Annotated in this window: 46 protein-coding genes, 1 other RNA gene and 2 pseudogenes; 20 read left to right on the top strand and 29 right to left on the bottom strand. The window is 55.6% G+C overall.

Annotated elements, in window-relative coordinates; translation table 11 throughout:
* Positions 1 to 489: 489 nt before the first annotated feature.
* The 5 genes from cobA to GUY40_RS18355 form a co-directional block, all read right to left on the bottom strand.
* The gene (cobA, locus tag GUY40_RS18375; RefSeq protein WP_166570324.1) at positions 490 to 1233 is read right to left on the bottom strand and encodes a uroporphyrinogen-III C-methyltransferase; all 744 of its coding nucleotides are present in this window, start codon (positions 1231 to 1233) and stop codon (positions 490 to 492) included.
* A gap of 30 nt (positions 1234 to 1263) precedes the next feature.
* Positions 1264 to 2934: a bifunctional protein-serine/threonine kinase/phosphatase gene (locus tag GUY40_RS18370; RefSeq protein WP_166570323.1), complete on the bottom strand. Its 1671-nt coding sequence runs from the start codon at positions 2932 to 2934 to the stop codon at positions 1264 to 1266.
* A gap of 11 nt (positions 2935 to 2945) precedes the next feature.
* A complete protein-coding gene (locus tag GUY40_RS18365) occupies positions 2946 to 4163 on the bottom strand; it encodes a NarK/NasA family nitrate transporter (protein ID WP_166570322.1) in 1218 nt (405 codons plus the stop codon).
* 182 nt (positions 4164 to 4345) lie between these two features.
* On the bottom strand, positions 4346 to 4921 hold the full coding sequence (locus tag GUY40_RS18360) for an ANTAR domain-containing response regulator (RefSeq protein WP_166570321.1): 576 nt from the start codon (positions 4919 to 4921) through the stop codon (positions 4346 to 4348).
* Between the two features lie 15 nt (positions 4922 to 4936).
* Positions 4937 to 6145: a CmpA/NrtA family ABC transporter substrate-binding protein gene (locus GUY40_RS18355; RefSeq protein ID WP_166570320.1), complete on the bottom strand. Its 1209-nt coding sequence runs from the start codon at positions 6143 to 6145 to the stop codon at positions 4937 to 4939.
* Between the two features lie 217 nt (positions 6146 to 6362).
* Between GUY40_RS18355 and GUY40_RS18350 the strand changes: the two genes are divergently transcribed.
* On the top strand, positions 6363 to 7385 hold the full coding sequence (locus GUY40_RS18350; RefSeq protein WP_166570319.1) for a quinone-dependent dihydroorotate dehydrogenase: 1023 nt from the start codon (positions 6363 to 6365) through the stop codon (positions 7383 to 7385).
* Between the two features lie 110 nt (positions 7386 to 7495).
* Here the strand turns inward: GUY40_RS18350 and rmf are convergent, their stop codons facing one another.
* Positions 7496 to 7711 carry a ribosome modulation factor gene (rmf, locus tag GUY40_RS18345; RefSeq protein ID WP_008368461.1) on the bottom strand — a complete coding sequence of 72 codons (216 nt, stop codon included), beginning with the start codon at positions 7709 to 7711 and terminating at the stop codon, positions 7496 to 7498.
* Positions 7712 to 8252: 541 nt separating this feature from the next.
* On the opposite strand from rmf, the gene rlmKL reads away from it, so the two are divergent.
* Complete coding sequence (gene rlmKL / locus GUY40_RS18340; protein ID WP_166570318.1) at positions 8253 to 10460, top strand: bifunctional 23S rRNA (guanine(2069)-N(7))-methyltransferase RlmK/23S rRNA (guanine(2445)-N(2))-methyltransferase RlmL; 2208 nt, start codon at positions 8253 to 8255, stop codon at positions 10458 to 10460.
* 141 nt (positions 10461 to 10601) lie between these two features.
* Positions 10602 to 12998 (top strand): GGDEF domain-containing protein, encoded by a 2397-nt coding sequence (locus GUY40_RS18335; RefSeq protein WP_166570317.1) that lies wholly within the window; start codon positions 10602 to 10604, stop codon positions 12996 to 12998.
* A 40-nt stretch (positions 12999 to 13038) separates the two neighbouring features.
* Here GUY40_RS18335 and dacB read toward each other — a convergent pair whose 3' ends face one another.
* Complete coding sequence (dacB, locus tag GUY40_RS18330) at positions 13039 to 14499, bottom strand: D-alanyl-D-alanine carboxypeptidase/D-alanyl-D-alanine-endopeptidase (RefSeq protein WP_166570316.1); 1461 nt, start codon at positions 14497 to 14499, stop codon at positions 13039 to 13041.
* Positions 14500 to 14722: 223 nt separating this feature from the next.
* On the opposite strand from dacB, the gene GUY40_RS18325 reads away from it, so the two are divergent.
* Entirely contained in the window at positions 14723 to 15067 is a 345-nt protein-coding gene (locus tag GUY40_RS18325) for a YggL family protein (protein ID WP_166570315.1), read from the top strand.
* A gap of 103 nt (positions 15068 to 15170) precedes the next feature.
* Here GUY40_RS18325 and GUY40_RS18320 read toward each other — a convergent pair whose 3' ends face one another.
* Positions 15171 to 17150, bottom strand: coding sequence for an ATP-binding protein (locus GUY40_RS18320; RefSeq protein ID WP_306092849.1), 1980 nt, complete (start codon positions 17148 to 17150; stop codon positions 15171 to 15173).
* 330 nt (positions 17151 to 17480) lie between these two features.
* Here GUY40_RS18320 and GUY40_RS18315 point away from each other — a divergent pair, with 330 nt between their 5' ends.
* The 3 genes from GUY40_RS18315 (at position 17481) to GUY40_RS18305 (ending at position 19088) form a co-directional block, all read left to right on the top strand.
* Positions 17481 to 17933 (top strand): hypothetical protein, encoded by a 453-nt coding sequence (locus tag GUY40_RS18315; RefSeq protein WP_166570314.1) that lies wholly within the window; start codon positions 17481 to 17483, stop codon positions 17931 to 17933.
* Between the two features lie 347 nt (positions 17934 to 18280).
* Entirely contained in the window at positions 18281 to 18655 is a 375-nt protein-coding gene (locus GUY40_RS18310) for a hypothetical protein (RefSeq protein WP_166570313.1), read from the top strand.
* Between the two features lie 31 nt (positions 18656 to 18686).
* On the top strand, positions 18687 to 19088 hold the full coding sequence (locus GUY40_RS18305; RefSeq protein WP_166570312.1) for a hypothetical protein: 402 nt from the start codon (positions 18687 to 18689) through the stop codon (positions 19086 to 19088).
* 226 nt (positions 19089 to 19314) lie between these two features.
* On the opposite strand, the gene GUY40_RS18300 is transcribed toward GUY40_RS18305, so the two are convergent.
* Together GUY40_RS18300 and GUY40_RS18295 are read right to left on the bottom strand one after the other, a co-directional pair.
* Positions 19315 to 19695, bottom strand: a complete 381-nt coding sequence (locus GUY40_RS18300) for a hypothetical protein (protein WP_166570311.1) — start codon at positions 19693 to 19695, stop codon at positions 19315 to 19317.
* A 925-nt stretch (positions 19696 to 20620) separates the two neighbouring features.
* Entirely contained in the window at positions 20621 to 21535 is a 915-nt protein-coding gene (locus GUY40_RS18295; RefSeq protein ID WP_166570310.1) for a replication initiation protein, read from the bottom strand.
* A 318-nt stretch (positions 21536 to 21853) separates the two neighbouring features.
* On the opposite strand from GUY40_RS18295, the gene GUY40_RS18290 reads away from it, so the two are divergent.
* The gene (locus tag GUY40_RS18290; RefSeq protein WP_166570309.1) at positions 21854 to 22699 is read left to right on the top strand and encodes a hypothetical protein; all 846 of its coding nucleotides are present in this window, start codon (positions 21854 to 21856) and stop codon (positions 22697 to 22699) included.
* A 114-nt stretch (positions 22700 to 22813) separates the two neighbouring features.
* On the opposite strand, the gene GUY40_RS18285 is transcribed toward GUY40_RS18290, so the two are convergent.
* The 4 genes and pseudogenes from GUY40_RS18285 to GUY40_RS18270 all read right to left on the bottom strand — a co-directional run.
* Positions 22814 to 24652, bottom strand: a complete 1839-nt coding sequence (locus GUY40_RS18285; protein ID WP_166570308.1) for a hypothetical protein — start codon at positions 24650 to 24652, stop codon at positions 22814 to 22816.
* Between the two features lie 488 nt (positions 24653 to 25140).
* A complete protein-coding gene (locus tag GUY40_RS18280) occupies positions 25141 to 26814 on the bottom strand; it encodes a recombinase family protein (protein WP_166570307.1) in 1674 nt (557 codons plus the stop codon).
* Between the two features lie 44 nt (positions 26815 to 26858).
* Positions 26859 to 28412: pseudogene (locus tag GUY40_RS18275) on the bottom strand (transporter substrate-binding domain-containing protein); the annotation flags it as partial.
* An 8-nt stretch (positions 28413 to 28420) separates the two neighbouring features.
* A pseudogene (locus GUY40_RS18270) lies at positions 28421 to 28510 on the bottom strand (DNA-binding response regulator); the annotation flags it as partial.
* 44 nt (positions 28511 to 28554) lie between these two features.
* Between GUY40_RS18270 and GUY40_RS18265 the strand changes: the two are divergent.
* Positions 28555 to 30129: a recombinase family protein gene (locus tag GUY40_RS18265; protein ID WP_166570306.1), complete on the top strand. Its 1575-nt coding sequence runs from the start codon at positions 28555 to 28557 to the stop codon at positions 30127 to 30129.
* Between the two features lie 110 nt (positions 30130 to 30239).
* On the opposite strand, the gene GUY40_RS18260 is transcribed toward GUY40_RS18265, so the two are convergent.
* The 3 genes from GUY40_RS18260 to GUY40_RS18250 form a co-directional block, all read right to left on the bottom strand.
* Entirely contained in the window at positions 30240 to 30578 is a 339-nt protein-coding gene (locus GUY40_RS18260) for a hypothetical protein (protein ID WP_166570305.1), read from the bottom strand.
* Positions 30579 to 30743: 165 nt separating this feature from the next.
* Positions 30744 to 31172, bottom strand: coding sequence for a hypothetical protein (locus GUY40_RS18255; protein WP_166570304.1), 429 nt, complete (start codon positions 31170 to 31172; stop codon positions 30744 to 30746).
* A gap of 290 nt (positions 31173 to 31462) precedes the next feature.
* Entirely contained in the window at positions 31463 to 32158 is a 696-nt protein-coding gene (locus GUY40_RS18250; protein ID WP_166570303.1) for a recombinase family protein, read from the bottom strand.
* A gap of 209 nt (positions 32159 to 32367) precedes the next feature.
* Here GUY40_RS18250 and GUY40_RS18245 point away from each other — a divergent pair, with 209 nt between their 5' ends.
* Positions 32368 to 32568 carry a hypothetical protein gene (locus tag GUY40_RS18245; RefSeq protein WP_166570302.1) on the top strand — a complete coding sequence of 67 codons (201 nt, stop codon included), beginning with the start codon at positions 32368 to 32370 and terminating at the stop codon, positions 32566 to 32568.
* Between the two features lie 148 nt (positions 32569 to 32716).
* Here GUY40_RS18245 and GUY40_RS18240 read toward each other — a convergent pair whose 3' ends face one another.
* The 5 genes from GUY40_RS18240 to GUY40_RS18220 form a co-directional block, all read right to left on the bottom strand.
* Positions 32717 to 32926, bottom strand: a complete 210-nt coding sequence (locus tag GUY40_RS18240) for a hypothetical protein (RefSeq protein ID WP_166570301.1) — start codon at positions 32924 to 32926, stop codon at positions 32717 to 32719.
* 676 nt (positions 32927 to 33602) lie between these two features.
* Positions 33603 to 34850 carry a hypothetical protein gene (locus GUY40_RS18235; protein WP_166570300.1) on the bottom strand — a complete coding sequence of 416 codons (1248 nt, stop codon included), beginning with the start codon at positions 34848 to 34850 and terminating at the stop codon, positions 33603 to 33605.
* Between the two features lie 631 nt (positions 34851 to 35481).
* Positions 35482 to 36513, bottom strand: a complete 1032-nt coding sequence (locus GUY40_RS18230) for an IS110 family transposase (protein WP_166570299.1) — start codon at positions 36511 to 36513, stop codon at positions 35482 to 35484.
* Positions 36514 to 37192: 679 nt separating this feature from the next.
* Positions 37193 to 37486, bottom strand: coding sequence for a hypothetical protein (locus GUY40_RS18225; RefSeq protein ID WP_166570298.1), 294 nt, complete (start codon positions 37484 to 37486; stop codon positions 37193 to 37195).
* Between the two features lie 127 nt (positions 37487 to 37613).
* A complete protein-coding gene (locus tag GUY40_RS18220) occupies positions 37614 to 37901 on the bottom strand; it encodes a hypothetical protein (protein WP_166570297.1) in 288 nt (95 codons plus the stop codon).
* Positions 37902 to 38130: 229 nt separating this feature from the next.
* On the opposite strand from GUY40_RS18220, the gene GUY40_RS18215 reads away from it, so the two are divergent.
* Entirely contained in the window at positions 38131 to 38607 is a 477-nt protein-coding gene (locus GUY40_RS18215) for a hypothetical protein (protein ID WP_166570296.1), read from the top strand.
* Between the two features lie 54 nt (positions 38608 to 38661).
* Here the strand turns inward: GUY40_RS18215 and GUY40_RS18210 are convergent, their stop codons facing one another.
* Both GUY40_RS18210 and GUY40_RS18205 read right to left on the bottom strand, forming a co-directional pair.
* A complete protein-coding gene (locus GUY40_RS18210) occupies positions 38662 to 39600 on the bottom strand; it encodes an FRG domain-containing protein (protein WP_166570295.1) in 939 nt (312 codons plus the stop codon).
* 108 nt (positions 39601 to 39708) lie between these two features.
* Positions 39709 to 40293 carry a hypothetical protein gene (locus GUY40_RS18205; RefSeq protein WP_166570294.1) on the bottom strand — a complete coding sequence of 195 codons (585 nt, stop codon included), beginning with the start codon at positions 40291 to 40293 and terminating at the stop codon, positions 39709 to 39711.
* A 1061-nt stretch (positions 40294 to 41354) separates the two neighbouring features.
* Here GUY40_RS18205 and GUY40_RS18200 point away from each other — a divergent pair.
* Positions 41355 to 41576 (top strand): hypothetical protein, encoded by a 222-nt coding sequence (locus GUY40_RS18200; RefSeq protein ID WP_166570293.1) that lies wholly within the window; start codon positions 41355 to 41357, stop codon positions 41574 to 41576.
* Positions 41577 to 41622: 46 nt separating this feature from the next.
* On the opposite strand, the gene GUY40_RS18195 is transcribed toward GUY40_RS18200, so the two are convergent.
* From GUY40_RS18195 to GUY40_RS18175, 5 genes are all read right to left on the bottom strand, one after another.
* Positions 41623 to 42261 carry a response regulator transcription factor gene (locus tag GUY40_RS18195; protein ID WP_166570337.1) on the bottom strand — a complete coding sequence of 213 codons (639 nt, stop codon included), beginning with the start codon at positions 42259 to 42261 and terminating at the stop codon, positions 41623 to 41625.
* A gap of 281 nt (positions 42262 to 42542) precedes the next feature.
* Positions 42543 to 43874, bottom strand: a complete 1332-nt coding sequence (locus tag GUY40_RS18190) for a deoxyguanosinetriphosphate triphosphohydrolase (RefSeq protein WP_166570292.1) — start codon at positions 43872 to 43874, stop codon at positions 42543 to 42545.
* 328 nt (positions 43875 to 44202) lie between these two features.
* On the bottom strand, positions 44203 to 44550 hold the full coding sequence (locus GUY40_RS18185) for a hypothetical protein (protein WP_166570291.1): 348 nt from the start codon (positions 44548 to 44550) through the stop codon (positions 44203 to 44205).
* Complete coding sequence (locus GUY40_RS18180) at positions 44547 to 44933, bottom strand: phage holin family protein (protein ID WP_166570290.1); 387 nt, start codon at positions 44931 to 44933, stop codon at positions 44547 to 44549. The genes GUY40_RS18185 and GUY40_RS18180 overlap by 4 nt, the downstream gene beginning before the upstream one ends.
* A gap of 1 nt (position 44934) precedes the next feature.
* Positions 44935 to 45249: a YqjD family protein gene (locus tag GUY40_RS18175; protein ID WP_166570289.1), complete on the bottom strand. Its 315-nt coding sequence runs from the start codon at positions 45247 to 45249 to the stop codon at positions 44935 to 44937.
* 348 nt (positions 45250 to 45597) lie between these two features.
* Between GUY40_RS18175 and GUY40_RS18170 the strand changes: the two genes are divergently transcribed.
* The 8 genes from GUY40_RS18170 to recR all read left to right on the top strand — a co-directional run bounded on the left by GUY40_RS18170 (position 45598) and on the right by recR (position 57413).
* Positions 45598 to 46806, top strand: a complete 1209-nt coding sequence (locus GUY40_RS18170) for an ammonium transporter (RefSeq protein WP_218585460.1) — start codon at positions 45598 to 45600, stop codon at positions 46804 to 46806.
* Positions 46807 to 46869: 63 nt separating this feature from the next.
* Positions 46870 to 48030: a putative zinc-binding metallopeptidase gene (locus GUY40_RS18165; RefSeq protein WP_166570287.1), complete on the top strand. Its 1161-nt coding sequence runs from the start codon at positions 46870 to 46872 to the stop codon at positions 48028 to 48030.
* Positions 48031 to 48086: 56 nt separating this feature from the next.
* Entirely contained in the window at positions 48087 to 52697 is a 4611-nt protein-coding gene (locus GUY40_RS18160; protein WP_166570286.1) for an NEL-type E3 ubiquitin ligase domain-containing protein, read from the top strand.
* Positions 52698 to 52811: 114 nt separating this feature from the next.
* Positions 52812 to 52908, top strand: an RNA gene (gene ffs / locus GUY40_RS18155) — signal recognition particle sRNA small type.
* A 217-nt stretch (positions 52909 to 53125) separates the two neighbouring features.
* Positions 53126 to 55165, top strand: a complete 2040-nt coding sequence (gene dnaX, locus GUY40_RS18150; protein WP_166570285.1) for a DNA polymerase III subunit gamma/tau — start codon at positions 53126 to 53128, stop codon at positions 55163 to 55165.
* 70 nt (positions 55166 to 55235) lie between these two features.
* A complete protein-coding gene (locus GUY40_RS18145; RefSeq protein WP_010226011.1) occupies positions 55236 to 55562 on the top strand; it encodes a YbaB/EbfC family nucleoid-associated protein in 327 nt (108 codons plus the stop codon).
* 140 nt (positions 55563 to 55702) lie between these two features.
* Complete coding sequence (locus tag GUY40_RS18140) at positions 55703 to 56731, top strand: NADP-dependent oxidoreductase (protein WP_166570284.1); 1029 nt, start codon at positions 55703 to 55705, stop codon at positions 56729 to 56731.
* 76 nt (positions 56732 to 56807) lie between these two features.
* Positions 56808 to 57413, top strand: a complete 606-nt coding sequence (recR, locus tag GUY40_RS18135) for a recombination mediator RecR (protein ID WP_166570283.1) — start codon at positions 56808 to 56810, stop codon at positions 57411 to 57413.
* The last annotated feature ends 118 nt before the right edge of the window (positions 57414 to 57531 follow it).

Genomic DNA, 57531 nt, shown 5'->3' with positions numbered 1-57531 from the left:
CCCCAATCTCACAGGCCATGGCACGTTGCAACGAATGTGGGAGCGGATTTATCCGCGAAGCGCCGCGCGGGCGGCGCTCGATTTCGGCAGCGCCGGAAAACCCAAGACAAGCACTTGGAAGCCTCGATACGGTCCTCAGGCAACCCTCTTCATTCTGATGGGGGAGGCTAGGGGGGCTGTCAGCAGATCGCATGAGCCGTGTGAGGTGCCTGCCTTGGTTTTTCCATTGTTCTTGAGATCGCGCGCCGCCCGCGCGGCGCTTCGCGGATAAATCCGCTCCCACATTTGTTGCAACGTGCCATGGTCTGTGAAATTGGAGTTGCCAGCCTTGTTTGTTCGGCTTTAGATCTGTGTGGTTTCGGTGCGGTTATCCCGCAATTGCGGGGGGATTCTATCTTCGCAGGCATTCCCCAGTGGGAGCAGAGCTTGCTAGCAATGAGGCCAGCACAAGCAACAAAATCTCCCGTGCGAAGTGCCTTTTCTCCCGGCTCAGCCGACCATCATCTCCCGGACAATCGCCTGCTGCGCCTGCGCCGCAACCTCGCCAATCACCAGAATCGCCGGGCTTTGCAGTTCGAACGCGGCTGCGTCGGCGCACATGGCACCCAGCTCGCTGCGGCATTCGCGCTGCTGAGGCAGCGAGGCGTTCTCGATCATCGCCACGGGCATGCCGGCTTTCATGCCGCCAGCCAACAGGTTCTGCTGAATCTCCCCAAGCTTGGCCACGCCCATGTAGATCACCAGCGTAGTGCCGCTCTGGGCCAGCGCTTGCCAGTTCAGGCTGCTGTCATCCTGAGTGTGAGCGGTGACCAGCGTGACACCACGGCTGACGCCGCGCAGCGTCAGCGGGATATTGCATTGAGTCGCGCCAGCCAATCCTGCGGTGATGCCGTTGACCAATTCCACTTCTACGCCCCGTTCTTGCAACCACTGGGCTTCTTCGCCGCCACGACCAAAGATGCACGGGTCACCACCCTTGAGGCGCACCACGCACTTGCCCTGGCGTGCATAGCGCAGCATCAGCCGATGAATGAAAGCCTGAGGCGTCGAGCGGCAGCCACCTCGCTTGCCGACGGGAATGATCCGCGCCTGCGGGCAATGTTCAAGCACTGCCGGGTTCACCAGATCGTCGATCAATACCACCTGGGCCTGATGCAATGCCCGCACAGCCTTGAGTGTCAGCAATTCAGGATCACCAGGGCCTGCACCTACCAACCAGACTTTAGCGCTCATGTGTTTTTCCTCTGCACAGGGGTGGCGGTGTCATGCCTTGAGCAACGACACCAGCAATACCAGGTTGATCAATAACGACAGCAGCGCCAGCGTGCGCCAGACCTTCAGCGGTTCGCGCTCAAGCAAGGGCCGAGGGCGCAGGGCAGGGGGCTGTCGTTCGGCTTGTTCGAGCAGCAGCAGCCATTGCTCGGCTGTCTCGAAGCGTTGTTCCGGGTTGGCCTCGACGGCGCGGGCCAGATTGGCGTCGAGCCAGTCCGGCACATCGGGACGAAAGCGGCTGGCGCTCGCCGGGGCGTTGAAGCGAGGGCGCTGGAAGGCCTCGATCTCGCCATAGGGATAGTGGCCGGTGAGCAGATAGAACAGCGTCACGCCGGCGGCATACAGGTCCTGCCGAGGGCTTGGCGGCGCGCCGTCGAAGGCTTCCGGTGCGATGTAGCTGGGGGTGCCGGTGAGGTCGAACGCGTCGGTCTGCGACAAGCCCGGGCAGTACGCCAGGCCGAAGTCGAGCAACCGCAGTTCGCCGTCGCTGCCCAGGTGCAGGTTCTCCGGCTTGATGTCGCGGTGCAGGATATTGCGCCGATGCAGCATGCCCACTGCCCGCAGCAGGCGTTGCGCGACGGATTGCCATTGGGCCAGCGGGAGCGGGCCGCTTTGCGCGATAACGTCAGCCAGGGTTTGGCCGGGGTACTCACGCATCAGGTAATACAAATGCTGGCGTTGCGTGGCCGAATGCACTTCCGGGAAGTGGCGGCCTGCCACGCGACGCAAAAACCATTCTTCCAGCAACAGGCTTTGCTGGGCGGCAGGATCGTCCTGGCGGTTGCCCGGTAACGTCTTCAGAAGCCAGGGCTGTTGTTGGGCGTCCAGCACTCGGTAGAGCAACGATTGCCGACTCTGCCCCAGCAAGCCCTGGACCTGAAGTCCGTCGAGCTGCTGGCCGGGTTTGAGTGGGCCTGGCAGTGGCCATTGCGCCAGCTGTGCCAAGGTGTCGCCCAAGGTCGTAGGGCCAAGCTGATCGACTTGTACGAGCACGGCGCTGGCATTGTCCTGGCTGCCGGCCAGGTGGGCGCTGTGCACCAAGGTGCGCACGGCGTGGTCGAGGTCGCGGTGTTCGCGCAGCACGCGAGCGATTTCGTTGTCGCTGAGGACTGCCCAGACACCGTCGCTGAGAATCAGAAAACGCTCGTCCTGGCGCAGGTCGCCTTCCAGGTAATCGACCACCAGGTGTTGGTCCAGGCCCAGCGCGCGCTTGAGCACGTGCTGCATGCCCGGTTGCTCCCAGACATGGTCGTCGCTGACCCGCTGCAAGCGATCGTCATGCCAGCGGTAGACGCGGCAATCGCCCACGTGGGCCATGGTGAAGCGCTGGCCGCGAAGGACCAGCGCGCTCAATGTGGTGAGCAGCGGTTGACCGCCGCCATTCGCTTGCAGCCAGCGGTTTTGCGCCAGCAGCAGGCAGTCCAGCGCCTGGGCAATGGCCCAGGTTTCCGGGGTGGCGTAGTAGTCCAGCGCCAGTGCCTGCAAGCTGGCGCGGGCTGCCAGGCCGCCGTCGGCGCACTGACTGACGCCGTCGGCCAGCGCAAACAGGTAGCCCTTGCTGGCGGCCAGCGCCGGGGCTGGCGTCACCAGGCGCACGGCGTCCTGGTTTTCGCTGCGTGGCCCGGTGGCGCTGGCGTGGGCAAAGCTCAGTTGCAGGCTCATGGGGTGGGGTCTCAGACGCGCGCGGCAGTGACGGCCGCCGCGCCCCAGGTGGTGCGCCAGCGTTGCTTGACGCCGTGCAGGCCGAACCAGGCCAGCACACCGAGGCTGGCGAACAGCCACAGTGCCAGCTGGTAGCTGCCGGTGTATTGCTTGATGGTGCCCAGGCCTGCGGCGAGCAGGAAACCACCGATGCCGCCGGCCATGCCGATCAGTCCGGTCATGACGCCGATCTCCTGACGGAAGCGTTGTGGCACCAGTTGGAACACCGCACCATTGCCTGCACCGAGACCGAGCATTGCGGCGACGAACAACGCCAGCGCGGCCAGCGAACTCGGCAGGTTGAAGCCGACGGCAGCAATGCAGATGGCGGCTACGGTGTACATCGCCAGCAGCGTGCGAATACCACCGAAGCGGTCGGCCAGTGCACCACCCAATGGGCGCATCAGGCTGCCACCGAACACGCAGGCCGCGGTGTAGTAGCCGGCGGTGACCGGGCTCAGGCCATATTGGTCGTTGAAGTAGCCAGGCAGGGCGCTGGCCAGGCCGATAAAGCCGCCGAAGGTCACGCTGTAGAAGAACATGAACCACCAGCTGTCACGATCGCCCAAGGCCTTGAAGTAGTCGGCCATGGATTTTGCTTTCGGCCGTTGCGGCGCATTGCGAGCGATCAGGGCGAACACTGCCAGGGTGATGATCAGCGGGATCACGGCGAAGCCGAACACGTTGCTCCAGCCGAAACTTGCGGCCAGTACCGGCGCGAGCAGCGCGGCAAACACGGTTCCGGAGTTGCCGGCACCGGCGATGCCCATGGCCTTGCCTTGATGCTGCGGGGGGTACCACTGCGAAGCCAGCGGCAGCGAGACCGCAAACGAGGCGCCGGCCACACCCAGGAATACGCCTAGCAGCAATGCGTGTTCATAGCTGTGGATGCCGATTTTCCAGGCGCCGAACAGGGCGCAGATGACCACGACCTGGCCGATCAGGCCGGCGGTTTTTGGCGACAGCCGATCCGCCAGCATACCCATGAAAAAGCGCAGGATCGCGCCCGCCAGAATCGGTGTCGCTACCATCATGCCGCGCTGTTGGGTGGTCAGCTGCAGGTCGGCAGCGATCTGGACCGCCAGTGGCCCCAGCAGATACCAGACCATGAAACTCAGGTCGAAATACAGAAAGGCGGCGAACAGGGTAGGGACGTGACCGGATTTCCAGAAGCTCGTATTCGTATTCATTGAACACCTCGACTGCGATGAGTCTCGACGGAAGTCTTTCGGGGCTGAAAAAAAGACGTCGCCTCCCGACCGGCAACTGCCAGTGGGGGTGCGACGTCTTTGTCGGGGGTTCAGGCAACCGCCGTTGGCTACCTGCAGGAATTACTTGTCAGAGAACTAGCAAGAGCCGGGCCAGAATGCATTCAGCCCAACAACTCGCTCATGGCGATGATTTGCTCGGCAACCTGAATCAGCTTTTGCTGCTTGCTCATGGCCTGGCGGCGCATCAGGGTGTAGGCCTGTTCTTCGTTGCAATCCTTCATCTTCATCAGCAGGCCCTTGGCCAGCTCGATGCGTTTGCGCTCGGCCAGTTGCTGGTCGCGGGCGTGCAGCTGGGCGCGCAAGGCCTGATCGCTCTCGAAACGGGCCATGGCCACGGCCAGGATCGGTTGCAGGCGCTGGGCGTGAATGCCTTCGACGATATAGGCGCTGACGCCGGACTTGATGGCCTGGCGCATGACGCCGGGGTCGTGCTCGTCGGTAAACATGACGATCGGTCGAGGCAAATCGCGGGTCACCAGCACCACTTGTTCCATCACATCGCGGCCGGGTGACTCGGTATCGATCAAAATCACGTCCGGGCGCACCGTTTCGACGCGCGCGGGCAGATCGATAGCGGCACCGGATTCATCGATCACCTCGAACCCCGCTTCAACCAGCGCGCTCTTCAGGCGGCCGACTTTTTTCTCAGTGTCATCGATCAGCAGGATACGCAGCATAGTGGCGGGCTCCTGTCAGCGTTGCGCATGCAGTGGTTCGGAGTGCAGCGCATGCAGTTTGAAGCTGCGTGCGTAGCCCGCCGGGTCTGAGCCGTCCCAGACCTTGCCGTCGATCAGCCGGCTGCTGCGCATCGGCTGCTCGGCGCAGGCAATTCCCAGCGCCCGGGCAGCCTCGCTGTACAACGACCATTGTTGCACTTGCCGGGCAACGCTGAGGTAGTCCGGGTCGTCGCGCAGCAGGCCCCAGCGACGGAACTGAGTCATGAACCACATGCCGTCGCACAGGTAAGGCTGGTTGACCGTACCCTTATTATGGAAGCGCAAGCCGTGCGCGTCTTGCCAGCGGTGGTCCAGGCCATCGTCATATTCGCCCAGCAGGCGCGGCTCAATGTCTGAAATGCTGGTGTCCAGGTAATCATGCCCGCTGAGCAGTTGCGCGGTGCCGCGCAGGTTTTCCGGGCTTTGCTCGATAAACCGACTGGCCTCCAGAATCGCCATCACCAGGGCGCGTGCGGCGTTAGGGTGCTGGTCGACAAAGGCCTGGGTGCAGCCAAGGACTTTTTCCGGGTGGTCCGGCCAGATCGACTGGCTGGTTGCCAGGGTAAAGCCCAGGCCTTGCCTGACCGCGCTGGCGGCCCAGGGCTCGCCGACGCAAAAGCCATCGATGCGTCCAGCCTGCAGGTGCGCGACCATCTGTGCGGGCGGCACGACCACGCTGTCGACATCATAGAGCGGGTGGATGCCTTGGCTGGCCAGCCAATAGTTCAGCCACATGGCGTGGGTGCCAGTGGGAAAAGTCTGGGCAAAGGTGAGTTTTGTCTTGCTTTGGTGCACGTGCCGGCCCAGTGCTTCAGGATCGACCACGCCCAGGCGCTGCAGGGCTGGCGACAGATTGATGCTCTGGGCGTTCTGGTTCAGGCCCATCAGCACCGCCATGTCATTGGCCGGCGTACCGCCGATGCCCAGGTGTACGGCGTAGATCATCCCGTACAGGCTGTGGGCCGCGTCGAGTTCGCCACTGACCAGTTTATCGCGCAGGGTCGCCCAGGAATTCTGGCGCTTGAGGTTCAGGGTGAGCCCATAGGGCTGGGCAAAGCCCTGGGTAGCGGCAACCACGACCGAGGCGCAATCGCTCAGGGCCATGAAGCCGATATTCAGGCTGCGCTTTTCCGGCGCGTCACTGCCATTGACCCAGGCCAGTGGATTCACGGGGATTTCATTCATCAGAGCACGACTACCCATCAAAAAGCGCCGACCGGGCGCGCGTTCTTGCGGCTCGGTGGCGTCGGTGTCCTGGACCTGTCCCGGCGTTGGAACAGGGGAGATGAGGCATGCAAAGCAAGGCATATGCCAGCTGATGGTGTGACGGGGCTGGGCGTAGGGTCGCCGCCCCGGCTATAATCGCCGCCCTTACCCGTCCCCCGTCGAGCTACCGTCGCCCATGTATAACCTGGCCCGCCAGCTGTTGTTCAAACTCTCCCCGGAAACCTCCCACGACCTGTCGCTGGATTTGATTGGCGCCGGTGGCCGTTTGGGTATCAATGGCCTGCTGACCAAGGCACCGGCGCGTCTGCCGGTCACTGTCATGGGCCTGGAATTCCCTAACCCGGTCGGCCTGGCGGCCGGCCTGGACAAGAACGGCGCGGCCATCGACGGCTTTGCGCAACTGGGCTTCGGATTCGTCGAGATCGGCACTGTGACGCCGCGTCCGCAACCGGGCAACCCCAAGCCACGGATTTTTCGCCTGCCCGAGGCGGATGCGATCATCAACCGCATGGGCTTCAATAACCTGGGCGTGGACAATCTGCTGTCGCGGGTTCAGGCGGCCAAGTACCGCGGCGTATTGGGGATCAATATCGGCAAGAACTTCGACACCCCGGTCGAGCGCGCCGTCGATGATTATCTGATCTGCCTGGACAAGGTCTACGGCCACGCCAGCTACATCACTGTCAACGTCAGCTCGCCCAACACCCCGGGCTTGCGCAGCCTGCAGTTCGGCGAGTCGCTCAAGCAGCTGCTGGCGGCACTGGCCGAGCGCCGCGAAGTGCTGGCTGCCCAGCATGGCAAGCGCGTGCCGGTCGCAATCAAGATTGCCCCGGACATGAGCGACGAAGAAACCGTACTGGTCGCCGCTGCCTTGCTGGAGTCGGGAATGGACGCAGTGATCGCCACCAACACCACCCTGAGCCGCGAAGGCGTCGAGGGCCTGGAGCACGGTGACGAGGCGGGTGGCTTGTCGGGCGCGCCGGTGCGCGAGAAGAGCACGCACATCGTCAAGGTGCTGTCGGGCGAACTGGCCGGCAAGATGCCGATCATCGCGGCCGGTGGCATCACCGAAGGGCGCCACGCGGCGGAAAAGATTCAGGCCGGAGCCAGTCTGGTGCAGATCTACTCGGGCTTTATCTACAAGGGGCCGGCGCTGATCCGCGAAGCGGTGGATGCCATCGCCGCCCTGCCGCGCTGAATTTCAGGCCGGCATAAAAAGGGGCCCCTTGAAGGGGCCCCTGGGCTTCAGCCCGCCGCCCGGATGGGGCGTGCATGGTTGATGGGGGAAATTAAAAAGGTCCTCGTGATTCAGCCAACGGCGTGAAGTTCGTTGAGTCTATGGATACCCGCAGTGCCGGTCATACCGTCCCAGTTGTCGCCGCGTCCTTCGCGCCAGCCGTTAATCCAGGCTTGGCGTACCGACGGTAGAGTAAAGGGGCAAAGCTCGCGGGATTTGCCATGGATGCCATATTGGTATCCGCGTAAAAATGCTCGTTCCAACGGATCACGCTTAAGTCTTCTCATAGGGTGTTGCCCTCACTTGTTGACTGTTATGTCCCGTCGGCCTCGATGGAGGCCGGGCAGATTCGTTCTGCCGGTATTGCGCTCGCTGCCGGCGTGGCGAGCAAAAGTGTTGCCTCGTTGCGAGACAACCTGAGTTGATTTCTAACCAATGCGTTGACCTGTGTGAATGATCGTTTTGTCATAAGCACGTAACCTTTAAGGTATACGGGCCATAAGTAATAAATTGATTCAAGGATCGTTCGCATTCAAACCCCACTATTATCAGGGTTTGGCTATATCTCGACGTCAGAGCGCCATCCCGAAAGGCGTTCTGTTCATGTGTGACAAGAAACGACGAAGGGTCATCTAATGGCCTTTTGTGAGGGAGATTTTTCACTGCCACGCGATCAAAGCCTTTTTGTAAAAGCAAATGGGCGGTCATCTCGGGGTGGGATTGGCACCGTTGCAGTGCCACGCGGGCGCTCTGTTGGAAAAGCGCCTGATCAAACATTGAACAGGCAATGCGCTTGCCCGTTCACCTATTGCGAGACTCTGGAAAACCATGTCGGATCGTTACGAACTCTACCTCACCTGCCCCAAGGGCCTCGAAGGACTGCTAGCCGAGGAGGCCGCCGGGCTTGGCCTTGAGGACGTGCGCGAGCACACGTCGGCGATCCGCGGCACAGCCGACATGGAGACAGCTTATCGCCTGTGCCTCTGGTCGCGCCTGGGCAACCGTGTGCTGCTGGTGCTCAAGCGTTTTGCCATGAAGAACGCCGATGACCTCTACGACGGCGTCAATGACGTCGACTGGGCGGACCACCTGCTGCCCGATGGCACTCTGGCCGTGGAGTTCAGCGGGCACGGCTCGGGCATCGACAATACCCATTTCGGCGCCTTGAAGGTCAAGGATGCCATCGTCGACAAGCTGCGCACGCCGAGCGGCGAGCGTCCTTCTGTAGACAAACTCAACCCGGACCTGCGCGTGCACCTGCGCCTGGACCGTGGCGAAGCCATCCTGTCCCTGGACCTGTCCGGCCACAGCCTGCATCAGCGTGGCTATCGCCTGCAGCAAGGTGCTGCACCCTTGAAGGAAAACCTGGCGGCGGCGGTGTTGATCCGTGCCGGTTGGCCACGCATTGCCGCGCAAGGCGGCGCGCTGGCTGACCCGATGTGCGGCGTGGGTACCTTCCTGGTGGAAGCTGCGATGATCGCGGCCGACATCGCCCCCAACCTGCGGCGTGAACGCTGGGGCTTCTCGGCCTGGTTGGGCCATGTGCCGGCGATGTTTCGCAAGCTCAAGGATGAAGCGCTGGCGCGCGCCGAAGCCGGCCTCGCCCGTCCGCCCTTGTGGATTCGTGGTTATGAAGCAGACCCTCGGCTGATCCAGCCTGCGCGCAACAACATCGAGCGTGCGGGCCTGAGTGATTGGGTCAAGATCTATCAGGGTGAGGTCGCGACGTTCGAGCCACGCCCGGACCAGAACCAGAAAGGCCTGGTCATCTGCAACCCTCCCTATGGCGAGCGCCTGGGTGACGAGGCGAGCCTGCTGTACCTCTATCAGAACCTCGGCGAGCGCCTGCGTCAGGCCTGCCTGAACTGGGAAGCAGCCGTGTTCACCGGTGCGCCTGACCTGGGCAAGCGCATGGGGATTCGCAGCCACAAGCAGTACGCCTTCTGGAACGGCGCCTTGCCATGCAAGCTGCTGCTGATCAAGGTTCAGCCGGATCAGTTCGTCACGGGCGAGCGCTCTACCCGAGAAGAACGCGCTCAGCGTGAAAGCGAAGCGCCTGCTGCGACTCATGCTGCACCGGTGGTCGAAGCCGCACGCCTGAGTGAAGGCGGGCAGATGTTCGCCAACCGCCTGCAGAAAAACCTCAAGCAGATGAGCAAATGGGTACGCCGCGAAGGCATCACTTGCTACCGCGTCTATGATGCCGACATGCCCGAGTATGCGCTGGCCATCGACCTGTACCACGACTGGGTCCACGTTCAGGAATACGCCGCTCCGCGTTCGGTCGACCCGGAGAAGGCCCAGGCGCGTCTGTTCGATGCCCTGGCAGCGATTCCCCAGGCCTTGAACATCGACAAGAGCCGGGTGGTGGTCAAGCGTCGCGAACGTCAGAGCGGCACGCGCCAGTACGAGCGCCAGAGCACTCAAGGGCAGTTCACCGAAGTGCAGGAAGGCGGCGTCAAGTTGCTGGTCAACCTGACCGACTACCTGGATACCGGCCTGTTCCTGGATCACCGCCCGATGCGTATGCGCATTCAGCGCGAAGCCGCGGGCAAGCGCTTCCTCAATCTGTTCTGCTACACCGCCACCGCCAGTGTGCATGCAGCCAAGGGTGGCGCGCGCAGCACCACCAGCGTCGACCTGTCGAAAACCTACCTGGATTGGGCGCGGCGTAATCTCTCGCTCAACGGTTTCTCCGACAAGAACCGGCTGGAGCAGGGTGACGTGATGGCGTGGCTGTCGGCCAATCGCGATGAGTACGACCTGATATTCATCGACCCGCCAACCTTCTCCAACTCCAAGCGCATGGAAGGGGTGTTCGACGTACAGCGTGATCACGTCCAGTTGCTGGACCTGGCGATCGCTCGCCTGGCGCCGGGCGGCGTGCTGTATTTCTCCAACAACTTCCGCAAGTTCGAACTGGATGCCAACCTGGTCGAGCGCTACGCGGTCGAAGAAATCACCGCCCAGACCCTGGATCCGGACTTTGCCCGCAACAGCAAAATCCACCGAGCCTGGCGCATCCAGGCACGCTGATCGCCTTCCGACGGCTGGTCAAGGGCCCTGCAGTGCGGGGCTCTATAGTCAGCAGTATCGCTAGGCAAATTGATGGCGAATAGCTATATATCAGGGGCAGCCACTGTGAATCTCCGCACGTCGGCGTTGTGAGTTCTTTCTATGTCGTTGCAGGCCGTCCGCCCGAAGATTCTCGGCTTTATCAGTGAGGATGCCTCTGCGTGGCTGGTGGCCGCCCTGGTGTTTGTCGCCGGTACCTTGCTGACGGCACTGCTGGCGCTGGCAACCCATGACCTCTATCAACGTCAATTGCGCCAGCGTTTCGAATTGCTGGCCAATGAGCGCTTTAGTCGGATCGAAGAACGTTTCGATGATCAGGTTCAGCGGCTGGATGGGCTGCGGCGATTTTTCGTGTTCGCCGAAGACGTCTCACGGGCCGAATTCGATGGCTATGTACGGCCCTTGCTCGGGCGCACCCTGGCGTATGCCTGGGCACCGTGGGTGTCGGGCGCTGAACGCTCGGCGTTCGAGCAGGCAGGGCGCGAACAGGGCGTTGCCGATTTCTCTATTCGCGAACGGGGTCCGGCGGATGCGTTGGTGCTCGCAGCGCAACGCGACGATTATTTGCCGGTGCTCTACCGCCAGTCGCTGAGTGCGCAGGCGCGGCCGCTGGGCTTTGACCTGCTCTCTGACGAGCCGCGCCGGGCGGCGCTTGCCAAGGCCATTGCGCCCGGCAGCATGGAGGTTACCGCGCCGGTCGACCTCTTTGGCCTGGAGCCTGGATCAACCCATGGGGTCCTGCTGCTGGCACCGGTGTTCGCCCCCGAATCAACGCCGTCGCGGCCCAAGGGCTACGTGATGGCCGTGGTGAGCATGCGCCAATTGATGGCCGAAGGGTTGCCGGGTGCGGGGCACGATAACCTCGAAGTTCGCATCCTCGACCTGTCTGCGCCCGGTCAGCATGAGGTGTTGTTTGAGTCCAATGCCGCCGGTCATCCTTCGTCAGGCCTGTCGGCCACCCAGCTGCTGCGCATGGCCGACCACGACTATCGCCTCGACATCCGCCCCAGTGCGGTGTTCCTGCAGGCCAACCAATCCTCGGCGGCGAATGTGGTGGTGTTGTTCGGTGGCTTGCTCAGCCTGTTGCTCAGCGCCTTGTTGTACAACCTGGTCAGCCAGCGCCAGCGCGCCCTGACTCTGGTCGAGCAGCGCACCGCGGAGTTGCGCGCCAGCGAGCAGGAGCTGCGCGGCACCCATGGCCAACTGCGCAGTGTGTTGAATGCCGCCACTCAGGTCGCGATCATCGCCACCAACTTGCGCGGGGTGATCAGCACTTTCAATGCCGGTGCCGAGCTGATGCTGGGCTACCGCAGCGAGGAGGTGGTCGGGCGCCTGACCCTTGAAGATTTGATCCTGCACGAAGAATTGCAGGCCCGTGCGGCGGTGCTCAGCCAGCGCTACGGGCGCGAGATTCCGGTCGCTCAGGCCATGCTGGCCGAGACGATTGAAGACGGCGGCCGCCAACCCCGGGACTGGACCCTGGTGCGCAAGAGCGGCAGCTGCCTGACCGCCAACATGCTCGCCACCGCCGTACTGGACGAGCACGGCCTGTGGGTCGGGCATCTGGCCATTTGCATTGACGTGACCGAACGCAAGCGCGTGTATGAGGCCCTGGCCGCGCGCGATCGGTTGCTGGAGAAACTTACTGCCGAAGTGCCGGGCGGTATCTATCAGTTTCAACTCAATCCGGACGGCAGCTCGTTTTTCAGCTATGCCAGCGAAGGATTGCGCGATATCTACGAGCTTGACCCTGATCTATTGCGCCGGGATGCCACTGCGACCTTCGAGCGCATTCATCCTGAAGATCTGGCGCAGGTGCGCGCATCGATTGGTTATTCCGCCGAGCATCTGACCCCCTGGCGTGAAGAATACCGCGTGCAGCTGCCACGCCGGGGCCAGCGCTGGGTGCGTGGCGAGGCGACGCCGGAGCCGCTGCCCGAAGGCGGCACGCTCTGGCATGGCTACCTGACCGATATCTCCGACCTTAAGCGGGTTGAAGAGGAGTTGCGCGCCCTGGCGGTCACCGACTCTCTGACCGGTATCCATAACCGCCGCTATTTCCAGGAGCGGCTCAAGACCGAGTTGGATCGGGCTCATCGAGACCAGCTGGACCTGGCTGTGATCATGCTCGACATCGACCATTTCAAACGCATCAATGACCAGTTCGGGCATGCGGTGGGCGACCATGTATTGCAGAGCTTGTGTCAGCGCATCAGCCAGCGCCTGCGGCGCACGGATGTGTTTTGCCGGCTGGGTGGTGAGGAGTTCATGGTGTTATGCCCGGGCAGCAATGCCGAGCAGGCGCACTCCTTGGCCATGGAACTGTGGCAAGGGTTGCGCAGCGTACCTGTCGAGGGCGTGGGCTACGTGACCGCCAGCTTCGGGGTGGCCGGCTGGCGGCGCGGGGAGGGTGCCGATGCCTTGCTGTTGCGCGCGGACTCCGGTGTGTACGCGGCCAAGCAGGGTGGGCGGGATCGGGTGGAGTGGGAGTTGGTTTGAACGCTGGCGGGGCCTGCGCAGCAGGCCCTGGCCATGTAATTTACGGCTGAATTGACGCCGTATCCGCGATCTTCGGCTGGCGGTACAGGTCCAGCAGCACCTGGTCGAGCACCGACGAGGCGCCCCATGGGCGTGGGTCGTTGAGAATGGCGACCACGGCCCAGGTCGTGCCATTGCTGTCGCGGCTGAAGCCGGCAATCGCGCGCACGGTGTTCAAGGTGCCGGTCTTGATATGCGCTTCGCCGGCCATGGCCGTGCGTTTGAGGCGCTTGCGCATGGTGCCGTCCATACCGGTCAAGGGCATCGAACTGATGAATTCGGCGGCATAGGGGCTCTTCCAGGCCGCTTGCAGCATGCTGGCCATTTCTCGTGCGCTGACGCGCTCGGCCCGCGACAGGCCAGAGCCGTTCTCCATCACCAGGTGCGGGGCGGTGATGCCTTTTTTCGCCAGCCACTGGCGTACGACCCTTTGCGCTGCCTTGGCATCGTCGGCGTCGGCGTCGGTGCGATAACGCGCGCCCAGGCTCAAGAACAGCTGCTGGGCCATGGTGTTGTTGCTGTACTTATTGATGTCACGAATGATCTCCACCAGATCAGGCGAGAACGCCCGTGCCAGCAGTCGAGCATTCTTGGGCACGGCTTCGATGCGATCGCGGCCCTGCAGGGTGCCGCCCAGTTCATTCCAGATCGCCCGCACGGCGCCAGCGGCGTAGGTCGTGTGATCGAGCAGCGACAGGTAAGTCTGGGAATTGCAACCATTGGCCAGTTGCCCGGTGACCGTGACGCTGATGCCATCGGCCTGGGTGACCGGGTTGTAGCGCACATCGCCAGTGCATTTGTTGCCGGCCGCGGACTTGACCTGATTGTTGATACGGATGCTGGCAATCGGTGGCTCTACCGATACCAGTACCTTGCCGCCGTCGTTGCGGGCAACGAAGCGCAAGGCCTTGAGGTTCACCAGCAGCGCATCGGGCTTGACCAGGAACGGTTTGTTGTCGTCGCCGCCGTCATCGTTGAATTCGGGCAGTTGCGGTTGATTGAAGAAGCTGCGGTCCAGCACCAGGTCGCCAGTGATGTTCTGCACGCCATTGGCGCGCAAGTCACGCATCAGCAGCCAGAGCTTTTCCATGTTCAGTTTCGGGTCGCCACCGCCCTTGAGGTACAGGTTGCCCTGCAAGGTGCCGTTGCTCAGGGTGCCGTCGGTGTAGAACTCGGTTTTCCACTGATAGGTGGGCCCAAGCATTTCAAGTGCCGCATAGGTGGTCACCAGCTTCATGGTCGAGGCCGGGTTGACCGACACATCGGCGTTGAAGACGGTTGGCGTGCCTGGCCCATTGAGCGGCAGCATCACCAGGGACAGGGCATTGTCTTGCAGTTTACTGGCCTTGATGGCCTGTTGGACCTTGGGTGAAAGCGTGGTGTTCAGGGCGGCGGCATTGACCGAAAGGGTCATGGGCAGAAGCAGGCTTGCAAGCAGCAGTGGACGTAAGGATTTGATCATGGTGACGTAAAACCCTGCGGGCGAGGGGTGAAAATGCGGGGGCAGAAAAAATGAACGCCCCCCCTGCGATTAAATGTAGCGAGCATTATGCCCCAACCGCGGCCCTGTTGGGGTGACAGCGTGTCGGTCAATGTTCCGGCCAGCGGGCCGAGCGCTTTTAGTCGGGCAAGCGGCGGGTGAAACTGGTAAAGTGCCGCGCGTTATTACTCAAGAGGATTGTTTCATGGCCACTAACCGTTCCCGCCGTCTGCGTAAAAAGCTGTGCGTGGATGAATTCCAGGAGCTGGGTTTTGAGCTGAACCTGGACTTCAAGGAAGATCTGGCTGAAGAAGCTATCGACGCTTTCCTCGATGCGTTCCTCAAAGAAGCGATGGAGGCCAACGGCCTCGGCTATGTCGGTGGCGATGACTACGGTCTGGTCTGCCTGGCGAAACGCGGTTCGGTCAGCGAAGAGCAGCGCGCCAAGGTTGAAGCCTGGCTCAAGGGCCGTAGCGAACTGACCAACATCGAGGTCAGCCCGCTGATGGACGTCTGGTATCCGGAAACCGAAATCAACCCGGTTGCCTGATGCCTGTCGGAGCGGCGCCCGTCGCCGCTCCTGCTTTACCCCCTCCGCGTCACCCCTCGTTCACCCCCAGTCCTGACTTCAAAAGCGTATGTTTGTGTAGTGCTTATCCTATTCGGGCAGTCGCGCCTACGGCTCGCGCAAGCCCGCGCAGGTGTTGTTTCAAGGCGTCTTCCAGCTCACCCAGGGTCCGCTCGAGTTCAGCGCACTGTGCTTCGATTTGCGTGATGTCCGCAGGCTGGCTGCAGAGCCACTCCAGGCCTTCGCAACAGTGCTCCAGTGGGCGTGCTTCAACCAATCGAGCAGCACCTTTGAGTTTATGCGCCAGATCCCCGAGCGCCGGCATATCCTCCAGTCGGCACAGGTTGCACAGCAATTCCCGATCCTCACGGCTGCTGCGCAGCAGCTCTTCGAGCAGGCGCCGTTGCATCTGTGCGTCGTTGCCGGTCAACACCTCCAGGGCAATGGCTGAAAAAACGGCTGGGTTAGCACGGCTTGCGTTCGTCAGCCGTGGGACCTGGGCCAGCCGTTGCCGCAGGGTGACCAGGCTCAGGGGTTTGAACAGGCAGTCATCCATGCCAGCCTTCAGGCAGCGCTCGCGCTCATCGGCCTGCGCGTTGGCGGTGTAACCGAATACGGTGCAGGGTCTGAGGCCCTGTTCTCGTTCATGTTGGCGCACGGCGCGAGTGAGCTCGTAGCCATTCATGACTGGCATGTTGCAATCGACGATCAGCACATCGAAACCACCCTGCAGCCAGCTGTCCAGACCCAGCGCGCCATTGGCCGCGGTGCTGTGACGCAACTGCAGGAAATTCAATTGTTCGGTCAGCAGCAGGCGGTTGGCCGGGTGGTCGTCGATCACCAGCACGTTCAGCCCCCGGTCGGGTGTCGGCGGTGCGGGCTCGCAGGGTTGCGCCACAAGGGCGGTTTCCAGGCTGGGCACGGTCATGCTGATGTTCACCTCGGTGCCTCGGCCCGGCTCGCTGTCGATCGTCAGGGTGCCATTCATCAAGGTGCAGAGGCTACGGCAGATCACCAGTCCCAGCCCTGCGCCGCTGCGCCCCTGGTTCACGCCATCGACCTGGGCAAACGGCTCGAATAATCGCTGCTGGTCGGCCTGGCTGATGCCCATGCCGGTGTCACTGACCCGGATGCAAAGCCGCAGTTGATTCGGGTCGGGGGCAGGGGCCAGGCTCAGGGCCAGCGTCACGCCTCCCTGGTCGGTGAACTTGATCGCATTGCTGACCAGATTGCTGAGAATCTGCTTGAAGCGTAACGGGTCGATCAGGACTTCCCGGTCGGCGCCAGGGTCCAGTTTCAAGGTCAGGTTCAGGTGCTTCTGGCGCGCCAGACCGTCGAACACCCGTCCGACCGACGCGACCAGCTCGCCCAGATTGACCCGTTCCGGGCTCAAGACCAGATGCCCGGACTCGATGCGGGCAATGTCGAGAATGTCGCCAATCAGCTCCAGCAGATCCTTGGCGCAGCCGTAGGCCACTTCGATGGCAGGGCGGTCCAGGTGGCCCTGGTCGGCCCGCTGGATGGCCAGCTCCAGCATGCCGATCACGGCATTCATCGGAGTGCGGATTTCGTGGCTCATGGTGGCCAGGAAGGTGCTCTTGGCACGGTTTGCCGCATCGGCCTGGTCCTTGGCCTTGTGCAGCGCTTCGATCAGCTGGCGGCGCTCGCTGATGTCGATCCAGCCGCCGATGATCCCTTGCACTTCACCGAGCGAATTGCGGTAGGGGAGAATCCAGTGGTAAATGGTCATCTCGCGGCCGTTGATCCGCATTGGGCGATCCTGAATCATCGGCTGACCCTTGCTCATCACCTGTTGATAGTCGGCATGGACCTGCCGGGCGCGCTGGGGTTCGAGCGGCAGGGTGTTCAGCACGCTTTTGCCGATGACCGCCTCGCGCGTGGTGGAAAAGGCTTTCAGGTAGCTGTCATTGCAGATCTGCAGCAAACCCGCCCGGTCGCGCACATAGATAGGGTGCGGCGTGCCATTGACCAGCGCGCGCATGAACTCGAGCTGGTCGTTCAGGGCGAGCTTGGCCGCTTCGCGCTGCTTGATTTGCCTGCGCATCCACGCGTTCCAGGCCAGCGACAGCATCAGCAACGCCGCGCAGCCGAGTATCACCTGGTAGATCAACCGCTCATGGCCGCGCCAGCCATCGTTCGCGGCACGGTAACCGCGCCAGCGGCTGTTGATGATGCCCAGCTCGAAGGGTCTACCTTTTTCTAATAATAATGATCGAGGTCGCCAAAGGTGCGGGGACTAGTACCCGTGACTTTGGGGGCCGGTTTACCGCTGTGGACAATGCTGCGAGCGAAGGGTGAAAATCTACATAACCTCTCACATGGATGAGTGCTTTTTAGGCAATAAGCCGCTCGATTACTATAGGAAGCCTATATTTTGCGTAAGACTAGCTTAATGCGATACACACTTTCCGCCATGATGTCGACACTGTTGATTGCTGGAAATGCACAAGCCTACACTTGTCCCGAGTTGGAGAAGGACAACGCCAGTGAGCGTTTAAAGCAGCCTTTACAGGGTGGGTTCACTACGGTGGAGGAAAAAATTTCCGCCGTGAATACGTTGGCTTTGAAAAATCTAACAATGGGTACTGCGGAAAATATTTATAAAGAATATAAAGCCGCTGGGCAGTTGGCGAATCCATATCAAGCATCTCTTCTTGCTTACGAAGCTTTACTTGAAAACGAGAAGCTTACAAACGATTTGATAGAGAAAGAAACTGAAAAGTTTGGAAGTCTAAAAAATATGGCGTTAGCGTTTTGCGAAAAAAAGCCTGATTTGCAGATTGAACGTATATATAGGTCTTATTTTTTAACCATTCAGCAAAAATAAAATAATGTACACTAGAGAGAGTATCCACAGATATATAGCTAAGAACGGTACGAAAACAAGTCGCTTTCGTTCTTGGCAGGATGCTGGCGAAAGTGAAAAAAAAGGGCTGCTGCGAGAGTCTCGCCCTTCAGGGTATTCAAATTGGTTTGCTATCGTAGAGGGTAAATCCATCTGGTGGATTTACTGTGATTCGTCTGACGGTGGCGTATGGACAAGTGACGGTATAGCAATAACAGGATGCTGGGTGCCGTATGATGAGGCTTTGGCTCGGGCTATTTATGATTTGTGTTATCCAAAAAAATCAGGTCAGTACAAAGAAAAATAACTAAAAGCAAAGGAGATTATTTATGGCGGGTAGTAATAAAGAGCGTTTTAGCAATATGCTAGAAAGTCTTGGTGAGACGCCTGAAGATATTAGAGATTTTGTTGTGTATTCTTATCACTTTATTGACGATGGATTGTTTTTTCTAAACGCGAGAGAGGTATTGGGTAGATACCCTGACGGTTATACTTATATCCGTGAAGCTGAGAAGCTTTTGAAAAGCAATGGATGGGAAGGTGATGGTGAGCTAGAATTACTATGGCTGCCTCCATTTATTGGTGTCGGGGTAGAAGATACATATGGGGTTGTTTGTTTTCATGTTAAACAGTCCAATAACGGTACGTCGTGGTTTGCTTCCAAAATTGCACTTCCATTTGAAAGTCTAGAACGTTGTAACTAGGTTTTCCCAAAGTAGTAGCGAAGGAGGTTTTATGAGTTTGACACAGTTTTTTAAGAAGCTTGGTTCACCACTTAAAAATCCTCGTTGGTCTTGGGGCGGGGTACGCGACGATGGGACGGTTATTCTGCGTGTGTGGCAGGACCGAAAAATCAAACGTGACACCACCCATTACATGCAGCTATCTCATTTGGAAAAATATGGCGAAGGACAGGATAATCTTGGGTATATGGAACGCCTAAGCCATATCAAACTAATCGAAGGCGGAGCTAAGTGCTACATGGTTATGTGTCTTGCAAAAGACACGGAAGGCTCGCCAAGAGAAATTCTTAGTTTTAATGAGCGTAATTTATTTCTCGGGGGGCGGTTGGAGAAAATTGATTCGGAGTGGTTTATAGAGATTTCGGCTAGTGTGGCCGTGGATGCGGCCTTGTAGGTTTGTAGGGTGTGATAGCTAATGCTTCGGAGATATATCCTTGAACCTATTGCTGCCTAATTTAAACGAAATGGAATGGGCGATTCTACTCTGTGGGAGTAGGATGTATATCCGTGAAGCATAAGGTAATGAAGTTCCTACGGCGTAGGAATTTATATATCCGCAAAGCAAAAGATTAGCTTCGAGGACATAAGTATGTAATGCCACGCTTTACATGTTTTGAATTTTATTGCGGTCGCATTTCTTCGGTTATGCGTTTTTTGTATTCATTTGCGTCTGCATCAATCTTGATTTTTGCTGCCCCCCAAAGATGTCTATACGTTTCCCTATGTCGCTCGGTCAATATAAGCACGGTTTCGTTGAGGTTTTGCTTTTTTGTCTTATTTCCCGGCGTTCCGAATTCCTTTACTAAAACATCATTAGATATTGATTTGCAGCCTGAAAATTCTGCAATGAGCTTCTTGGCGAGGCATGACGTCAATTTTAAATTTGGAAATTCCTCCATCTCTAAGATTTTTAAAAAGCTAACCAAGAACGCTTGACGCTCTCTTCTTTTGAATCCGCCTACTAGACCACCTATTTTTCCTGCATATTCCGCCTTGTTCATAATAGAACTCCTATGTTGTTATAATACAATTACCATAGGTTTTTTATAAGTCAATGCTTCAAGGTTATATCTCCGAACCTATAATATTGCTTCGGGGATATGATTTGTAGGAAACTCGATATTCTCATTATTTTCAATTTTGAACGTGACCAATACCCTGCATTTTTTTGTGAAATGCATTTGAGAGTGAATTTTGAGTTTTTGGAGTGTCGTTTTTTGTTCTGCTTTGTTGCAAATATCAACTAAGTGATTAACTTACTGTTGAACCATATTTAACGATTAAGGTTGGACTTTATATTTATTTTCATTTTGCTCTTGACAAGATATTTTGCTATTTGTAAGCCATAATTCGATGGTCGAAAAATGCGATATATCAAAAATATGGTATAAATTTGTAAAAATCTTTGAGCTTGTTTTTAAAGAAATTGTATTTTCAAAAAGGCCCGTTTTTTTCTTAGTGGTCCTCGACGCTTTCGGGATATATGGACTCATCAGCCCAGTGAGGGATATTCACCGTTTCCCATGAATTTGAAAAGTGTGAAATTTTCATCAGGAAAGGAATTTGATATGTATGTATACATACATATAGGTTCAGGGATATATCTCCGAAGCATAGTAAGCTATGGGGTGGGGTGGTTCACGCTGTCGGGTGCTATTATCTGATATAGGCTTTGCGACAAATTATAATGCTATGAGGTATAACGTAATTAGTCATTTTAGGCGTGCGGGGTGGCTTCGTGGTGTCTTCGTATCAATCGAGTAAATGCAAACCGATTTTGACCATTTCCGTGCGTTCTATGGCTATCGGTGGGGCGGTGTATGTATGTGTGGGGGGATATGGGGAGGAAAGGGGGGAGGAAAGGGAAGAAGAAACACCCTCTCCGGGTGCTATTATCTGATATAGGCTTTTAGACAGATTATAATGTTATGGGTTTGTCCTCCAGTTGTATGCTGTCGCTCTGCTTACTTTTAATTCCTTCATCACTTCCGTAATAGTTGCCCCAGCTTCAAGCAAGATAATGCCTCGCTCTCTCTTGGTCTTACCCTTTTGCTTGCCTCTAAAGCTCTGTAGCTCGCTAGTGTGCGTTCTGGCGACATAATCCTCAAAGGTGCCACGGTTAAAGTTTCTATGCGTCCACTTCGCTACGCTCTTGGCCGTGTGTTTAACCTCGGAAATAGCCAGTGGCGTAGTAAAATTGACGTTGTAGCCAGTGGCACGAACAAGGCAAGCGTTTAGCCATTGATTGTAGTCGGGCCAGCCTTGGCGGATGGCTTTGTATGCCCACGCCCTCAACTCATCGAAAAGCATACAGTTACGGCCCAACCCGTATTCTTCTACAACGTTCTGTTTGGCTTTTTCTGGCGTTAAATCAACGTAGTCAGCTAAGTCGTCCAAGGTGTATGGATCGGCCTGCCATTGGTGGACGATCCAGTGGGAATTGATCGGGTTCTTGCAGATCAACCCGGAATAGCCTCGGTCTGCTCCTAGCCGACTACGCAAGCCCGCCTCAACGGCTGCTGCGTAGCGTAAAGGGGCGGTTTTGCCTTCGATTGCGGTTCGTACAGGGGTTTGTAGCAGATAGAGTAAATGAGCGTGCCCATTGGCCGGATTTCGAGCTATTAGGTTCGGAGCTGGTGCCCCTACATGATCCCAGTGCATACCGGCGTCAGACCTATCCAAGTCAAAAACCATCCAATATCTATGAGTTGGGCCGTTCGGCTGTATAAGTCGTCCAAGTTTTGCTTTTTCTTTTTTGTTGATTTTTAAGCCGCTGATTAAATCATCGGTGTGGTAAGGTCTTCTTGGTAAGTAGTCCTCAAATAGTTTTACGCATCCCATTGTTATCCTCTTCTAATAGTTATTTAGAAAAAGAAAACCTTGGGAGATGACTTGACAATAATTTTTATGATGATTAAATGGTTGTGTTGATTGAAGTTTTTTAAAATTTTATCGTAGTATCCTTCGCCACCTTCCCCAAGGTGGTTTTCTTTTTCTGCTTCTTTCAAGTTGCCATACTTTCTAGGTTTGTCAAACTTGGATGGAAAAAAGCCTGCCTAGTTGCGGGCTTTTTGTTGTTTTAGAGGGGCTCTTGGTTGTAGTATGTGAGGTATACGTGGTTGTTATTTGTTTTGTATAGCTGGGGCGTGAGGGTTTGCTATGATTTTCGAAAAGCCTATCTTAAAGGTGAAGTCTAATATTTTGGATTTTGTTGGGTATACGGTTTTTGTTTTTGTATTGTCGTCATATTTAACCTATGGCATTTTGGTTATATATGGGGTTGGTGGTGTTTCGCCTTCTAGTAAAGTTACGGTTATAGATTTGTTTAATGGGCTTGCTCAAATAGCTACGGCATCAGCTTTTATTTTGGCGTTATTACAGTATCGTAAAAATGTAAGGCAACAGAGACAGAAAATCATAGCAGATGAAGCAAAAGTGCTAATAGACAAGATGGTTTCTACTGCTAGCGAGATTAAGACTGGCAAAGATACTTGTTTGGATAATTTAAACTATGCAATTTCTGCTTTGTCTAATGTAGGTATTGGTTTTAAGGAGTTGTTCAATTCGATGGATGAGGATGTTCAGCGAGCAATAGTGAGAATGCAGTGGCAGGATATGTATTACAATTATCTTTCCCGTGCATTATCTAAGTTGGAGCTTGAGCCTATACTCAGAAAAGACGAGGCGGTAGGTGAAGAAGAGTTAAGTTCCGCAAGGCTACATGCGATATATATGAAAGAGGTTCAGCGACCAATTGCTGTTTTTGAAAAATACTTCTTTTTTTCTACAATATTGAATAGTGCAAAAATAACGTCCGTATATAAGTTGGGTGGTAAGATTGATTCTTTGGATATGTTTGTGTCTCTATATCTAAATAAACATAATACGAAAGACTTAATGTACGGCCTTTTGTCGCAGATTGATATCAAAGCACATGCTCCGTTACTAGCGGTCGCAGAACCCGCTGAATGGGCCTTTAAAGACCTTCGAAAGAAACAATCCTGATTGGGATGTTTTTAAGGACTTAGTTGCCATTTCTTTTTGTGTTGCTCTACGAATTACTGCCCAATTCTTGGTGTAATGCATTAGTTTGTGCCCCTCAGTTATGCACAGTCACGGCTATTTGTATGGGTCATAAGGGTCTTGGAATGGAGTTGGCGGTTTGAGCTTTAGCAATCTTCGCCTTCTGGCTTCTTTTGCCTGCTCAGCTTCTTCCTTGTCGAATTCAACCACTTGCTTGGTAGTGAACGTGTCAGATGCCCAAAGTTTTACTTTATCGCTAAATCCTAATGCCGCTTGGGTATGGTCCAAGCCTTGTTCTCTGAGTTGTTCTGCAACGTTGAATAGATAGTCCTTTCGTTTCTCTTTGCCCAAACGACTAGCCATTTCATAGGTGTTTTCTCGTAATCTCTTATAGTATCGCTCTGGGTTCTCGTCGAGCCTTCTGGCTTCAAGTAGTCGATCCACCAGAATGTCAAAGCGTTTCATCAAAGGCTCAAGTTCTTCTTCGTATGCTTTGATGGCTTTCTCTAAAACAGTTTTTCTGTTGGTGTCCTCCTTAATTTTCTTTCGTAGTTCATTCAGTTCTTTTGTCATTCTGGATTTCATGGTTTTGAAATTAGATGACAACTCTGCAGTCTTTGTAGTTTTTTCCGTTATTTCGTCGTCTAATTTCTGCTTTTGACTATCTAACTCGGCATTTTCTTTTCTCTGCTCGCTGGCCTTTATTTCTAGGCTCTGTATGTTTGCTTTGTAGGTGCTAGCCGTTCCTTGTAGGTCTTTTATCGTGGTGTTAAGGGTGACGATTGTGGCTTTTTGCTCGATAAGTTCGACCTCCTTTGTGGTTAACTCCTGCTGCAGCTTTTCTATGTGTCTGGTGTAATAGTTGTGGCTTCGCTCACTTTTCGGCTTTTTGGCTTCCTGTTCAATCTTGCTTAGGAATTCCTGTTTTTCCTTGGTTTTAGGTAGGAATTTGGCTTGTAAGCCATATGCAGCGGCTAATCCGTTAAAGTGTTCATAAAAGGCCGCCTGCATTACTTTTGACTTCCATGACTCGCGTTCTCGGATAAACCTATGATTTTGCTTTTCTTCGCTACGGTTGGGGAGTTTGAAGTCTTCTAATGTTGGCGGTTCGGGTATTTTGTCAAGGTGAGCTTTATTCCTCGCATAGTATTGTGATGCGAATTCAAATTCTTGGGCTGAAAAATCATACTTTCCCGTCTTCTCATTTTGAAGGTCGAGAAACGCATGAACGTGGTTGGTTGTCTCATCCAAGTGGCTGAATGAGAAAAGTATCTTGTTGTTAGGGAAGTTTTTTTGATAAAACTGATGCATGGCTTTCTGCAAAAGGTCTGTGTATCCCTTTGTGATTGCCAATTTATTAGGTTCGGGGATCACAAGGATGATTTCCTTAACCCTGTTGACCGTCCTTGATACGGCTCGATCTGGTGCGTTTTGCTCGATCTCTCGCTTCTTGGTGGTGAAATTCTCTAGAAGGTCGATACGTTGGGATATACGGCTGATTTTGTGCTGATTGAGTAGGGCGGCGTAGTCTTCGACTACCAACGGCCTTTCTCCCTCCATTACAGAGGTGACATATTCTTTTATCTCTGTTGGTTCGGTTGCGTTGATGAATTTAACCAGCTTGGATTTGAGTTTTCTCAGTTTTTCTTTTTCTGAGGCTATCTCATCAGACGCTTCTGTTGCTTTGAGTTTGGTTTGTAACTGGTCATTAAAATCGGCCAGTAATTGCCCTGCCAATTCCCTTGTTAATACCTGTTCAACGCCACCTACAATGGCGACATTTGGGTGGTCTGGATTGGGGTTGAATTCAAAGTCGTCATACTCGTTTTGATCGAGCCTGAGCGAGTGTTTCAGCGAACTGTCCAGCCCCTTAAGGTTGGAGTAGTTTCTGTCTCTTTTGGTCAGTGTGATTGTCTGCAAATTGGTATCATTCATTTTGTCCTCAGTGGTGGGTTGGTTTTTGCTCTTGGCTTTTGCTTCTGTCCTGCCGACTAGGCACCTGCGTTAACCGTCACATCTTTTGCGTAGCAAAAGTGGGATGGTTAACATAGCAGGTATGCTTTTAAGGGCTTCTTTGAATACCTGAGCCGTATACATATATTGAACCATATAAAAAATGTATAGCAAGCATGATAGTGCTGATTGTTTTTGTTGGTGATTTTGGTTGTGTACGCGTGCGTGTGGTGTAGTAATCTTTATTGTTGTTATCTATTGTATTTGATATCTATACATTGATAACTAAAGACGCAAGCGTGTGCGTGCGTACACATGAGGCGTGTGCGGGGGAGTGCATTATGCGAGTGATTTTGTAAAAAGGGAGAAAGGGAGAGTGTTTTTAAGAAAATCAAAAGCTATTCTGGTGGTTTGGAGCTTTTATTTATGTGTAACCCCTCCAAGATGCCGGGTTTTAGAGGGGGTTTTATCTACTTGATGATATGGGAAAGGTCTGGGATTCCGAATGGCATTAATGGGTTTTTCTGGGTGAAAGATTGATGGGTATAAAGTTTAAAATCGTCTTCGCCTTTGATACGGACGGTTATTCCTACCGTGTTGCTTTCTTTGTCAATTTTTACGTCGAAGATAATTCCTCGGCTGATAAAAAATGTATTGAGTTTTAATCGGCCTTCTTCTGTTTCGTAAAGGTCTAATATGTCTTCGTAGGTGGTGATTTCAAGCGTTTCTGCTTCAATAGCTAATGAGCCTTCAAGGCTCTTAATTTCGCTTTCTAGGACTGTAATCCGTGCTTCGCTATCGGCCACACGCCTGATAAATGTTTGAGGGATTATGCCGTCGAACTGGGCAAGCGAAGCTTCTAACATCTCCAACGTGGTTTTTTCTGTCGTTAGCGTGGCTTTCTTGGCTCTAATCTCTTCCTTTGGTGCCGAAGTATCACGAACGGAAAAAAAACGGCTAAATGCGTCGTTTACGGTGTCCATTTGTTTGTACTGCTCTTGGCTGAACCAAGTGAAGTCTTTTCGTTTCTTATCTGTCCTTTCGTCAATATAACGATTTTCGGATAATTTTTTTACGAATGCGAGGAAGGTGCCAAAAACAAGCTCAAATCGAATACGGTTATCGCACTCGCATACCCGTTCGGCTTTGTTAGAACAAACAAGATAGGCGTAACGCTTTTTTTCTGTGCCTAAAATTTGTAGGTTGAAAATCATTCCGCGTTGATGCTCTTCGCACTGAATGCAGTGCCGAAAAATATTGTAGTGGTGGAGTGTTCTTCTCCCGCTATTTCCTCCGGTTAATCGGTTTTTCATTGCGGAAACGGCGGCGTCGAACTCGATTTCGTCAATGATTTTTGGGAAGTAGCCGGGGACGTAACGGTCAAAGGCTTTGGAGCCGTTCTCGTTACGGCGTTGTAGTCGGAGAACTCCTATGGGGCTTCTGCTCTTGATAAGAGCTAAAACTGCTGTTCTCGTCCAACGGCGTTTCGAATACTGGTTAACCTGTTTGACGCTTTCCAAAACTCCTACGTGTTTGAGCAGGCCGAAAATGTGGCGAATTTCTTGGGCTTCTTCTTCTGCGATGACAAATGACTGGCTTTGCTCGTCGTAGCGGAAGCCGTAGGGGCATTGCTTACCGATAACATTGGTTTCGGCGGCATCACGCTTTTTGACCCACGCGGATTTAAGGCGTTTGCTCTTGGTGTCGCTTTCTTCGTGTGCTCGTTTGGCGATGACCCCCACAAGGATCAAGGTTTCGAGGTCGCGGCTGGGATCGTCGTAGGAATATGTCTTGTTGTCGAAAACGGTGTGTAGTCGCACGCCTTTCTTGAGAATCGACTGGATTAGATCAACGGAGTCGGTGAGTTTCTGGCGGGTTAGACGGTCGATTGATTCGACAATGATGTAGTCGCCATGTTCGATTTCTCCACTTTCTACCCTATCCAATAACCCTTTTAGCTGGCCGATCCGGGCGTTTTTACCACGGAACGCACTGATGCCCTTGTCGATGACGGTTTCGACCACGGGGATGCCTGTGACCTCTGTAAATGCTTGGAGTGGGGTAGTCTGGCGGTCGTGGCTGTCGCGGCCTTCTTCGCCTTGCTCGGCGGTTGACCATCTGACGTATGCGTATGCCTTGGGCATTGGATCGGCTCCGGGTAGGTACTCAAAGTAATTTTATTACAAAATAGCGTACCATTGTCCTCCGGGGCGATGCTGAGTAGCGCTTTGTCGAGAATGGAGGCCAGCTCGCTGTTGTGACGTGCGGTGGCAAGGGCAAAGCCGGCTTGCTCGGTCCCGACGGTCGAACTGATATTCAGGCGGTCTTCAAAGGGCTGTGAATCAATCAGGTAGTTGGCGATGACCAAGGCACTGACAGCGCCCTCTACCTGGCCTTGGGCAAGCAAGTGCGCTGCCGCGTAGGCATCATCGGTTTCTACCAGCGTCAGCCGTGGGTAGTGCCGGCGCAGGTCGTCGATCAGTGGATTGCCGCGGCCGATGGCCAGCCGCTGTTCAGCCATTTGCTCAAGATTGGCGGGGCTATCGGGGTGTTTTCGTGTCAGCAGGACGTAGGAGTTTTCCAGGTAAGGGCGACCTATTGCCAGCTGTGTGTCGCGCTCGGCCGCCATCGGTGCGGCGGCGATCAGGTCGGCGCTGCCTTGCTGGACTTGCGCGATCATGGCCTCGACGCTCTCGCTGCGTAACACCTCAAAGCGCAGCCCGGTGCGCAGGCGGATCAGGTCGAGCAGGTCGGCGGTAATGCCGCGTAAATGGCCGTCTTCGTCAAAAAAGGTCAGCGGCGCGAAATGATCGTTGACCACCACGCGTACGACCGGGTGTTCGCTCAGCCACTGTGTTTCGCGCCGAGACAGCTGCAGTTTGTGGTCGGTCAGCAGGATGTCGCTGCCCGCGCTCCAGCGCCGGAAAATGCGTTCGCGGGTGCTCTGGGGAATCGCCTGTAGCGTGGCATTGACCCATTCCAGCAGTGCCAGGTTGTTCTGGTGCAGGGCGAAGCTGAAGCCGATCGGTTCGTGACGACCGAAATTGGCCATCTTCACGTTTTTCAGGTGGCCCTGATTGATCAGGTAGTGGGTGGAGATGGTGTCCCCCAGAAAGACGTCGGCCTCCTCGAACGCTACGGCGTTGAGCGCGTTCTGGTAGGACGGGTAGGTCCAGAGGGTTGCGCCGGGGTAGGTCGCGCGGACCTCGGCCAATGGCAGGTAGTTGTAAACCATGCTCAGGCGCAGGCCGTCCAGGCCTTCGCTCAGGGAGCGGCTTTCGTTTTCACGGGTGACGAGCACCGGTTGGTCCACGGCGTACGGCGTGCTCAAGCGGATCCCGGGCGTGGCGGCTTCAAAACTGTTAGCGCTGCCCAGCAGATCGATGCTGCCCTTACGCAGTGCCTGGACGGCCGCCTGACGGTTGTCGAAGCGCTCAATCCGCACCGGCAACCCCAGGCTGGCCGCCAGAATCGCGGCGTAGTCGGCTGTCAGTCCTTCGTAGTGGCGGCCATTGGAGGTCATGTCGAAGGGCGGGTAATCCGGCGCCGAGGTGCCCAGCACCAACTCGCGGCGGCTGTCCAGCCACTGTCGCTGGCTGGCATTTGGAGTGAGGGCTGGGTGAATCTGCTCCGCGCGGCTCAGCAGTTGCAGCGGCGCGGCCGGAGCCGGGCTTGCCGCCAGTTCCAGGCACAGGCAAAAGCTTGCCAGCAGGATCCACGTACCTTTGAGTCGGATGGGCATGGAGCCTCTCATACCAAGGCGTTGCGTTTCGCCATTTCGATCAGCTCTACCAGCGAGCTGGCCTTGAGTTTCTGCATGAGGCGCTTTTTATAGGTATTTCATATGTTTATAATTGGTGCTCAAGCATCCTTGAGAGGGCGCCATGCCTACCGCATTCAGCTATGCACGTTTCTCCAGCATCCGCCAGCAAAGGGGTAGCAGCCTTGAGCGTCAGCAAACTATGGTCGCCAGTTGGCTTGTCCAGCACCCTGAATACTCCCTGAGTGACACGACGTTCCAAGACTTGGGCAAGAGTGGTTGGAAGGGGGAGCACATCAAAGAAGGCGGCGACTTTGCGAAGCTGCTTGCTGCTGTGGAAGCAGGTGTGATCAAGAAGGGCGATGCGGTGTTGGTTGAGGCAATCGACCGCACCGGGCGTCTGCCTGTGCTGGAAATGCTGAGCAGCATTGTCAGTCCTATCCTGCGAGCTGGCGTGTCGATCATCACCTTGGAAGACAACGTTGCCTTCACTGAGGTGAGCCTGAATGAAGGCGGACACATCTATATTCTCGTTGGCAAGATTCAAGCTGCACGCCAGTACAGTGACAACCTGAGTCGTCGTCTCACGGCATCCTACGACTCTCGCCGTAAGCTAGCCAAGGAAGGCAAGACACCCAAGCGCAATACGCCTGTGTGGCTCACCTCAAAAGGCGATGTGGTCCAACAGATTGCAGATCAAGTGAAGCTGGCGTTTGAGCTGTATACGTCAGGTTTGGGCAAGGCTGTAATTGCAAAGCGTATGCGGGAGAGCGGTGTTGAGGCGCTTGCCAAGTGTTCTGGCCCCGGTGTGGAAGGCTGGCTTCGCAATGAGGCGGTTATAGGCCGCTGGAATGGTTCTCAGGTGTATGAGCCGATCATTGACCTCTCGCTGTATCACCTTGCCCAGATCGAAGGTAATAAACGCAAGACTGCCCCACGGGCAAAAACTGCTGCCCATTTTTATGTCGGTCTGGTGAAGTGTGGTAGCTGTGGTCACAACTTCATCATGCGCACCATCAAGGGCGTTCAGGTGAGCATGAGGTGCAGAAGACGGCAGGAACTGAAAGGCTGCGATAACAAGAAGGTGATACCTAAGACGGTCATTGACGCTGTCTACGAGCACACATCAAAGCCTGCTTCTCATCGAGTGGTTGCACGCGAACGCAGCGGAGTGAATGAGAAAGCGATCATCGCTGCTGAGGCCAAAATCCTTGAACTCTCGAAAGAGATAGAAGCGATGCTCGCAGCTTTTAGAGCCTCAATGACCATCCCTGAAGTGGCGAACCAGATTCAGGCAATGCACGGAGAGCGGGAAGCCGCTGAGCGAGAGCTAACCCTGCTCAAAGCCACTGTGGAGCGTCCGCCAACGATGTGGAGGGTTCAAGGAAGGGTGGAAGACCTTGAAAGAAGTGATCCTCAGCGTCTTGCTGCCATGCTTCGTAGCGTCGGCTACACCATCACCATTTACTCTGATGGTCGACTTATCTCATCAGAAATAGGAGGCGTATACCGCTACGCTGGGGTTAATCGGCGTGAGGATAAGTATAAGCTTATGCGGGGCGGTAACGAGTTGCTTGTTTCAAAGGTGAACTATGTAGATGAGGGTGAAGACTGGATGTATTGGGAGCCCAAGGGGGAGGGCAGTGAAACGGAGTGGGATGTAGAAGATTCAGAAGCTATGCGTTCGCGGTACGAATAGTAAGACAGGAGTTTAAAATGGAATGGCGAAGAATTTATTGATGTGGCGACGGGGCTGGCTGTTGATGTAGGCGGGGAATGAACAAAGCCCGCCAGATGAGCGAGCCTTTTCTACTCTCTTCCGTCTTGGCTCCAGAACTTCAGCGAAGGGAGAAATTCAAGATATTGGCCCACGCCATAGATCAGTAGCAGCCCCAGTACAGATATGACGTACTTTGTCTGCACCATCATTGTAAAACCATCTTCGCAAGTCGATGTTTGCGTCCATGTAAGCTTTTCTTCACATCCTACTGCAATGTTGAAGATGTACATATCATAATTCAGGCTCGCCAGTAAGCCCCATTGGGGGTTGTACCCGGTCGATAGAACCAACGCAATTACAATCAGCACGAAACCGATTATGATCGTAAAGATACCTTCCTTTTTCAACTGACTAGCTTCCACTCTCATCTTGCTCCCCCGATTGTCGTTGCATGCGTGATGGGATGATGCATTAGGTGCCATCACCTTGCCAACTAAGTTTCGCTTTGCGGGGTGATTACGCAGGGCAACATATCATTTCCGCACCAAAACCATCGCCCGCGCATTTGGCGGGCTTGGATCAGTGCTACAGGTTCAAGCGGTGATTTCTTTCAACTCTTTCTCAGCCGCTGCCAATTCCTGTTGCATCTTCTCGATTTCACTTTTCAGGCGGTCAACCTTAGAAAGCAGGCTTTCCTTGTACGCTTCTTGCAATCTCGCAATCTCTGCCTTAATCGCCTCGGGGGAGTTTGGAACGGCAGGAGCAGGAGCTTTGCTGGGGCTGGGGGTAGTTTTCAGTTTCTTAGCAGCAGCCCAAAGTCTAAAGGTGGCGTAAGGTGGAACGGCAACGCCATTGGCAGCTTGCTCTTTCAGCCAAGGCAGTGTCTCCGACACGCCAGAGGCGGCAAAGGCCACTAGCAGGGCTGGGCGGTCGCACATAGCGCCCTTAGTCTGCACGTAGCCGTGCTGTGCGTTCCAAGACTGGCCTTCGCCTAGAACGGTGCCTTCTGGAATGGTGCTCATTTGTTAACCCTCATGATGTGATTTTTCGTGTTGCTGATGATAGCCAGTTTCAGAAAAATCTCAAAATTAAATGTTAACACCAGAAGGGTGATTTCCACACGAAATCCAAAATTCCCGCCGTGGAAAACGACCTCATGTTCATGAAGTTTGACTTCTCAGCCTGAAAATCACGGAAGGGGGACGTTTGGAAACCGGGATTTTAGAGTGAGGTTCTTAGTGATGTGCGAGCGTGCAAATGAGATTGGTTCTTAATTCTAGAGTAATACATGCCCACTGAGAGCCCTACAGGCTCAGAAGGACTCGTTCAAAGCGATCATCAGGCGACGTACCGCTGTCGGTGTGAACTCGCTACCACGGGCAGTACGGAGTCCCTTGGTGTTGAGGCAATCAGCCACTGACTGAAGAGTGTTGATCTTGTCGTGCAAGCAAGCCTTGAGGTGGGGGCGGATACCGTCTTGGTAGCTGGCGACCTTGTTCATACGCACGTTATTCGCTGCTGTAATGTCAGCCACAGCACGACCCTTGGCGAGAGCCTGAGCACGGTTGTTAACCTTCTGGATTGCTACAGTGTCTCCAGCGTCTGCACGACTCTGGAGAGAGGCCAAGGCTTCTTTTGTACGGTTGGAAATGAATTCCCGCTCCTGCTGAGCCAGGGCGGCGTACAGGTGGAGTTCGAAGGCTTGGGCTTGGGGCATGGTGGCCACTTTGAAGTCAGCCCGCTTCATCAAGCCAGCGATGTGTTCAACATCCCGGCTCAGCCGATCCAGTTTTGCCACAATGATTGGCAATCCATGTGATGTGGCTTTGATGAACTCAGGACGTTCCAGAGGATGGATGGTGCCAGACACCGCCTCACTGTAAACGGCTACGACGTTCCAACCTTGTTGTTGGGCTGCACGTTGGATGTACTCAAGCTGAGCTTCCAGACCTAAACCTGATTCGCCCTGACTCTTCATCGAAACGCGAACATACCCGACACAATCCATTTCCAATCTCCAACCACGGTTCTGTTGGAGTGAATTCTACAAGGATTTATTGGATTTGTCATTAGCAGGAACGACCGTTAGGGCAAATGAAAACTGGCAGTCCAACCAAATGACAAATCATGATTCTGGAGATGTTGGTGGTGTTCGCACTGGAATGTTGCGAGCTAATCACAGGCATGACGTTTGGTGTTCGTACTGGAATGTGACAAATGCCAATCGTCGCCTCTGATGAAAATTCATTGCACAAAGACTTGATTTATGAGTTTGACTTTGAGTCTATCCCTAATTTCTACACAATTTTCAAATTCCGCGACGGAGCGAGAGAAAGCGTCTCGCTTAGCAAAAACCTGTTATCCGGGCGTGTAGAAGTCAGCCTAACCGGCTGTAGGCCAATGAAATCAATGGTTTGAGGATTTTTGGAGGGAGTTGGCTGGCAACACGTCTATGCCAATAACCTACGTTTAATATGGGTATATTGATAGTTTTAGAGTAGTTACTCTAAAGTTGCCCGGTAGCGTAATCCCGGTATATTCCGGTGCTTTGCATTTCCGACGCACATTATAGAGAGCGTAGAGATTCGATCCCAGACGAGATTGCTTCAGTATTGGTGTCGAGAGTGGTGAGGATGGTCAGTACATTGTCATGTACGGTGGTTGATCCTCGTTGACTGATCCAAAGCGACAGTTCTTCAAGTCCTGCCCTCAGAGCTTGCTGGTTGAGTAACAGCAGTTCCAGCGTGTCAGCAGTGATTGAAGCGTGATCGTCCATGAGCTGTCCTAACGGTGGATGCTTCGCAATTGGAAGGTGAGAACATCCTGAACGGACGTTCAGAGGGGAATACTCGTTGGGCGTATGCCCAAGGTGGGAATCTTCAAAGTGTTACAACCAGATAAAACCAATATATTACAAAGCCAGTAACAGTAGAACTGCCGTTCTTGCGAGGTATCACCCTGTGTCGGTAACGACACGGGATAACCTTCACAAGGGATAGCTCTTTGTCCTACGGACATTGTAAGAGCGAAGAGCAAGAGCTTGATCGGTGTGATTTTATTATTATTAACCTTCATCCTGACAGTGCAGTGGTGGACGACAGTACGTCGAAGCGCCAATTCCAGTAGGAGGCTACAAACTTCGCTAACGCTCAGTTTATAGCAAAAACCTTTTGTATCAAGGACTTTCTACTCTGGATTTGAATACCTTCCATTGAATATCTTCCAGCGTTCTGCTGTACCGTGCGAACATTTCGGCTGTAGGCCGGGGCTGACTTCTACTGTGAACGTCCGTTCACGGGGGATAACACTGTAAATGAGGCTGTATCCGGGTTGGGGCTGCACACGATGGAAAGTGTGAAACCCTTACAGGGCGTGGCCTGTAGAGTATTTTGTACTCTTTTTAAGGTGGCAACATTTCAACCCAGTTGAAGGGGTGTGTTCTGATTTGTTGATCAGAATGCAATCTCATCAGGACCGTACACCACCAGTGGTGCAGGAGTAGGCACGATTGCAACAGCAGGCGTTGGCAAGTAGCAGAAGTCAGCACCGTCGAGGAAGTCAGCGTAGAACGTTGCATTGCTCACCATGTCCCGAATACGTTTGGCAGCTTGTTCAGCTTCACTAACAACATCTTGAACAGCGGCCTGTGCTCTGGCAGTAAGGCGTTCTTGGTTTAAAATCAACACTTCGCTGTGACGTTGTTCAGCGGCTCGCAATGGGGCGCGTAGCTCGTACTTGAAACAGTCAACCTCATCTTCCATTTCCTCAGCAACAACACCATGTAGAAGATCGAACAGTGTACGTTGTGCATCAATGCTCAGCCCGATGTGAGCGAAGTCACCCCGGGTGTACTGCTTGGCGATATCAGCGAACTCTTCCAGTTCATAACGGAACTCAGCATGACGGATTAGCTCTTTGATCAGCATGGCAGAGTCAGACAGCCTACAGCCCTTCATCATGGGTTTGAACTCTGCACGGTTCTGTACAGCTTCAACAGCAGCAACAATCTCAGGTGTCTTGGAACTGGAGTCTTCTAGGATGGCGATGAATCTGGCGTGCTCTGGGTTGTTGTAATCAACCAGCTTGGCCAGCTTAGCAAGAGAGGCTTGGCGCCGGGATTCTGTGAGTTTGGCCTTCTTGCAGAACGCAATGATTGTTTCCTCACCGATCATGTTAATGATGCGGTCTAGAACACCAGCTTCATCAGAACCAACGTAGTGTTTCAACTCAACGTTTGCACGGTACATAAAGACGCCAGCCTTGTTGCTGTGGGTGTTGGAATGGCGACGGTTGAGGAAAGATGGAGCGATGATCAGGTTTTCAGCGTTGGATAGTCCTAGCACGTTTTCGTGCTTCACAGGGGCAACGTGACAGATGTGGAAACTATCTTTCCCGCTCAACACATTGGCTGTCATACGAAGCTTAACAACGCTGTACAGTTCTATCAGATTATCAACGGAGCCAACCAGAGTACCAAAGATTGCCAGTGTGCCAGCTCGTTGAGCTTCTTTAGCCAAGTATAGGAAGAAATGGTTGGAGCGAGGGATTGTGAAAGGTTTGCGTTTGCTGATGGTGTTCTTACGTTCTTTGCACTCTGTAGAACAGAATTTTGCTGTAGATCGGGCAGGTCTGAAACGTTTCTTGCAATCTGGGTTCTGACAGGTCTTTTGTTTAACGTTGGTCTTGGTTTGTGTTGCCATTGGTAGTTGCTCCATCACGGTTAGCTGTTGGTCTTGGGTTGGTTAGGGTGTAGCTGTGTCTGCAACGGCCAGAGCAGAAAACTTCTACTTTGATTGCTGTAAACACATGGTCGCAATTGCGGCACATACAAAGTTTCATTGTTGTACTCCTGTTGGAATTTAGGCTGTGCTTTTTTGAAATTGAGGATTTACACCCCCGTATTCATTGGGTGAAGCAGGGGTCAAAAGGGCTACCCTGTAGGGTAGGTAGGGGTAGAGTGTTTTACCCCTGTTTGGACCAACAAAATGGCATGTGTCAGTTCAGCAGTTCTTTGAACGCTACGCTCACATATGACATCTCGCCAGCGTCTACCAACGTCCCGTATATGGACTCCTCCTCATTGCAAGCCCCCTTCGCTTTGGCGCCCGTGCCGACTGCACACGTATATTCGGCCTCTGACTGCGGCATCGTTTCGATGCAGGGCCATGATGGGCTATTCGCGCGTCGGTTCCCAATCGCTTCTACGTGCTTTGTGCACCTGGACATTTGAGGGTTTTGCCGACGCCGGTTCGACCGGTTTGCCATCGTTTGGGTTGCTTAGCAATCTGGGTGGACGGTTTGTTTACTCGTTGGACGTGACAGTTTTGTAGATCAAGCCGCGGCCCGATCCGGCTGGTAATCAGTGCCGTTGCGCAGCATCGCCCAAGCCATGCGTGCAGTTTTGTTGGCCAGTGCGATAGCGGCCACATTGGGATGTGAGCGCTCGGCTAATCGAACAGCCCACTGACTGAGTCGATCGTCTTTGGATTTGGCTGTACGTAGCGCCGATCGCGCACCGTGGATCATCAGTGTTCGCAGATAAGCATCGCCACGTTTACTGATGCCAAGCAGTCGATCCTTGCCGCCAGAACTGTGTTGCCTGGGCGTCAGCCCCAGCGAAGCGGCTAGTTGTCGGCCATTGGCAAACTGACTGCCATCACCGATGGCAGCAACGAGCGCGGTGGCGATCATCGGGCCGACGCCACGCAGTTGCTGCAAACGGACGGCAGTTGGCTCGCTTGCCGCAATCGCAGATATCTCGCCATCAAGTTCGCCCACGCGCCCATCCAGTACGCGAAGGTCGCCCCACAAGCCATCTAACAGGCGACGAAAGCGTGCCGTCAAACCGTTATCTGCATCTTCTAACCAGCACGGTATTGCGCGACGCAACATCAGTAATTCCTTCGGTGCAACGAGGCCGTACTCGGCGATCAGCCCACGAATCTGATTGGCTTTGGCTGTTCGCTGTTCGATTAAGCCGGCCCGGATGCGATGCGTCGCCTGGATATCCTGTTGTTCAATGGTCTTAACGGCGACGAAGCGCATGCTGGGGCGGCTCATCGCCTCACAGATTGCCTCGGCATCGTTGGCATCGTTCTTGTTGCTCTTGACGTACGGTTTGACGAACTGAGGCGCGATCAGCCTCACCCGAAATCCGCATGCCTGTAGCTGCCGCGCCCAATGGTGCGCACCGCCACAACTTTCCATGCCGATCTCACAGCCGGGCTCGATCTTCTCCAGCACCGTTTGAAGCCAGCGATCGCGAGGTAAACGCTGCCGCCAGACTGGCTGCTCATGACAATCCACGCCGTGGATCTGAAACACGTTCTTGGCCAAGTCGACCCCAATGCGCATAAGCTTCATGTGTGGACTCCTTCTCACAGTTGACTGTGGTTCGCACTTTCAGTCTGGCACTCAAGATGCCGAGGTGAGGAGGAGTCCATCCCATTGCTTCTGTTCTTCCGCATCTTCAACTTGTAGTATTTGTCTAAGATGGAATCGCTCACCTTGATAGCTCGGTAGGTGCTGTTATCTGTAATCTTGCTGCTAGAGCAAATCACGTTAACGATAAGGTTTGATTGTCTGTGGATGATTAGGTGGTTCATGTTTGTTATTCAGCAATAGCTGCTCCTAGATATAATACATTTTCTTGATGTCACGTTTGAATTTAGCCTCATCCACGCCGTTGTTAACACACCATACGAGGTGTGTAACGACTTCAGGAAAGAGATATGGAATGTGCGGACCATACCAATCAGTTAGGTACTGTTGAGCGGCCATTCTGATTGGCTCTTGTCTTTCAATAGCTTTGTAGAGAAGTCTCATTGCCACCTCGATTCTTTTCGGTATTGTTTAACTGGCTTGTCCTTACGACGTTTCCGTCTTTGGGGTCTGTCTGGAATCTCCCAATCAGGAAAACGCTCCTGTGTGAGTTCTGGAGAGTCTTGTGGGGTGTTGGGTTCTACATTTTGCGTAGGAGTGTGCTCAGGGTGAGCATTCTTGCGGAGTGTTAGAGTTGCCTTTCGTTGTGTTGCTGCTTCCATCATTTATCCTTGTAAATTGGTCCTAGTTCTCGTTCACATTCTTTGTTATCAAACTGTGTTTGGCATATGATACGGGCTAGTAGGTTGGTGGCTTTTGAAACATCAGAGATTGCACTGAGCGTTACGCTCTGGATTTCAATGATTCGGCTGTCTGTGTAGCGGCGTGATTCTTCCAGTATTTGTATGTCGGTTCTATGTAGTTCAGAATGGCTTTCAATCGAGTATCCAAACATTAGGACAAGGCTCAGCACTAGGGCGCTTATTAATGTCAACATGGTTTTAATATTGGTCATGTAGGTTTCCTGTAATTGTGTTGGTTGGAGTTGGCCAGAGCCTTTGTTAAGGCTCCAGCGGTTATTGGCGTTCAGCTTGTTGAGCGCGGGCCCTTCCTAGCATGTCAGTCACTGCCTTTTGCGCAATTTATGGCATTCGCTGGTCGCGTTTATCTAACTCTGCTGTAACTGTTGTCATCAGTTTCTGACGATCTTCTTCTGTAGCGCTACCGCTCAATTCAGTATGAATGGTCGAGCCTTCTACAGTGGTTGGGGCATTAATCTGTGTCCCACCAGTAACATTGGGAGTGGCAGCATCTAGGGGGGCGGACTCAGAACGTTTGTAAAGTTCTGCCACTTGACTCATGTTGAGTTGAAATTGTGGAAGGAATCCCGGCATGACTGCCTGATTGTAAGGTGTCTCTTTCTGGTTCAAAATATAGGGTGCCAAATTGGACAGGGCAGGGCTATGTGGTGAGTGAATGGAAAGTCAGTGGAACTCCATTCAGCACACACATACAAGCACACAGGCGTCACGCCGGGCACTGGCACTTCTGGTTTGCCAATAGCTTAAAGCCCACCACTTCAGCCCGCTTGGCTCTCTGCTAGGCGGGCTTCTTTCATTCTGTTAATCTCCGATCCTTCGCAAACAACAGGGAGCCGTTATGCCACACTTACCATTACCAAGTTTAGAAGTTATCGAACAGGGCAGAGCATACCTAACGGCTGCTCTCCTCATTGAGCAGCATGGTACTACTCAGCAGTGGCGTCCTGCTTGTGTGTTGTCGGGACTAGCGATGGAACTTTTTATAAAATCATTCCTAGCCAAAGATGACAGTAGGTTTATGACAACTCTCAATGGCGTTGATATCTTCAATGGTGCGGTGGCCGCTGAGCATGGGCATTTCTTGGACAAGCTGTTCAAGAAGATTGAGCCAAGTTGGCGTCAAGCTATCCTAGACACGTCTGAGCGCCTCAATCGCGGCTACCCACTTGAGCAGAAGCTGAAAGATTACGCGGGATACTTCTTCAATGCTCGCTACGGCTATGAAGCAGGCTCAATTGGAGTTATGCGTATGGAAGTGCTAGATGCTGCTGAGCATTTTGAGCGGATTTGTACAGAGCTTCTACCAAAGGTGTGAACTGTAGCCTGAAGTGTAGCCGCCCTAGAATCGAGCGGGCTTTTCTATGTGCGTTCAATGGAAGTCTGGGTCATTGTCATAACTATCTTGGTTGTACTCATCCATAAGTGCCCGTGATGGCCTCACACCAACTGACACGTTTGCCCAGTCTCTAACCATTTTCGCTACACCATGATAGCCGGGGAAGAGTGTTGAGGCATCAACTCCAAGCTTAGAGCATAGATTTAATAGTTCAGGAGCTTCGCTAATCGGCAATGTCATTTTAACGAGCGGTCTGCCACCTTGAGCAATGCTGTATACCTCTTCAACCTCTTCTAGGGCTTCTGGTTGGTATATATCGTTGAGGCCAAGGCTATGCATATCCACTTTATGGGTAGTAAAGAGTCCTGATTGAGCCGCTTGGTTCCTACTTGTTCCACCCGGCGTCCTGATGATCTCAACTGTTTTCCAGTGTTTCGAATGTTCGGTGCTAAGTGCCCAAATTGCTATCTTTGCATTCATGCTATCAAGCTCAAAATTTGCTGACGACGCTGCAAAGTAGCAGGCAACATAGCTTCTCTCTGTCCAGTCAAGGAGTCGAGTTGGTACTTCATAGTGTTGGGCGGCAGCTAAGATCTCATACAAGTCTGGCTGGGGCCACGGTCGTCTATGGGCATTCAAGAACGAGCTTGGTTCGTTCAATAGCCTTCCCTTGATCTGTTCTGAGTATCCCGGCACTACCAAACCCGACCGATCACAGCCGTCTAAAAACTTCTTGAGTACGTCCAGCTCAAAGGTCACTTGTCCTGAGCTGGAATTACTAAACATCCTGTGGGGCGAGCCGTAGGCGAATGAGCCAATACGACGACGACATATCGACGGCGTTAGCTTGTACTCATCGCTTGGCTGTCCTCTGAATATGTAGTGTCCCTGACTCCAAGCAGGGTCGAGAGGGGACACAAAATCCAGCAGCTCACGTGCCGTTTCAAAAGCTATCTCAGTTGGGCTTCCCATCACTTACCCTGCTTTCCATTGGTAGTGGCTGAGTCTACTGGCCCTTGGGTACCACTATCAATCTCGATGATCGCTCATAAACCATCTGTAGTGCAGAGAGTGGCGCGCCTATGAGCGGGCTTTCTTGGTAGCTGGTTTAGCTGTAGCTGCTGCTGCAATACGTGCTAGGCGATCAGCTTTAGCCGCATCAATACGAGCTTGGCGTTCTAGTTCAATCTCAGCATCGACCATAGCTTCGATTTCTGTCTGTATACGTTGTTGCTCAGCTAGTACAGCGGCTGCATCTGCTGCTTTGCACTCAGCACGATAGGATTGTTCTACTTCTGTTACGATTTTTAGAATCTCATCGCACTGGTATTGGACACCAGTAACACGAACTTCAGCACCATTCAAATCTATTGGAATCTCAGGTTTAAAGAAGTAGATTTGAACACTTCCAGCGTTTCCAAGTGGAAGTGTTCCATGGGGATGATAGATGTAACCCTTAGACGCGTACTCAATGTATGTGTCGATAATCTGCGTCTGGTAGACGACGGGAACTGCTACTACAGCCCCGACCACCATCTTGCCGATTGCCCGTAGAGTCTTTGGACAGGTTTCAGCATGAGAGTCGTAGCCACTCACTGTGTTCTTGTACTTACTGATGGATTGTTCTTTTAGTTGTTCTAGTGTTGTTGCGTTGAAGGTTGTCATTTTTAGATTCTCCGTTGAGTTGTGTTGTTGTAAAGTGTTGTAGCTGAAAGGGTTAGCAGGCCAAGGGAAGTGCTACTGCATACCATCAGAAGGACAATGCTCATTTTAAAGATGCTCCTGTGTTATTGAGGTGTTGGTTCTGCTTGTCGCTCTTGCTGCTCTGGTAGCGTCACCAGTAGATGCTTTCTAAGATTTGCTGCGTTAACCCTACACAATGTTGAACAGTAGACTTTGGTGGTGCGTTTAACTTTGTGTTTTGTGCCACATTGCGGGCACAGCCGCTCTATTGCCATAAGTTCTCCTTTGGCTGGAAGTGTTTGTAAGTGTTTGAAGTTGATTTGGTGTTTACGCTAAGGAATTATGAGCATAAAAAATGGCTAGAAATTTTAGCTTCTAGCCACAGGGTCATCATTCCAATGACGAGTACAACTTAATGAATTTGAAGCAGTAACCACAACCACACTGCAAAGTGGCTTGCTGAATGTCAGAGGCTAACAAGGCTTAACATCATGTGTTCAAGTGAGTTTTCGCCAGCTACTTGATAGAACTGTTGGAAAGGCATCCTGAAGCCTTTGCGAAGGAATCCCGCGTTGGAACACACGGAAACTAGAAATGTCTCAGCTTTTGAGCAACCTGCTGAGAAGGCTGGAATTACTATTCAAGATGAGATAGCAGCTCTGACCTAAGCAACACGCAACCAACGATTGTTTAGAATGTGGCGCCTGTCATAACGCCAGATGCTGACTAGAAGGAGAGTCAGCAAGAGTAGAAGGATTAGAGAAAGATTTATCTGTCTCTGTAAGATAATTATAACAGTCGGATTGGAATCAGTCAACCCATACTTTCAATAACTAGTCAAATTCTTTTTACAAATCAACTGACAGAGTTTCAATAGAGCTTGGCTAACAGTGCTGGGTAAGGCTTGTATGGGGTAGAATCGTTCCAAGATGGTATCGTTAGGCCATTACCAAAGGAGAGGTGTGTTTATGGCGTTTTATCACTTGGCATTCATCACGTGTGCTGTAGTACAAGGACATCCCTCGTATTGCGAGGCAGAGAAGATGATTGATACCCAATACTATGGCTTGGTCACTTGTTATTCAGCAGCAAAGCGGCTTGATGAGCAGATGACTCGTGATTTTCTTGAGGAAGCGAAATCACAAGGCGACGATAAAGCCAGCTTGGAGCTGAAGACACGATGCTTATCAACTGAGGAAGGAGAGACGTTCTTAAAGCAGCAAGGGCCATCAGCCCTCATCATCACTGGTAAGAAATTCGAGTAACCACGGCTAGCGGCTCAGTCCGCTATCAGTCTCACCACACACCGACTTACGCGATTCTCCAGCGCAGTCCTATACCGTGCCGCTTCAAAGCCCCGCAAAAATGTGTGGCGCCTTTTGTGAACATGCGAAAATGTTGCTTATAAGTGCTGACTGTCTTGTTGCTCAGAAACATGCCCCTGGCGATTTCTTTATTGGTGCGGCCTTGGGCGAATAACTGTAAGACCATCAACTCACGGTCGTTGACCGTTCTGAACAGTTCGGTTTCGTCGTTGGGGTCGGCCTCCTGGCGAACCGTGTTCAGGGCCTGGCTGGGGAAGTAGTTGTATCCGGACATTACCGCGCGAATGGCGCTCAGAAGTTCGGTCAGGTCTTCCTGTTTGCAGACATAGCCGGAGGCCCCCGACTGCATGCAGCGAATGGCGAACAGCGTCGGCGTTTGCGCAGTCAGCACCAGTATTTTCAAGGGCACATTCATCGAATGAAAACGCGCGAGGACTTCCAGCCCATCGAGCTTGGGGATACTGATGTCGAGGATCACCAGGTCCGGCATGCATTCGCGGACCATTTGCATGGCATCGACGCCGTTGTCGGATTCGCCGACCACTCGATACCCCTCATTTTCCAGCAGTATGCGAACCGCCAAGCGAATGACCGGATGATCGTCGACTATAAAGACAGAGTTCATTTTAAATTCCCGTACAGCTGTCAAGAAAAGGCGCACCTTAGCCCAGAAGTTTGATGTGGACATGGGATGCGGGACCGTTCTGGGCTATATAGGAAAGTTCCTACGGAAAACGAAGGTTAGGATTACCGAAAAAGGATAAGGGAGGGCGCTGTCAATCGTGGATTGACAACTCTTTATTGCGAAAGCAGGCGGTTGTTTAATCCTGGCAGCAAGGTGCGGGAGATTTCCTACATTAGAAATCCTCGCGCTCGTCGAAGTGTCGGCAAGCGCTTGAATTTCAGCTATTGCGGGCTTGAACGCCCGGTCATTTCCCGGGCCATTTCGGTGGCGTAGCTGTCGGTCATGCCGGCGATGAAATCAATCATCCGCAAAAAGGCGGCATGCAGCGGCCAGGAGGGGGCCGGAGCGTTATTGCCGAGCAGGTCGAGGATGCGCTGGTTCTTGAACGACAGCGTGCGCCCGCCATGTTGTTCCAGCGCGGCACCGCAAAAAGCGTTCAGCAGGATTTCCAGTGTGGTGTAGGCGCCGATCTCATGCAGCGTCTTGCGTTTGTCCTGAAAGATCTTCTTGCGCGCCATGTCCTTGGCGCTGAGTACGCAGCGTTTGGCCGGGCCATGCATATGTTCCACCAAGTCGCCCGCCAGGGTGCCCTGGAGCAGCGCCTGTTGCTGTTCGACAAAGGCTCGTGCGGCTGCATTGGTCAAGTGTTCGATCGCCTTGCCACGCAGAATCGCCAGCTTGCGCCGCCGCGAGTCGCTGGGGCCGAGTTGGCGATAGGTTTCCGGCAGGTCGTCGCCCACCAGGCCCAGCAGCAGCGCTTCGACTTCGGGGTAGTCGAGCAAACCCATTTCCAGGCCATCTTCGAGGTCGATCAAGGCATAGCAGATGTCATCGGCGGCCTCCATCAAGTACACCAGCGGATGCCGTGCCCAGCGCTGATCTTCAAGTTGTGGCAGCTGCAGTTTGCTGGCGATCTGCTCCAGCAAGGGCAGCTCGCTCTGGTAGCAGCCGAACTTGTGTTTCTTGTAGCCCAGCGAGTCGGCGTGCCGGGCAGTCCAGGGGTATTTCAGGTAAGTGCCCAGGGTGGCGTAGGTGAGCCGGGTGCCGCCGTCGAACTGATGATATTCGAGCTGGGTCAGGACCCGAAAGCCCTGGGCATTGCCTTCGAAATTGAGAAAGTCCAGGCGCTCGGCGTCGCTCATGGCGTCCAGCCAGCCACGGCCTGCCGCCTGCTGGAACCAATGGCGAATGGCATCCTCACCGGAGTGGCCGAAGGGCGGGTTGCCGATGTCGTGGGCAAGGCACGCAGACTGCACCACCATGCCCAGATCGCTTGGCTCGCACCATTGCGGCAGGCTGTCACGCAGCGTTTCACCCACGCGCATACCGAGCGAGCGGCCGACGCAGCTGACTTCCAGCGAATGGGTCAGGCGGGTATGAATGTGATCGTTGCTCGATACCGGGTGCACCTGAGTCTTGCGCCCCAGGCGACGGAAAGCGCCGGAGAAAATGATCCGGTCATGGTCTTTGTGAAATGGGCTGCGCCCCAGTTCTTCAGGGCTGTGCAGGGATTTGCCGAGGCGTTCGCGGGTGAGCAGGGTGTGCCAATCCAAGGCGGTTCTCCATGACGTGGGCCAGCCGCTAGCTTCCCGCCTTGGCGCCGCCTGTGCAAGGGTATGGCGGCTGATTGGCAGACTGAGGGCGCGCGGGCAAGTCCCAATGCCGGTCAGTTAAGCAATCGAACGACGCAACACCTGTGGGAGCGGATTTATCCGCGAATCCAGACACCGCGGTTTTTCTGACATTGCGCGGTGCCTTCATTCGCGGCGGTCCGGCGATCCGGTAAATCCGCTCCCACATGGATCTCGCCTTAACTGACCGGCATTGGGGCAAGCCCGGCTCCTACAGTTTCCGGGCCGGCGATGAATGATTGCCGGTCTGTCAGTGCTTGGGCGGTGTTCCCTGCATGACCAGTTTGATCAGCGGAATCAAGCTGGTGCCCAGTTTGATCATCCGGGTAATGCCACCACCACTGGCACTACCGCCACGCGCACCCCGGCCGGTCAGAAAGCCCAGCAATACCACGGCGCCCAAGCCCCACAAAGGGGCGTGCTTGAAATCAAGGCTGCCCTGAAACTGTCGGGTCATGTTTTGTACCCGCTGCAAGGGGTTCACGATTTGCCGGGATTCATGGCGGATTTCCTGGCGATGCATTTCCATGCGCAGGCGAATCAGCGCCTTGCGCAGTTCACGCCGGTTTTGGGTTTTCGGGATTTCAGGCAGGCTCATGGCAACAGGCGCTCCCGGTCATTGGCCAGTTCGTGCAGCGTGGCTTCGAAAGGTGATGACTCATCGAAGATCGCGGCTTTCAGGCGTACGCCACAGAACACCGCTGCCAATGTATAGAAGCTGCACAGCCCGATGATCCCGGCAAGGCGATAGCTGTCCCAGACCAGGATCAGCAACAAGGCCGACAACCCGATCAGCAGCAACAGGGCAAACACCAGTGCCAACCCTGCAAACAGCAGCAGGCTCAAGGTGCGGGCCTTCTGCTCCTGCAGTTCGATACCGAACAGCTCAACGTGGCTGTGCAGCAGGCCAAGGAAGGCGGCGCCCAGGCGCCGCGTCGAAGAGCTGGTGCCCAGCGGATCGGTTTCTGTACCCATGGTCATCTCAGCGCCGTGTGGCCAGCAGGCCCAGTACAAAACCCACGCCGGCGGCGATACCGACCGACTGCCAGGGGTTGTCGCGCACATAGTCTTCGGTGGCGGTAACAGCCGCTTCCCCGCGCTGGCGCAGGGAGGCTTCGGTCAGCTTCAGGGTTTCGCGGGCCCGCAGCAGGCTGTCATGGATCTGTGCGCGCAGTTCGTCTGCCTGATCACCGGCCAGCGTGGCGGTATGTTCCAGCAGTTTCTCGGTGTCAGCGACCAGGGTCTGGAAATCTGCCATCAGGACGTCTTGAGCAGTCTTTGCTGTTTTGCTGGCCATGGGTCTCTCCGTAAGGGTGGCGGGTGTTTGTTTCGAGTCGCGGGCGTCGAAGAAGGTTCAGTTCGTCGCCAGGCCCGTTGAAAAAGGTGACTGGTACAGCTTTTGCTTCGAGCTGGTGCGTGAAAACCGGTAAGGCGCGCTGAATTCGGGCAGAGGAACGTCCCGGAGCGCATGAACCTTAACCGAAACGAATCAATCCCGAGGAAAATCTCAAGCGTCGATCGTTGCGCGGCACCAAATCGGTTCACAGGCATCAGGGAAAAATTTGCCATGCGAGCCAATTCGGTGCGGTTATTCGGGCGTCGACCTGCTTTGGTGCTTTTCCGTTATTTCAGGCCTGCTCACTCCATGGATAATTTGCAAAGCGCAGTGGACACTCTGGTCCACAGCTCCAATACGCTGTTTCTTCTGACTGGTGCGGTCATGGTTCTGGCCATGCACGCAGGGTTTGCCTTCCTGGAAGTCGGCACCGTGCGGCACAAGAACCAGGTTAATGCCTTGTGCAAGATTCTCAGCGATTTCGCACTCTCGACGCTGGCCTATTTCTTTATAGGCTACTGGGTCGCCTATGGGGTGAGTTTCCTTCAGCCAGCGTCAGTCATCAGTGCCGACCATGGCTACGCGCTGGTGAAGTTCTTTTTCCTGCTGACCTTTGCCGCAGCGATTCCGGCGATTATCTCTGGAGGCATTGCCGAGCGCGCGCGGTTTGCGCCGCAGCTGTGTGCGACGGTGTTGATCGTGGCCTTCATCTACCCGTTTTTCGAAGGGCTGATCTGGAACGGCAACTTCGGTTTCCAGGCCTGGTTGCAGGCTCGATTCGGTGCCGGCTTCCATGATTTTGCCGGGTCCGTGGTGGTGCATGCCATGGGCGGTTGGCTGGCGCTGGCGGCGGTGCTGCTGCTCGGTCCTCGTAACGGGCGCTACCGGGAAGGGCGCCTGGTGGCCTTTGCGCCTTCCAACATTCCGTTCCTGGCCTTGGGCTCATGGATTCTGATCGTTGGCTGGTTCGGCTTTAACGTCATGAGCGCACAGTCCCTTGGGAATGTCAGTGGGCTGGTCGCGGTCAACTCCTTGATGGCCATGGTCGGCGGCACCGTGGCAGCCCTGCTGGTAGGGCGCAATGACCCGGGCTTTCTGCACAATGGCCCCTTGGCGGGGCTGGTGGCTATTTGCGCCGGCTCTGACTTGATGCATCCGGTCGGCGCGCTGGTGACCGGCGCAATCGCCGGGGCGCTGTTTGTCTGGTGCTTCACCGCCGCACAAAACCGCTGGAAGATCGATGATGTGTTGGGTGTCTGGCCGCTGCACGGTGTCTGCGGGCTATGGGGCGGGATCGCTTGCGGTATCTTCGGCCAGACAGCACTGGGCGGCCTGGGTGGCGTGAGCCTGGCCAGCCAGCTGATTGGCAGCCTGGCGGGGATTATCGTCGCCTTGCTGGGCGGCTTTGCCGTGTATGCACTGCTCAAGACCCTGACCGGCATTCGCTTGAGCCAGGAGCAGGAGTATTACGGCGCTGACCTGTCGATTCACAAGATCGGCTCTACCGGCCAGGATTGAGGTCACGGAACCTTGTCATCCGGGGCATGATCCAGTCTTGGCAGGCACTCAAGGGAGATCCCCATGTCACGCTATTTCAACCAGCTCAGTTCGCGGATCAACACCCCGTTCATCCGCCAGCCGGAGCACAATGGCAAGGTCTGGGAATGCCAGTGCGGGCAATCGATCTTCTTTCGCAACAGCCAGTGCCTGGCCTGTTCGTCGGCGCTGGGGTACTGGCCCGAACTGAACCTGCTGGGCAGTCTGCAAGCGGGGGCGCAGGCAGACACCTGGCAGCTGGTCGCCGAGCCCGATGCCGGGCTGTTTCGACGCTGCGCCAACCTCGACACGCAGGCCGCCTGCAATTGGCTGCTGCCGGCGCACAGCCCTGGGGCGTTTTGCCAGGCCTGCTGCCTGAACCGGACCATTCCCGACCTGTCGATCCCGGAGAACCACGAGCGCTGGCGCAAGGTCGAGACAGCCAAGCGGCGAATGGTTGCGCAGTTGATCAATGCCGGTCTGCCCGTTGTGCCGCGCAAGGAGGGCGCCGAATCGGGCCTGGCGTTTGACTTCATTGGCATTGACCTCGAAGGGCAGGCGCCTACCACCGGCCACGCCAACGGCCTGATTACCCTGGACATCAAGGAAGCCGATGACGCCTTTCGCGAGCAGATGCGGGTGCAACTGCGTGAGCCGTATCGAACCTTGCTCGGCCATTTTCGCCATGAAGCAGGGCATTACTACTGGGACCTGCTGGTCGCGCAAAGCCACTGGCTGGAGCCGTTCCGGCAGGTATTCGGGGATGAGCGGGACAGCTATGCCGATGCCTTGCAGCGTCACTACGAGCAAGGGCCGCCTGGCGACTGGGCCGCCGGCCATATCAGCGCCTACGCCACCATGCACCCGTGGGAAGACTGGGCCGAGACCTGGGCGCATTACCTGCACATGATGGATGCGGTGGACACCGCGTTGGGGTTCGGCATGAACGCCCGCTCACTGGAGCTCGATTATCCACCGTACAGCCTGCAAAGCCTCTACAACCCCCAGGCGGTCGGGGCGCTTGAGTTTCTTGGCTTCATCAACGCCTGGATCGAGTTGTCCGGCATGCTCAATGAGCTCTCTCGCAGCATGGGGCAAGTGGATTTTTACCCCTTTGTGCTATCGGCCCCGGTCATTGCCAAGCTGCATTTCATTCATCTGGTGGTGCAGGGTGCTCAATCACCAGAGTATGGGTTAACTATGTAGTCCCGACATAGAGGCTGTTCTTCCTAGGCTCGAGCTTTCACTGTCGAGTCTTTGAAATGAAGTCCACATCTGAACACACCCGTTTGCACGAAAACCTCAACATTCTGACCCAATCCTTGCCGGCTTGGCTGGCAGGGGACGAACCGGCACGGGTGTCTGCTCGTCAAAGCTATGTGTTTGCGCTCAGGGCATTGCACATCGCCAATCGAGAGGTCGCTCGTATTCTGGCGCCTCTGCAGTCGCTTGAAGCGTTCGCCAGCGAACTGCTTTCCCAGCGACTGGAGGTGGAGTGGGGGCTCACGGGCCTGGATCTGCGGGCCTGTGAATACATCAGGAATGTTTACGATTACCAGCCTGTTTTTGCCGGGCACAGGACTTGGAACGTGACGCTGGCGGCTCGTTGCAGTCTGCTGCAGGGCGCGCTGCAGAACTTTGAACTCGAAGAGACGAATGCAGAGCGCTATGCCTATGGTTCGGGGCTCTTCATCGAGGGGGAAAAGTTGAAGCTGGCCCCTGAAGCCTTTGCCTTGATGTGCCGAGATCTGGATATAGGGCGCCGTTATCAGGAGCACCTCAAGTCGATTTTCACGCCAGCCAGCAAGCCCGCGGCTGTTCAGGTATTCAGTCGACTGACGGCTGCCCGGCGCTGTGCATTGCGGGTTGCGGCGCATGCGGGTTATCTGAAAAAACAAGTGGGTTGGTCGGCCTACCAGATGTTGTTGCAAGTGTGTGATGGCGATGAAGTCGCTCTCTATGAAGGGGAAGCAGTCATCTGTACCGAGCTTTCCCTGTTCGGTCAGGCCCTGACCGGGCTCGCGTTGTTCAAGCAAAGCCAGATGTTGTCGCCATTTCGGGTCCCCGGTGGCAAGCAAGTGTTGTATGTCCCGGGTGACCCCATTGCCGAACTGCAGGAGTACGACGATCACGCGGCAATGCTCGATGGCTTGAACGGACGCCTGAAGGTCGAGCGGTTCCGCGAATTGCTGGTGCGGCATGCGCCGCTGGCCGCGCAGGCCGCATTAAGACACAAATTGGCTCACCCACTTGAGCGCGGCCATTTAACGACCCGTGTGCTGGTGGGTAACCTGTTCGAGTCGATGGTTACAGGGCGCTGGGACCAACTGATTGGGGATTGTCAGATACTGGCGGTGGCCACCGCCGATGTGGACAGCGCTGCACGCGATCGTCTGTGGGCAGAGCTCGAAGCAGTCGGTGTCGTGTTGTTGAATCTGGCGGGGTTGTTTGTGCCTCTATTGAACCAATTGCTGCTGGGCGCGATGGCGGGGCAATTGGCTTCTGATGTCTACGAAGGGGTAGAGGACTGGACTGAAGGGCGCACCGACGAGGCAAAGGAGATTCTCCTCAATGTGGACCAGAACCTGGGTATCGCGGTGGGTACAGGGTTGATCGCCCATCAGGTCATCAACTGGGTCAAAACGTCGGCACTCTTTGAACGGCTGCGGCCCATCCAGTTGTTTTCCGGGCAAAAACGCTTGTGGAATCCAGATCTGGCGCCCTATCGCCGTGACCTTGAGCTGGCTGGCTCAGAGCCTCAGGTAGAGGGCCGTATACCTGTCGATGGGCACGACTATGTCGTGATCGACAAGCAGCCATACCGGGTTTTCCATGATCGAACCCTGGGCAAGTGGCGGATCGAGCATCCGACGCGTGCAGGGGCCTGGTCACCCGTCCTTGAAGGCAATGCTGAAGGCGCCTGGCGAATTCAGCAGGAGAATCCCTGGGAGTGGGAGCAGCCTCGATATCTAATGCGACGCCTGGGGCGGGCGGCCAGTGGCCTGGATGACCAACAGATCGATCAGATCCTGGCAGTCACCGGCGTCAGTGATGAGCAATTGTGCCGAGTGCACGTCGACTCGCTGGCTGCACCGGCAAGCCTGCGTGTGGCCATTGACGATTTTCTTCAGGACGCTGCCATCGATGGGTTTATCACTCGGCTGCGTGACGCCGGCGTTATCACTGATGAGCAATCGGCACTCTTTTTACTGCCGCGGATGGCCGGTTGGCCAGAGACGACGGATGCGCTATTGAAGATCAAGCAGCGTGCTGCCGACGTGACTCTGCTTCAGGCGCTCGAACAGGCACTGGATGTGCGGCAGCTGACCTTGTTGAAAGGCACTCATCCGACGCTTGCGGACGCGTTGGCCTCCTGCGCTGAAAATCAACGGGTCAGTTTGTTCGAGCATTGCCTGGGGTCGAAACAATCGCCGATGTCGGTCGCAGGCCAGGTGATTCAACGAGACTTTCCAGGATTGCCCGGTGCGTTGGTCGATGAGTTGTTGGCGCAGTGCCGCGACACTTCGGCGCTACGTCTGGAGCAGGGCGGCAGGGTGCCATTGGCGCTTGCCGAGCAGGCGCGCTGGAAACTGCGTGACTATCACTTGATGACTTCACTTGAAGGCTTTTATTTGCCTGGGCGCCGCACCGCCCGCTTCGACAAGCTGGTGGTCGGGCTTTTGGATCATCTGCCACTACGGCGAACGGAGTTTGCGCTGCAGTTACGTGATCAGAGCGTGGGTGGCGAGCTGCTCGCGGTCGCCGGAGCGCGCGATACCACTGCGGTGGGAACGCTGATACGCACACCGCAGGGGTATCAGGTCCGCCCGGCCACAGGGCAGGCGCCCTCATTGCATCAAGACCTGTTCGACGCCCTGACACACCTGCTGCCCGCCGACGGTCTGGATCAGCCAGGCAGTGCTGCCAGGCTGCGCACAGATTTGGCATCGCTCGCTTTCGCCGATCGCCCTCGTGCGGCCGGTCTGGCCGGACAGGCCCCCGCACAGGCCTGGTTTCAACGGCCTTCGCGTCTGAGCGACAACCGCGTGGGCTATCCCTTGAGCGGGCGTGGCGCAGTGGGGCGTCACACGCCCTTTATGGTGGAGCAATGCAAGGCTCTGTTTCCGGGCATGAGCACCCGCGAAATCGGGCGCTACCTGGATGGCTTGAGCGATGTCGGTATCGCGCTTCAGCCGTTTTTCGAGCAGAAACAGATTGAGCTCCAGGCGTTGCGTGACAGCCTCGAGGAATGGCAGGAGCGAGCGAACAATCAGCCCGCCGACGTGAAGGCACGGCGACGCGACGTTGCCCAGCGCTTGATCGCCGGATGGCGACGGCAGAGCGGCCGGTACTTCAATCAGGCGGGCGAATTCCAGGGATACCGGCTGGACCTGCAAGGCGCAGATTTGAGTCATGCGCCGGTTTTTCCCCTGGAAGTGGATTTTTCCCATATCCGCCATTTGTCACTGGCCGATGCCCAACTGAGCGATATCCCCAACGGCTTTCTCGACCCCTTCAGCAAACTGCAAGTGCTCGATCTGCGGGATAACAGCCTGACACAGCTGCCTGCTGCCATCGGCGATATGGTGCGGCTCGAAGCGCTCGACCTGCAGGGTAATGGCATTGTTCTGAATGAAGCGGCGGTTCAGGCCCTAAGCGGCTTGAGGCGGCTCGAAGAGCTCTCGCTGGAAGGTAATCCGATTGGCAGGCTGCCGAACCTGGTCACGCTGCCTGGAGTGCGCATGTTGAGTCTGCGCAATACTGGCGTGACAGAAGTCCCTACAGGTTTGTCCGGTCTTGAGCACGTAGAGTTGGTGGACCTGCGGGATAACCGGATCGAGCAGCTATCCGCTGAGGCCTACAGCCAGAACAGGCAACTGGCGCGCGCGTTGATGCTCGATGGCAACCCTTTGAGCGAAGACACCCTTGGGCAGGTCGATGACTATCGTGAACGTACCGGCATCAATCTGGGGCAGTTGCCATTGCGTGAGGCTGCCACAGGCGATCCGGCCGTTTTGTGGCTCATGGGCGATGACAGCGAACTGGCCCAGGCGCGTGAGGCGCATTGGTTTGCCTTGCGCGCGGAGCCGGGTAGCGATGCGTTCTTCCAGCTGCTGGATGCCCTGAGCATCACCGCCGACTATGACACCGATCGCCGGGGATTGACCGAGCGGATGTGGGAGGTTGTCGATGCTGCGCACGCCAATAGCCAGCTACGCACCGAACTCTTCGACCTTGCCGCCAACCCGCGCAGCTGCGGGGACAGTGTCTCGTTGAACTTCAGCTACCTTGAACTGCAGCTCAAGGTCTTCAAAGCCAATGCATCGGGTGATGCCAGCGAAGTCCGCAATGAGCTGCTGCACCTGGGGCGGGGGTTGTTCCGCCTGGAACAGTTGGACATCATTGCCCGCGAAGACGTGAGTGCGCGCCCGGTTGTGGCCGGGCAGCCGGTTGATGAGATCGAGGTGGTGCTGGCGTATCGGGTGGGGCTGGGCGAGCGACTCGAACTGCCAGGGCAGCCGCGCAGCATGCTTTACCGAAGCGTGTCCGGCGTCACCCAGGCACAATTGAGAGCCGCCGAAAGCCGTGTGCTGGCGGTGGAACAGCCTGCCCCGCTGGCGCAATTCATCGCCTCTCAAGGGTACTGGAGCAAGTGGCTGCAAGCTAATCGGGCGGAGTCATTTACCCGGTTGCGCGAATCTTTCGAGGCCGACGAAGATGCGCTCGAAGCACGCAAGCCGCAGATGGAGGAGCAAGCCTATGTGGACAGTTACAACCGCCTGCATCAAACCTATCAGCGCCAGAAACAGGCGCTCAAGCAACGATTGACGCTAGCGGAGCTGGAACGCCCTGAACCTGCCGAAAATGCCTAGGATTCACAAGTCCTTGAGAAACGTTGGTTTTTTCAACGGACAGAGGTTGTAACTTAGCGAAGTCTCGGTACAATGGCGCGGCTTGTCGCTAGATAAGCTGCGTTATGGTGACCCCATCGGTCCCCCCGCAACGATTAACCGTGAACCCGGTCAGGCCTGGAAGGGAGCAGCCGCAGCGGTGACATTGTGTGCCGGGGTGTGGCTGGTGGGGTTGCCTCCATTAAAGCGCATTCAACGCTCGCCGTCCTGGCGACGTTTCCCCCCCCTTATAATCCTCCTTGTTCAGCCCTTGGCGCCGTTACGTCTGCTGCGTCACATCCTGCCATGATCATTCGCAAATTACCGTGCCCAGCGAGCGCAGCGGATGCAATTTTGCCGTTGCTCCGCTACGATTAGCGGTCTTTGGTTTATCTATCCGACGGTTTTCGATGAGTTATCAGGTTCTTGCACGTAAATGGCGTCCGCGCTCGTTCCGCGAAATGGTCGGCCAGACCCATGTGCTCAAGGCCTTGATCAATGCGCTGGACAACCAGCGGCTGCACCACGCCTACCTGTTCACCGGGACCCGCGGCGTCGGTAAAACCACCATCGCGCGGATCATCGCCAAGTGCGTGAACTGTGAAACCGGGATCACTTCTACGCCTTGCGGTACTTGCTCGGTCTGCCGGGAAATCGACGAAGGCCGCTTTGTCGACCTGATCGAGATCGACGCCGCGAGCCGGACCAAGGTCGAAGACACCCGCGAACTGCTCGATAACGTGCAGTACGCCCCGAGTCGTGGGCGCTTCAAGGTCTACCTGATCGACGAAGTGCACATGCTCTCCAGTCACTCCTTCAACGCTTTGCTCAAGACGCTGGAAGAGCCGCCGCCCTACGTTAAATTCATTCTCGCGACCACCGACCCACAGAAGCTGCCGGCCACCATTCTGTCGCGCTGCCTGCAGTTCTCCCTGAAGAACATGACCCCTGAGCGCGTGGTCGAACACCTGAGCCATGTGCTCGGTGCCGAAAACGTGCCGTTCGAAGACGATGCCTTGTGGCTGCTCGGGCGCGCTGCCGATGGCTCGATGCGCGACGCGATGAGCCTGACCGACCAGGCCATTGCCTTCGGTGAAGGCAAGGTGTTGGCCGCTGATGTGCGGGCAATGCTCGGTAGCCTGGATCATGGCCAGGTGTACGGTGTGCTGCAGGCGTTGCTCGAAGGCGACGCCCGGGCCTTGCTTGAGGCTGTGCGCCAGCTGGCCGAACAAGGGCCGGACTGGAACGGCGTGCTGGCAGAAATGCTCAATGTGCTGCACCGCGTGGCCATTGCCCAGGCCTTGCCTGAAGCCGTCGATAACGGCCAGGGTGATCGTGACCGCGTATTGGCGCTGGCCGGTTCGCTGCCCGCCGAAGATGTGCAGTTCTATTACCAGATGGGCCTGATAGGCCGGCGTGACCTGCCGTTGGCGCCCGATCTGCGCGGCGGTTTTGAAATGGTCCTGCTGCGGATGCTGGCCTTCCGCCCGGCGGACAGCGCCGATGCACCGAGGCAGCTGCTAAAGACGCCGGGGATCAATCAGGCCACAGTTGATTCCACTCGCACAGTGGCAGCGGTTGCTCCGGTTGCCGCGCCATTGCCGGTAGCCGCCCCTGCGCCATCCGTCACTCCCGTGGTCGCGCCCGCGCCCGTCGTGGCTGCTCCTGCTGTCGAAGCGGTGGACTTGCCGTGGAACGAGCCTGCTGCGCCAACGCCGGTTGCCGAACCCGTGCCTGTGCCGCAACCTGCGCCTGCACCGATTCTGGAGGTGGTCGCCGAGCAGCCCGAACCTGCGCCCATTGCGATGCCAACGCCGGCGAGCCCCGTGCCCGACGCACCGCAACAGCCCGTCAGCGCGCCGGCGGATGAAGCCAGCTACAGTCCGGCCGGCATGGAGCGCGACGACGAGCCGCCGCTGGACGATGATTACTACGACGTCGATATCGATTCGGCGAACTATGGCTATCTGGATGAGCTGGCCAGCGAAACCGTGGCCGAGCCAGTGGTCGAGCAAGCGCCGGAGCCGGCCTCGCAACCGGCCACCGGCCTGGCCTTGCAGTGGCTTGAGCTGTTTCCCAAGCTACCGATTTCGGGCATGACCGGCAGCATCGCGGCCAACTGTTCGTTGATCGCGGTCGAGGGCGACCACTGGCTGCTGCACCTGGACCCGGCGCACAGCGCGCTGTTCAACGCCACCCAGCAGCGGCGCCTGAACGAGGCGCTGAACCAGTGCCTTGGCCGTACCCTGACCCTGAGCATCGAGCTGATCCGGCCCGAGCAGGAAACCCCGGCCCAGGCCGCGTCGCGCAAGCGTGCCGATCGTCAGCGCGAGGCCGAAGAATCGATTCACGCCGATCCGTTCATCCAACAGATGATGAAGCAGTTCGGCGCAATCATTCGTGACGATACTATTGAACCTGTCGACGCTTTGGCCAGCCAAAGCGAATAACTGATAACCGAATCCACGTGCGCGACTGGTGTCCGTGGAAAACTGGCAAATTGATAGAAAGGTGATTCCCATGATGAAAGGTGGCATGGCCGGCCTGATGAAGCAGGCTCAGCAAATGCAGGAAAAAATGGCCAAGATGCAGGAAGAACTGGCCAATGCCGAAGTGACCGGCCAATCGGGCGCAGGCCTGGTCAGCGTGGTCATGACCGGTCGTCATGACGTCAAGCGCATCAGCCTGGACGACAGCCTGATGCAGGAAGACAAGGAAGTGCTCGAAGACCTGATCGCCGCCGCCGTCAATGACGCCGTGCGCAAGGTCGAAGCCAACAGTCAGGAAAAAATGGGTGGCATGACCGCCGGCATGCAACTGCCGCCGGGCTTCAAGATGCCGTTCTGACGGCATCCAGGCGATACCCGAATGCCAGGCTTATGCCTGGCATTTTCGTTTGCGCCCGGCGGGCATTGCAGTGAACGGCGCTGACGGTTGAGGGTCAGGAGAGTAGAGTTTGAATTCCAATTGTGTTCAAGGAGTGCCCGATGGCCCAGGAACCGACCCTTAACCAACGCATTGTTCTGGCCTCACGCCCGCAGGGAGTGCCAACCCCGGAAAACTTCCGCCTTGAGCGCGAGGTCTTGCCGGACCTGGAAGACGGGCAAGTGTTGCTGCGCACTCTGTACCTGTCGCTGGACCCGTACATGCGCGGGCGCATGAGCGATGCACCGTCCTACGCCGCACCGGTGCAGATCGATGAGGTGATGACGGGCGGCGCGGTCAGCGTGGTCGCGGCGTCGCGTCATCCCAGATTCGCTGTGGGCGACCTGGTGGTCGGTGCTACCGGTTGGCAGACCCACTGCGTCAGCAATGGCAGCGGCCTGGTGCCGTTGCCGCCGGGCTTGCCCAGCCCATCCCTGGCCCTGGGTGTTCTCGGCATGCCGGGCATGACCGCTTACATGGGCCTGATGGATATTGGCCAGCCCAGGGCCGGTGAAACCCTGGTGGTGGCTGCGGCGTCCGGTGCCGTGGGCTCGGTGGTCGGGCAGGTGGGCCGGTTGCTGGGCTTGCGAGTCGTGGGCATCGCCGGTGGTAACGAAAAATGCCGCTATGTGGAAGACGAGCTGGGCTTTGATGCCTGCGTCGATCACAAGAGCCCGAGCTTGGCTGAAGACTTGGCCAGTGCCTGTGAAAACGGCATCGATATCTATTTCGAGAACGTCGGCGGCAAGGTGTTCGACGCAGTACTGCCACTGCTCAACACCAAGGCGCGGATACCGGTCTGCGGCCTGATTGCCCAGTACAACGCCACCCACTTGCCGGAAGGCCCGGATCGTCTGGCATTGCTGCAACGCACGATTCTGACCAAGCGCCTGCGCATGCAGGGCTTTATCGTCTTCGATGATTACGGTGACCGCCATCAGGAGTTCTACGCGGCCATGGCGCCGTGGGTGCGCGATGGCAAGGTCAAGTTTCGCGAGGATGTGGTCGAAGGCCTCGAGCATGCACCGGACGCCTTTATCGGGCTGCTGGAAGGGCGCAACTTCGGCAAGCTGGTGGTCAAGGTGTCATGATGGCCGCCGGCTTATTTGACGGGGCTTTCTGGCGTCGGTATAAACCGCGTCTCGTTGTTATGTCAGGCCATTGCCCATGAGTTTCAGTCCACTGATTCGCCAACTGATCGATGCCCTGCGCACGTTGCCAGGTGTTGGCCAGAAAACGGCCCAGCGCATGGCCCTGCAGCTGCTCGAGCGTGATCGCAGCGGCGGCCTGCGCCTGGCCCAGGCGCTGAGCCAGGCGATGGAGGGCGTGGGGCATTGCCGCCAGTGCCGCACGCTGACCGAGCAGGAGTTGTGCCCGCAATGCGCGGACACCCGTCGCGACGACACCCTGTTGTGTGTGGTGGAAGGGCCGATGGATGTCTACGCGGTCGAGCAGACCGGTTTTCGCGGGCGCTATTTTGTGCTCAAGGGGCACTTGTCACCGCTCGATGGCCTGGGGCCGGAGGCCATTGGCATTCCGCAGTTGCTGGCGCGAATCGAGGAAGGCAAGGGCAGCTTTGCGGAAGTGATTCTGGCGACCAACCCGACCGTGGAAGGCGAAGCAACGGCGCATTACATTGCCCAGTTGTTGGCGGAAAAGGGTTTGATCGTGTCCCGAATTGCCCACGGCGTGCCGTTGGGAGGGGAGCTGGAGTTGGTGGATGGCGGGACGCTGGCGCACTCCTTCGCAGGCCGCAAGCCGATCTCATTGTAGGAGCGGACCTGGCCGCGATGGGGCGCGCAGCGCCCCCAGAGGCCCGTGACATCTGCAACCTATCTTTGCGAATGCAGACGGTTTCAGCATCGCCGGGGCCGCTGCGCGCCCCATCGCG

Source organism: Pseudomonas sp. R5(2019), assembly GCF_009905435.1.
Lineage (GTDB): Bacteria > Pseudomonadota > Gammaproteobacteria > Pseudomonadales > Pseudomonadaceae > Aquipseudomonas.
The sequence above is the reverse complement of the archived record's forward strand: the minus strand, read 5'-3'. Positions and strand labels throughout refer to the sequence as shown.

Bases quoted from the DNA above. Each gene is read 5' to 3' on its own strand.
- GUY40_RS18205 (WP_166570294.1), bottom strand. From the start codon at position 40,293: ATGACAACCTTCAACGCAACAACACTAGAACAACTAAAAGAACAATCC.
- GUY40_RS18310 (WP_166570313.1), top strand. From the start codon at position 18,281: ATGGCGGGTAGTAATAAAGAGCGTTTTAGCAATATGCTAGAAAGTCTT.
- GUY40_RS18295 (WP_166570310.1), bottom strand. From the start codon at position 21,535: ATGGGATGCGTAAAACTATTTGAGGACTACTTACCAAGAAGACCTTAC.
- GUY40_RS18195 (WP_166570337.1), bottom strand. From the start codon at position 42,261: ATGAACTCTGTCTTTATAGTCGACGATCATCCGGTCATTCGCTTGGCG.
- dacB (WP_166570316.1), bottom strand. From the start codon at position 14,499: ATGATCAAATCCTTACGTCCACTGCTGCTTGCAAGCCTGCTTCTGCCC.
- GUY40_RS18290 (WP_166570309.1), top strand. From the start codon at position 21,854: ATGATTTTCGAAAAGCCTATCTTAAAGGTGAAGTCTAATATTTTGGAT.
- GUY40_RS18185 (WP_166570291.1), bottom strand. From the start codon at position 44,550: ATGAGCCTGCCTGAAATCCCGAAAACCCAAAACCGGCGTGAACTGCGC.
- GUY40_RS18285 (WP_166570308.1), bottom strand. From the start codon at position 24,652: ATGAATGATACCAATTTGCAGACAATCACACTGACCAAAAGAGACAGA.
- GUY40_RS18215 (WP_166570296.1), top strand. From the start codon at position 38,131: ATGCCACACTTACCATTACCAAGTTTAGAAGTTATCGAACAGGGCAGA.
- GUY40_RS18365 (WP_166570322.1), bottom strand. From the start codon at position 4,163: ATGAATACGAATACGAGCTTCTGGAAATCCGGTCACGTCCCTACCCTG.
- GUY40_RS18360 (WP_166570321.1), bottom strand. From the start codon at position 4,921: ATGCTGCGTATCCTGCTGATCGATGACACTGAGAAAAAAGTCGGCCGC.
- GUY40_RS18255 (WP_166570304.1), bottom strand. From the start codon at position 31,172: ATGAGCACCATTCCAGAAGGCACCGTTCTAGGCGAAGGCCAGTCTTGG.
- GUY40_RS18260 (WP_166570305.1), bottom strand. From the start codon at position 30,578: ATGAGAGTGGAAGCTAGTCAGTTGAAAAAGGAAGGTATCTTTACGATC.
- GUY40_RS18305 (WP_166570312.1), top strand. From the start codon at position 18,687: ATGAGTTTGACACAGTTTTTTAAGAAGCTTGGTTCACCACTTAAAAAT.
- GUY40_RS18320 (WP_306092849.1), bottom strand. From the start codon at position 17,150: ATGCGCAGGCAAATCAAGCAGCGCGAAGCGGCCAAGCTCGCCCTGAAC.
- cobA (WP_166570324.1), bottom strand. From the start codon at position 1,233: ATGAGCGCTAAAGTCTGGTTGGTAGGTGCAGGCCCTGGTGATCCTGAA.
- GUY40_RS18355 (WP_166570320.1), bottom strand. From the start codon at position 6,145: ATGAATGAAATCCCCGTGAATCCACTGGCCTGGGTCAATGGCAGTGAC.
- GUY40_RS18140 (WP_166570284.1), top strand. From the start codon at position 55,703: ATGGCCCAGGAACCGACCCTTAACCAACGCATTGTTCTGGCCTCACGC.
- GUY40_RS18145 (WP_010226011.1), top strand. From the start codon at position 55,236: ATGATGAAAGGTGGCATGGCCGGCCTGATGAAGCAGGCTCAGCAAATG.
- rmf (WP_008368461.1), bottom strand. From the start codon at position 7,711: ATGAGAAGACTTAAGCGTGATCCGTTGGAACGAGCATTTTTACGCGGA.
- dnaX (WP_166570285.1), top strand. From the start codon at position 53,126: ATGAGTTATCAGGTTCTTGCACGTAAATGGCGTCCGCGCTCGTTCCGC.
- GUY40_RS18250 (WP_166570303.1), bottom strand. From the start codon at position 32,158: ATGGATTGTGTCGGGTATGTTCGCGTTTCGATGAAGAGTCAGGGCGAA.
- GUY40_RS18265 (WP_166570306.1), top strand. From the start codon at position 28,555: ATGCCTACCGCATTCAGCTATGCACGTTTCTCCAGCATCCGCCAGCAA.
- GUY40_RS18350 (WP_166570319.1), top strand. From the start codon at position 6,363: ATGTATAACCTGGCCCGCCAGCTGTTGTTCAAACTCTCCCCGGAAACC.
- GUY40_RS18210 (WP_166570295.1), bottom strand. From the start codon at position 39,600: ATGGGAAGCCCAACTGAGATAGCTTTTGAAACGGCACGTGAGCTGCTG.
- GUY40_RS18280 (WP_166570307.1), bottom strand. From the start codon at position 26,814: ATGCCCAAGGCATACGCATACGTCAGATGGTCAACCGCCGAGCAAGGC.
- GUY40_RS18200 (WP_166570293.1), top strand. From the start codon at position 41,355: ATGATTGATACCCAATACTATGGCTTGGTCACTTGTTATTCAGCAGCA.
- GUY40_RS18235 (WP_166570300.1), bottom strand. From the start codon at position 34,850: ATGGCAACACAAACCAAGACCAACGTTAAACAAAAGACCTGTCAGAAC.
- GUY40_RS18335 (WP_166570317.1), top strand. From the start codon at position 10,602: ATGTCGTTGCAGGCCGTCCGCCCGAAGATTCTCGGCTTTATCAGTGAG.
- recR (WP_166570283.1), top strand. From the start codon at position 56,808: ATGAGTTTCAGTCCACTGATTCGCCAACTGATCGATGCCCTGCGCACG.
- rlmKL (WP_166570318.1), top strand. From the start codon at position 8,253: ATGTCGGATCGTTACGAACTCTACCTCACCTGCCCCAAGGGCCTCGAA.
- GUY40_RS18170 (WP_218585460.1), top strand. From the start codon at position 45,598: ATGGATAATTTGCAAAGCGCAGTGGACACTCTGGTCCACAGCTCCAAT.
- GUY40_RS18300 (WP_166570311.1), bottom strand. From the start codon at position 19,695: ATGAACAAGGCGGAATATGCAGGAAAAATAGGTGGTCTAGTAGGCGGA.
- GUY40_RS18230 (WP_166570299.1), bottom strand. From the start codon at position 36,513: ATGAAGCTTATGCGCATTGGGGTCGACTTGGCCAAGAACGTGTTTCAG.
- GUY40_RS18370 (WP_166570323.1), bottom strand. From the start codon at position 2,934: ATGAGCCTGCAACTGAGCTTTGCCCACGCCAGCGCCACCGGGCCACGC.
- GUY40_RS18225 (WP_166570298.1), bottom strand. From the start codon at position 37,486: ATGACCAATATTAAAACCATGTTGACATTAATAAGCGCCCTAGTGCTG.
- GUY40_RS18180 (WP_166570290.1), bottom strand. From the start codon at position 44,933: ATGACCATGGGTACAGAAACCGATCCGCTGGGCACCAGCTCTTCGACG.
- GUY40_RS18160 (WP_166570286.1), top strand. From the start codon at position 48,087: ATGAAGTCCACATCTGAACACACCCGTTTGCACGAAAACCTCAACATT.
- GUY40_RS18165 (WP_166570287.1), top strand. From the start codon at position 46,870: ATGTCACGCTATTTCAACCAGCTCAGTTCGCGGATCAACACCCCGTTC.
- GUY40_RS18245 (WP_166570302.1), top strand. From the start codon at position 32,368: ATGCCAATCGTCGCCTCTGATGAAAATTCATTGCACAAAGACTTGATT.
- GUY40_RS18175 (WP_166570289.1), bottom strand. From the start codon at position 45,249: ATGGCCAGCAAAACAGCAAAGACTGCTCAAGACGTCCTGATGGCAGAT.
- GUY40_RS18240 (WP_166570301.1), bottom strand. From the start codon at position 32,926: ATGGACGATCACGCTTCAATCACTGCTGACACGCTGGAACTGCTGTTA.
- GUY40_RS18325 (WP_166570315.1), top strand. From the start codon at position 14,723: ATGGCCACTAACCGTTCCCGCCGTCTGCGTAAAAAGCTGTGCGTGGAT.